The organism is Roseateles sp. AC306 (assembly GCF_979253795.1).
Genome location: NZ_CEEDEB010000013.1, coordinates 55,354 through 108,994, shown reverse-complemented (window position 1 = coordinate 108,994; position 53,641 = coordinate 55,354). Strand labels below are relative to the sequence as shown.

Sequence of the window (53,641 nt, the reverse complement as noted above, 5' to 3'; positions counted from 1 at the left end):
CGCGGGCGGGCACGCTGCACGCAAGCATCACCACCGACACCGGTGCCACCATCTTTCTGCGCGGCGCCGAGCCGCACGCAGACCAACTGCTGGTTTGAGGTTTGACATGGCCCTTCCACACCCGATAGAGCCCGACGACCCGCCGCCCGAGGTGGCGTTGTTGTTCGACGTTGAATCGAACGACGGCGAACCGCAAGACCTTGAAGCAGCTGCGGCCTGCCCGGAGGTCCAGGCGGCCGCCCGGCTGCCGGGTTGCCCGGCGCCAGACGATGCCCAGCTGCAAGCCTGGATCTCCGGCATCGTCGACCACGACGAGCGCGCGCTGCTGGCCCTGTACGAGGCTACGCTGTCGCGTGTATACGGCCTGGTGCTGCGCCTGGTGCGGCGCTCGCAGCTGGCCGAGGAAGTGGCGGAGGAGGTCTATTTCCAGGTCTGGCGCCAGGCGCCGCGCTTCGATGCCGAACGCGGCCGGCCGCTGACCTGGCTGCTGGGCATGGCCCGCTCACGTGCCATCGACGCCATCCGCCGCGAGGCCCGCTTCCAGCATGAAGAGCTGGACGAGGAGGCCTCTCCGCTCGCTGCCCCCGCTGCCGACTCGGGCGATGAGCTGCTTGCCGTCGCTCAGGGGCATGCCGAGCTTCACCGTGCGCTGCTGCTGCTCAAGCCCCAGCCGCGCCAGCTGGTGGCGCTGGCCTTCTTCAACGGCCTGTCGCATGAGGAGATCGCCAGCCAGACGCATCTGCCCCTGGGCACCGTCAAATCCCAGATCCGCCGCGCGCTGATCACGCTGCGCGAGACGCTCGGTGACACTGGCGCGCATGCGCTGCCGGCTTGAGGCCAACGCGATGACCACCATGTCCCCCAAGACGAATTCCAACGACGACGACCTGAGCCCCCTGCTCAGCGAACCCTTCGCCCGCGCCTGGGATGCCCCCGTGCCTGGCCTGCCCGGCCGGCTCGGCGAGCGCCTGGGCCAACGCCTGGCTCAGTCCGTGAAGGCCGAGCAGGGCATGGTCACCGTGCGCCGCCGCAAGGCTGAGGCCCAAGCCCTGGCGGACGGCGTGCAGCAGCGCTGGCTCTACCGTGCGCCCGCCGATCGTGCGCCGCGCCCGGGCGAGCCGCGTGCGGCCAGCGTCATCGAACTTCAGGCTGGCACCCGCCTGGCGCTGCCCACCGGTGGCCTGCGCGAGTTCCTGGTGCTGCGCGGCAGTGTCGAGGTCGACGGCGAGCTGTTGAATCTGCGCGACTTCCTGCTGCTGCCTGCTGGCAGTGTGCCGGTGCTGGCGAGTCCGGATGGCGCGCATGTCTTCGTGCGCGAGGCCGAAGGGCAGGGCGCCGAACGCACGCTGGTGCGCGACCGCGAGGCCGGCTGGCCCGAGTTCGCGCCCGGCATCGCCCGCCGCGTGCTGTGGACGGCCGGCGGCGAGGCCGCGCTGCTCTACCGCGCCGACCCCGGCGCCAAGGTGCCCGGCCACGGCCACGGCCACGATGAGGAATGCATGACGGTGCAGGGCGAGATCTTCCTGGACGACATGCTGCTGCAGGCGGGCGACTACCAACTCGCCCCGGCAGGCACGGGTCACCGTGTCACCGAGACGGACACGGGCGTCATCATCTACGCCCACGGCGACCTGGATCTGGCGTTCAACGGAACTTGAGCGGCATCAGCGGCGGATAGATGGGCCTTTTCGCCCTTTATCCGCCCTTCGCTTGACCGAGGCCTTGGCACCATGACTTCACACCCGAAGTCCGCCGAGGCCCACATGCTCATCCCCCTGCACCTGATCCCCGTCCCCGCCGACGAACCCCGCGGCCAGGGCGACCCGGGCCATGCGTGGAGCGGCCTCAAGATCGCGCAGGGCGTGCACCTCGGCGACATCCGCGCCCTGGGCCTGACGGTCTCCGGCGCCACCAGCGGCCCGGTCAGGACCGGCGACCTGCTGCGCTTCGGCCAGCTGATGAACGACGCCGGCCTTGCCATCAACCCCACGCGCATGCTCTACGACCGCCACTACGCCTATGAGCGCCTGGCCGATGGCCACGCCTGCGACCACCCCGGTCTGCGCGAACTTGCGCTGGAGCTGTTCGAGGCCTACCAGGCCGCCGGCGAGTGGATCGGGCTCACCCATTGAGCTGAACTCCGGGTTTCCCGGGGGCGAAGCCTGTCTTTCCGCACCCGGGGTTTCCGAACCCCGCGGGGTAACCTCGCGGCTCCGCTTTTCAGCCGACCGCCCCATGACCCGCTTTCCCCTTTCACTACTGGCCGCCGCCTCCCTGGTGGCCGCCACCGCCCATGCCGATGAAGGCATGTGGATGCCCAAGCAGTTGCCGCAGATCTCCAAGGCCTTGAAGGCCGGCGGCCTGGCGCTGGACCCAACCAAGCTCAAGGACCTGACCGACTTTCCCATGGGCGCCGTCGTGTCGCTCGGCGGCTGCACGGCCAGCTTCGTCTCGCCCCAGGGCCTGGCGGTCACCAACCACCACTGCGCCTACGGCAGCATCCAGTACAACTCCAAGCCCGACCGCGACCTGCTCAAGACCGGCTTCTACGCGACGACGCTGGCCGATGAGCTGCCCGCCGCGCCCGGCAGCCGCATCCTCGTCACGGTCGACATGAAGGACGTGACGGTCGACATCCTCAACGCGAAGACGACGGCCCTGACCGGCAAGGCCCGCACCGACGCCATCGAGGACACGCAGAAGAAGCTGGTCGCCGCCTGCGAGGCCGACGCCGGCCACCGCTGCAATGTCCACCCCTTCTTCGGCGGCCTGCAATACCAGCTCATCAAGCAGCTGGAGATCCGCGATGTGCGCCTGGTGCATGCGCCCGCCACCGGCGTGGGCCTGTTCGGCGGCGATGCCGACAACTGGATCTGGCCGCGCCACACCGGCGACTACAGCTTCTACCGCGCTTACGTGGGCCCGGACGGCAAGCCGGCCGACTTCAGCAAGGACAACAAGCCCTACACGCCCAGGCACCACCTCAAGGTCGCCTCGCCGACGACCAGTCCGCTGAACGAGGGCGACTTCGTCATGGTGGCCGGCTATCCCGGCCACACCGACCGCCACCGCCTGCCCAGCGAGGTGGACTTTGCCTTCGGCTGGCAGCAGCCCAAGCAGGTCGAGACCATGGGCGAGGCCATCGACGTCATCAAGGCCGAGACCGCCAGCCGCCGCGACGCCGAGATCAAGATGGCCGCGCGCATGCAAGGCCTGCAGAACTACTTCAAGAACCTGCAGGGCCAGCAGCAGAGCTACGACGGCGGCGACGTGCTGGCGCGCAAGACCGCTGCCTTCGACGCGGTGAAAGCCTGGGTCAAGGCCGACCCCAAGCGCCAGGCCCGCTACGGCGCCGACATCGCCGCGACCGAGGCCTTGCTGGCCGAGCGCGAAGCCACCACGCGCAACGAGCTGCTGCTGGCGTTTACCAGCCCGGCGCTGCTGCAGTCGGCCCGTCAGCTTTATGAATCGGCCGTGCAGCGCGCCAAGCCCGATGCCGAGCGCAAGACCGGCTACCAGGAGCGCGACGCCTCGCGCATCAAGGCCAACCAGGAACGCCTGGATCGCCGCTACGACGAGCAGACCGACAAGAAGAGCGCGGCCCACTTCCTGGCCAAGTACCTGGCCCAGCCTGCCAACACGCTGAACACCGCGCTGCTGAACACGCTGGGCCTCAAGCCCGGCATGGACGAAGCCGCTGTGAGTGCCAGGCTCGATGCCTTCTATGCCGGCTCCAAGCTGGCCGACAAGGACACCCGCCTGGCCTGGCTGGACAAGGACGTGGCTGCCTTCAAGGCCAGTGACGACGCCTTCATCAAGGCCGCCGTGGCGCTGTACGAAGACGACCAGAAGCGAGAGAACCGCGACAAGGAACTGGCCGGCAAGCTCAGCCAGGCCTATGCCGGCACCATGCAGGCCGTCATCGACTTCAATGCTGCCCAGGGCCGCGTCGTCTACCCCGATGCCAACAACACGCTGCGCATCAGCTTTGGCAAGGTGCAGGGCCGCAGCCCGGGCAACGACGGCAACAACTGGACGGCCTTCACGACGCTGCGCGGTATTCAAGCCAAGCACAAGGGCCCGACGGAAGCCGGCGGCGAATTCGACGCCCCTGCTGCACAGCTCGCCGCCATCAAGGCGCGCAACTTTGGCCCCTACGGCGTGAAGGCGCTGGACTCCGTGCCCGTGAATTTCCTGGCCACGGTGGACACGACGGGTGGCAATTCCGGCAGCCCGGTGCTGAACAAGAAGGGCGAGCTCGTGGGCCTGCTGTTCGACGGCACGCTGGACGCCGTCATCTCCGACTGGGACTTCAACCCCAAGATGGTCCGCAGCATCTGCGTGGACTCGCGCTACATGCTGTGGCAGATGAGCATGGTGGACAAGACCACGCGTCTTCTGAACGAAATGGGCATCAAGTAGGGCCTGATACGCCCCATGCAAAACCGGCCCTTGTGGCCGGTTTTTTCATGGGAGCCTCATTCCTTGGCGATGGCCTCCACCTGGATGCGCAGATTCACATCCATCTTGAAGCCCCAGTCCTTGCCTGCGCCGAGTCCGAAGTCGTCGCGGTTGAAGCTGCCCGACGCATCCGCGCCGCACAGTTCGCGCTTGTGCAGCGGGTGGGGAATGCATTTGAGCTGATGCACGGTCAGCGTGACGGGCCTGGTCTTGCCGTTCAGCGTCAGTTCGCCCACCAGCCTGGCCGGTAGGCTGCCCTCGAAGCGGCCCTTGAACGTGGCGCTGGGGTTCTTCTCCACGTTGAAGAAATCCTTGCCGCGCGCCCAGGCGTTCATCGCGTCCAGGCCGAAGTCGATGCTGGCCAGGTCCATCTGCACGTCCACGCTGCCGCTGCCGTTGGCCTTGTCGTAGACGATGCTGCCCGCGCTCTTGTTCAGCTTGCCGCGCCAGACCGACAGGCCCATGTGGTCGGCCTCGAAGCTGGGGTAGGTGTGCGTCGGGTCGATGTCGTAGGTGACCGGCGCGGCTTGGGCGAGGCTGGCGGCGAGCAGGGCGGGCGCGAGGGACAGGTGCTTCATCGGGTTTCCTTGGCGGTTGAATGGATGCCTGACACTACGACGAAGCAGGCCTCCGGATTTCGACAGGGGCCATCATCGCCGCCATGAATCTCCGCCCACTGCTCGCCCCGTTGACGCTCGCCGCGTCGCTCGTGCTCACGGCCTGTGCGCCGCTGCAGCCGGCCCAGCCGCCCATCGAGAAGCCTGCCGAAAGGCGCTACACCGCCGCCGAGCTGCTGGCCTTGGAGCCCGCCGACCTGGCTTGGCCCGCCACGTCGACAGACGGCGAACGCGCGCTGCGCGAGGCCGCGCTGGCCGACATCCGCGCCCGCATCGCACTGCCTCCCGGTGCCGAACGCGAGGCGGCCCTGCCGAAGCTGTTCGACCTTGTCGGCCAGTACAACGCCGAGATCCCCGCTGCCCGCTCGCTGCTGCTGGAAGCCCTGCCCACACTGGGCCAGCGCAACCCCGAGTTCCAGCGCGCGCTGCTGACTGCGGCTCACATGCTGTACCCGGCCGAGGCCGCGCCGCTGATCTGGCCGTTGCTGCCGCAGCTGACAACGAGCAAGCCCTTCGCCATCGCGGCCTACACGCTGCTGCTGGCCGACGGTGCTGCGGCCGACCGCCTGCGCACGCTCGTGCCGCAGCAGTTCCCCGCCTGGGCCGATGACCCGCGGCTGACCGCGCTGATGCGCCGCCTGAGCCCCTCGACCGCCGTGCCACCGCCACTGCCCGAACTGCTGGCGGCGCCGCTGCGCCCCGGCTTCCCTGTGATCTACAGCCTGCAGCGCCCCGGCCGCCAGCAGATGGGCCTGGTGCTGATGCGCGCCGCCGACGGCCGCTTCGTGCGCGACGCGGCTGGCCAGCTCTTCTCCTCGCCTCAGATCGCCCTCTCGCGCAGCGGGCTGCCAGGCACCATCACCAACGGCAACACGCCGCAGGGCCTGTTCACCGTCGTCGGCGCCGGCACGGCCACCAATCCCAACATCGGCCCCACGCCCTATCTGCACAGCAAGCTGCCCGTCGAGGCCACAGTGGCCGAGTTCGAGCACGTCGCCATGGCCGATACGGCCGCATGGAACGATGCCGTCTACGCCAGCTTTCTGCCCGACAGCTGGCGCGGCTGGCCGCCCTTCCAGGAAGCCTGGCTCGCGGGCCGCGCGGGCCGCGATGAACTGCTGGTGCATGGCACGACGATCAACCCCGCCTACTACGCCGGCACACCGTATTTCCCCGGCACGCCGCAGCAGGGCTGCATCATCTCCAGCGAGACCTGGGACCCGGCCACCGGCCGCCTGCTGGCCAGCCGCCATCTCACGCTCGTCCAGACCTACGCCGCTGCCGGCACACGTGCCGACCTGGCGGGCTATCTGATCGTTGTCGACGTGGCGGGCGAGGGCGCTGTGACGCCTGCCGAGGCGCTGGCGCTGGTGAGCGCTGCCGGCCGTTGAGCCTTCAACCGCAGCAGCGCGACGGCGCACCGGCCTTTCGGGGTGCGTGTTCCGCCAGCTCTTCGAGGATGCTGCAGTCCACTGCCGCGCCGCCTGCACAGGCCGTGTCGCAGTCGCTGACGAAGGCAGCCAGGCTGACTTCCAGCGCCGCCAGCTCCTGGCGCTTGCGGCGCACTGCGGCGAGGTGCACGGCGGCGATGTCGCGCACCTCCGCGCAAGGCCGTGCGGGTTGATCGACCAGGCCGACGAGCTCGCGCACCTGCTCCACCGTGAAACCGAAGTCACGACAGCGGCGGATGAAGCTCAGGCGCCTGAGGTCCGCCTCGCCGTAGCTGCGCTGGCCGGCCTCGCTGCGCACGGCGAGCGGCATCAGGCCTATGCCTTCGTAGTAGCGCACCGTGGGCACGCTGCATCCCGCGCGCCTGGCGGCGGCGCCGATGGAGAGCTTCAAGTCAGTCATGCCGCGATGCTAAGAGCAGTCGACCTGGCATGCCCCCGTGCAGCCCGTGCGCTGCCTGGCCGCGCGACGCCGGCGCCAGGCCATGGCAGCGAACAGCGCGGCCAACACGGCCAGCGCCGCCGCCGCGACCAGGGCTTCGTTCACGCCGGCCAGCAGCGCCGAGCCGCCCGACAGCAGCGCGCCGCCGCCCAGCAGTGGCAACGTGCAGCAGGCGGCGCAGGCCAGGCCCAGCCCCGTCAGCCCCATCAAAGCTTTCCAAGACGTCATTGCAGTTCTCCAGGTTGCGGGGCGCATCGCCCATGTCCGACACGGTAGGACCTCAAGCCACTTGAGGGTCAAGCCCCGCGACCACAATTCGCGCATGGACGTGCTCAAGACCTTTGCCCTCTTTGTCGTCACCGCAGTGGCGGAGATCGTCGGCTGCTATCTGCCCTGGCTGTGGCTGAAGCAGGGCGGCCCGGCCTGGCTGCTGCTGCCGGGCGGGGCCAGCCTGGCCTTGTTCGCGTGGCTGCTGTCCCTGCACCCGACTGCGGCGGGGCGTGTCTATGCGGCTTATGGCGGCGTCTACATCGGCGTGGCCATTGCCTGGCTGATGGTGGTGGACAAGGTGAAGCCGACGATGACCGACTGGATAGGCGTGGCGCTGTGCCTGTCGGGCATGGCCGTCATCATGTTCGGGCCGCGCGCCGCCGCGTGATCAGCGCAGGAAGGCCATCTCCCCGTACTCCCACCGCCACGGCGCACCCGTCTCGCCAAGGATGAATTCGACGAGGCGAGGGAAGGCGCGTTCGGCGCGCACGTCGTTGGCCAGGATGACGACGCAGCGCTTGCCTGCTTTCACGCAGACCCAGGTGTTGCCCGTGCTGTCGTTGTGCCCGCCCTTGTAGAAGCCCGGCCCCTGCGGCCCGGTGAAGGCGATGACGCCGAGGCCGGCGGCAAGGTCAGGGCGACGCTGGGCCGGTGGCAGCTCGGGCTGGAAGGTCGGGAACTGCGTGGCCGTCGTGATGGGCAGATGCGGCGCGGTGAGGGCGTCGAGGTTGGCGGCGCCAACATAGGCGGCCGCCATCTTCGCCATGTCGGCGATGGTCGTGTCCATCGAGCCCGCCACGCGCACCTTGCTGCGCTCGTCGTGCGGCTCGACGGTGCCGTCCTCCTTCCAGCCGTCGGCCAGGTTGGGCCGAAAGTCGGGCCGCCACATCAGGCTGGTGCGCGTCATGCCCAGGGGCGTGAACACGCGTCGCTGCACCTCGGCGCCCACGTCCAGACCCAGGCCGCGCTCCAGCACGAACTGCAGCAGGATCAGCCCCTCGCCCGAGTAGGCGTAGCGCGTGCCCGGGTCGAAGTGCATGCGCACCTTGCGGTCGGGCTCCAGGAAGGCGAAGTTGGCAAAGCCGCTGCTGTGTGTCAGCAGCATGCGCGCGGTCAACCGGCGCCAGCGGGGCTCCTCCGCCAGGTGGCGCCAGGGGCCGGATTTGGGGTCGGCGGGATAGTCCGGCAACGGCTTGTCGAGGTAGGCGGCCAGGGGCCGGTCCAGGTCGAGCCGGCCTTCGTCCACCAGCTGCATGACGAAGTAGCCGAACACGGACTTGGTCAACGAGGCGCCGTACATGACGGTGTCGGTCTGCAGTGGCTCGCCTGCGGCATTGCGCTTGCCGTAGGCGGCGACGTGGACGACGCGCCCCGCATCGACGACGGCGAGCGCCAGGCCGTGGGCTTGCGCGCCGGCCATCAGCCGTGCGGCTTCGGCGTCGATGGCGGCGGGCGCGGGCAGTGACGGCGGCGCGGCGAGGGCAGCCACCAGTGGCAGGGCGGCCAGCAGGCCGGCAAGTGGAATCAGTCGCATGAAGTCCTCCGGCCGCGAGCCTAACCGCAAGCGCAGGCGCATGGAGGTGCTGCCCGGCGTCGCGTGGCGAACAACTAAAGTCCTGGCCGCACGGCCTTGAACCTATGGAGACGCACATGACGCAGCATCCCGAAACCTTCCGTCCGGCGACATGAGCCGCGCCCGCAAGCTCGGCAGGAACATGCTGGGCCGCGCGCTCCTTGTGTGGGTGACGCTGCTGGCGGCGTGCGCCTCCGGGCCGGTCGTGACCGGGCCGGCCACGTCACACCGCGTGACCTTCGACGTCGACGGCCGGCTCACCCACGTGCAGGTTGCCGACCGGGCCTTGCTGCCAGCGCCCGCCAGGCCGGGCCGCGGACCCGGCGACTACTTCGCCGGCTGGTTCCTGGCAGACGCCGGCCCGGGCTATCTGTGGGACTTCGCAAGCGACAAGGTCAAGGCCGACGTCACGCTGAAGGCGAAATTCGTGCCGCTGTCGTCGGCCAACGTCGTGGTCGATGCCTACCTCGACGAATCCCGGCGCAACGCCTTCACCTTCAGGACGCTGCAGGAACTGAAGGCCGCGAACATCGCCAACGACACGACCGTGAACTTCACGCCGGGCGTCTACTGGACCGACGACTACAAAGACCCGCACAACGCCAACACCCCGCAGCACCCCGGGCTGGTGGGCATCGCATTCCCGCAGTCGGGCCTCACGTTCAAGGGGCTGACCTCGAATGCCGACGACGTGCGCATTGCCGGCAACCGCGGCCAGACCGTGGGCTCCAACGGCAACTGGAACGTCATCGGCATCGGCACGCGGTTCTCGGCTTACCACCTGACGTTTGCCAACTACGCATCGGTCGACCTCGTCTTCCCGCGCGACCCCTCGCAGAACCTGCGCCGCCGCGGCGACGCGCGCGTACAGGCGCAGACGGTCACGTCTGCCGGCGGCCCGCTGGACCGGCTCCATTTCGAGAACGTGCGCTTCGTCAGCTTCCTGAACCTGATCGCCGTCGGCCCCGTGCGCGCCTACTTCAAGGATTCGTATTTCCAGCTGACCGACGACGCGATTGCCGGCGGCACGCTGAACGTGTTCGAGAACTGCACCTTCGACTTCCACGGCAGCCACCCGTCCTGGGGAGGCTCGTCGACGATGGCGGTGTTTCTGAACTCGACCTTCAACTTCCTGAACGACAGCCCGGTCTTCTGGTTCTCCAAGAGCGGCGGCAGCTGGGCGCTCATCGACAATACCTTCAACGGCCCGAAGGAAGAAATCCGTTGGGAGAACATCCAGCGCCCCGACGTGAAGCACTACGTCCACAACAACCGTTATGCCGACGGCACGCCCGTCGTCTTCGACCCGCAACATCCGCAGGTCACGCAAACGCTGAGCGTCGAGGCGCTGAAGAGCTTCAAGGTCGGCGCGGCCTACAACGTCCACAACCTGCTCAGGGGCAGTGATGGCTGGAACCCCTCTGGCCAGCAAGCCCGGCATGACGGCGCGTTCAAGATGACCCTGGGCGCCAGCGCCAGCAGCCTGCGGTCGGACGACCCGCTCAACGAGGTGGTTATCACCCCGACCTTCACGCCTGCGAATGCGTTCGCGTTCGACGCGATCCGGTTCGACTATGACAAGGCGCTGTTCACACTGCTGCCTAGCAGCGGCGACGGCAAGCTGCATCTGCGGGCCCGGCTGAATGTGACGGGCCGCATCATCGACACGGTCGTCAAGGCGACGGCGCCCAACGGCCTGGTGGCGCAGGTGACGCTGCATGTGCAGCCTGCTGCGGTCAAACCGCCCGTGGTGGTGGGCACGCCGTCCATGGCGCTGAGTTCGGGCGTGGCCAGGCTCGATCTTGCCTACGACCAGCCGGCGTTCACCGATGCGTCCACCATCACCTGGTACCGCGGCAGCGCGCCGGGAAAGAAGGCGGTGCAGGTGGCCGTGACGACGCGCAATGTGCCGTACAGGAACTACGCCTTGTCGGCCGGCGATGTCGGCCACTACCTCACCGCCGTCGTCCTGCCGCGCTATGAGTTCAGCGCGCCCGCCACCGGCGCCATCGAGGTGGCCAGCACCCGCGCCGTCGTTGCCGCCGACGTGCCGCGCCCCCACGTCATCACCACGGACTTCGCCAACATCAGCTGGGCGGGTCATGCGCTGAACCAGCCCGATGTCTGGTACGCCGACACAGTCAAGCCCGCCGACGTGGCAGCCGCCTGGGTGCCTTCCGCGGCGGCGCCATGGGCCCATGTCGTTGGTGACCGGGACGGCGCCGTCGGCGTGCCGGGGCTGGTGACCGCGACCCAGGGCGCGCGCCTGCTCTACCAGCCGCAGGGCGCCTATTCGGACATGGCGCTGGCGCTGGAACTGACCCCCGAGAAGGTCGCCGGTCAAGGCTTCGGCAGCGCGACGGACCAATACCTGGAGGTCTACATCAAGTGGGATCCGGCCGCGCGGACCGGCTACGTGCTGCGGTTCCAGCGCCTGTCGAGTGACCCCCTGAACGGCGGGCAGCCCATCCCGTCATCGGGCAACTCGGTGCGGGTCTCGATGCTGGAATACGTCAACGGCACTCGGATGATGCTGCCGAACTCGTACGTCGAGAGCTCGGTCTTCATGCCGGGCGCCAAAGTCGTGTTCAAGCTGGTGGGTAACGTGCTGTCAGCCGACGTGACGACCCGGTCACCGCAGACCAGCATGCAGGCCGGCTACGGGCTGCCCCACGAGGTCCACTTCAGCGCGACGCTGCCGCGCGCGGCCAGCACCGTCGGCGGCTTCGGCGTGCAGTTCACCGGCACCCCTTCGGCCGGCAACCGGACGCTGCTGGAAAAGCTGGAGGTCACGCTCAAGCCGCGTTGAGTCCGAGGCCCGACATCGCCCGCCCGTCATCGCCACAATGGCGCGCATGGACGAATTGCTAGACGAACTGCGGCGCCGCGAAGTCGAACTGCACCACCCTGGCGTGCGCCTGGACGAAGCGCGACTGCATGCGCTGCTGTACGCGGGCTTCCATGAAGTGGGACGCTCCGGGCGCGTGTACGACCGGCCCACCATCTTGCGGTTCCTGGCCGAGCAGGGCCGTAGCGTGGAGGGATCGCCGGACGTCGTTCCGGACCAGTTTGCCGTGCGACCACTCGGCCCGGACGCCGCGCTGCTGACCTACCGCGCCGCACACCGCCAACTGGACGGCGCGCTCACGCGACACACGCTGCGGTCGTCCATCTGGGTGCGCGAGGGCGGGCAGTGGCAACTGCTGTACCACCAGGGCACCGCGGCCGACACCGCCTGGTGACGCAGCGGTCTCAGGCCGTCGGGTAGGTCCCCGGCACCAGGATGTCGCGCGTCACGTTGGCCAGCTGCGTGTGGCCACAGAACGCCATCGTCACGTCCAGTTCCTTGTGCAGGATGGCGAGCGCCTTGGCCACGCCTTCCTCGCCCATGGCGCCCAGGCCGTAGGCCATGGCGCGGCCGATCATGGTGCCGCGTGCGCCCAGGGCCCAGGCTTTCAGCACGTCCTGGCCGGAGCGGATGCCGCCGTCCATCCACACCTCCGTCTGCGAACCCACCTCGGCGACGATGGCCGGCAGCGCGTGGATGCTGCTCGGCGCGCCGTCCAGTTGCCGCCCGCCGTGGTTGCTGACGACGATGGCGTCGGCCCCGGCCTGCACGGCGAGCTTGGCGTCTTCCACATCCATGATGCCCTTCAGGATCAGCTTGCCGCCCCATTGCGCCTTGACCCAGGCGACGTCGGCCCAGGACAGGCGCGGGTCGAACTGCTCGTTCGTCCAGGCCGAGAGCGATCGCATGTCGCTGACGCCCTTCACATGGCCGACGAGGTTGCGGAAGGTATGGCGCCTGGTGCCCAGCATGCCGAGGCACCAGCGTGGCTTGGTGGCCAGGTTGATGAGGTTGCCCAGCGTCGGCCGTGGCGGCGCGGTGAGGCCGTTCTTCAGGTCTTTGTGGCGCTGGCCGATGACCTGGAGGTCCAGCGTCAGCACGAGCGCCGAGCACTTGGCGGCCTTGCAGCGGTCGATCATGCGGGCCATGGCCTCGCGGTCGCGCATCATGTAGAGCTGGAACCAGAACGGCGACGAGGTGTGCTCGGCGATGTCCTCGATGGAGCAGATGCTCATCGTCGACAGCGTGAACGGGATGCCGAACTTCTCGGCCGCGCGCGCCGCGTGGATCTCGCCGTCGGCGTGCTGCATGCCGGTCAGGCCCACGGGCGCGATGGCCACGGGCATCCTGGCGGCCTGGCCCACCATCGTCACGGCCGTGCTGCGGCCTTCCATGTTGACGGCCACGCGCTGGCGCAGCTTGATGGCGCGGAAGTCGCTCTCGTTGGCGCGGTAGGTGGTTTCCGTCCAGGAGCCGGAGTCGGCGTAGTCGTAGAACATGCGCGGCACGCGCTTTTCGGCGAGCTGGCGCAGGTCTTCGATGCAGGTGATGACGGGCATGGCGACTCAAGTTTCCGGAGTGGCCGCGATGCTAGGCCGGCGCGGCCCGGCGCAGGTCGGAAAAATCCTCAGGCCGCGCCGGAAGAGTTTTCCAGCGCTCGGCAGTGTGCCCGCAGCCAGCCTGCGAAGGCCTCGGCAGCCGGGCTGTGCCGGTGGATGAGCAGGCCGTAGTGGCGCTCGGCCGGCACCGTCAGCGCAAAGGGCTGCACCAGGCGGCCCTCGGCCAGCTCGTGGCGGGCCAGGCTCAGCCGCGCCAGCGCAACACCCTGGTCAGCCAGCGCGGCGGCCAGCACCAGGCCGAGGTCCACCAGGCGCGGGCCTTCGTCGGGCTCGGGCGTGTCACCCAGGCCGGCGGCGCGCAGCCAGGGCGCCCAGGGCTGAAGCGGCGTGCGCAGCAGCGGCAACGCGAGCAGGTCGGCCGGTTCGCGCAGCGGTCCGTGGGCGGCCAGCAGGGCCGGCGCAAGCAGCGGCGAGAGCTGGTCGCGCAGCAGCACCTGCTCGGCGGCCACTTCGTCTGGCACCGCGCCGTGGCGGATCTCCACGTCCGCACCCGCGTCGCCCTCAGCGAGCAACGGGACCGACAGCGTCAGCTCCAGCTCGATGTGCGGATGAGCGGCGGTGAAGCCGGGCAGGGCGGGCACGATGAGCTGGCGGGCAAAGGTGGGCGTGGAGGTGACGCGCAGGCGCTCGCGGCCTTGGGCTGCGCGCTGGTGCAGCGGCATGGCCTGAAGCAGGGCCAACGCCTGGCGCACCTGCGGCAGATATTCATGGGCCGCCGACGTGAGGCTCAGGCCCCTGGACGGCTGGCGCAGGAAGAGGGGCTGGTCCAGCCGCTCCTCCAGCCCGGCCACGCGCTTGGCGACGGCGCTGGCGCTCAGGGCCAGCTCGGTGGCCGCCGCCTCGAAGCTGCCGGTGCGGGCCACCGCCTCGAAGGCGAGCAGGGCGTCGAGCGACGGCAGGCGGATGGGGCGCGAGGGCATGCGTTGATCGTACCCAGCGCGGCCCTCATGGGCCGGCGTCAGAACGTCAGAGTCGTGGGCCCCGCGTCGCGCGATGTCGGCCGCAGGTAGTGGCCCAGCGTGCCGGCCATGGCGGCCACGACGCCTGCGGCCAGCCACCACGGTTGCTGTCTGGCGGCATTGACGCTGCGCGCGGGCCCCTGCTGCGGCTCCGCGATGGCCAGCGCCAGCGACAGTTCCTGCTGGCGCTCCTGGAGCAGGAAGATCATCCGGTGCGGGTCGCTGAAGCGCACTGCCAGCGCGCGCACGGCCTTCAGCTCGCGCTGCTGCACCCGCACGCCTTGCGGCCGCAGCGTGCAGCCCAGCGTGCGGCTGCGCAGGTAGAGCGCCTTGGCCGCGAGTCGGTCGGGCAGGCAGCCCACGCCGGCGTACAGGCAGTTGGCGAGGTTGAAGCTGGCCTCGGCATGGTTCTTGGCCGCTGCCGCGATATAGGCCGACAGGCCGCGCGACTCGTCGGCGGGCCCGCCGCGGCCGGTCATCAGTACCCGCCCGAGCTGGTAGCGGCCGATGACGCTGCCGCGGGCCGCCGCCTGCTCCAGCAGTGCGCGGGCCTGCACCGCGTCGGCGCGCAGCCCCAGGCCTTCCAGCTGGCACAGGCCGAGCATGGCCAGGCCGTCACGGTCGCCGCTCTCCGCTGCAGCGGCGCGGAAGCAGGCGACGGCGCGCGGGTAGTCCGGCGGCGTGGCGTGGAACAGGGCCAGGCCTTGCTGCAAGGGGCTGAGGTCCGGCGCAGTGAGGTCACGAGGAGACATGCGGCGATTGTGGTCACGGCACGTGACCCGTCGCGGCGAATGCGGCGTGTGGCCGACCGGCAAGTGCAGGCTGCGGCAGGAATTCACGACCCCGCGTCGGGGCCGGCGTGGGCAGAATGCACCGTCACCTCGCAAACTTCCCGGCACCATGAGTTTTTCAGCCCTCGCCAAGTACGCCATGGACCTGCCCGGCGCCACGCAGGACATCAAGTGGGGCGCCGACTGGGTCGCCAGCGTCGGCGGCAAGATGTTCTTCGTCGGCGGGCCGCATCCGGGCCAGTGGACGCATTGCAGCTTCAAGGTCGACGAGCATCGCTTCCTGGAGCTGACCGGTCTGCCCGGGTTCGCGCCGGCGCCGTACGCGGCGAGGTATCACTGGGTGGCGGTGTCGGACGCGAAGGCGCTGCCGCTGGCCGAGCTGAAGGCCTTGGTCAAACGGTCACATGAGCTGGTCGCGGCCAAGCTGCCGAAGAAGCTGCGACTCAATCTCGGAATGGCGGCAGACGCCGCAGGCCGCTGAAGCAGACGGCATAGGCTTGCGCCATGAACAGGCCTCTATCGCTCCTGGGTCGGCCTTTGTTTGGCATCGTGGCCCTGCTGCTGGCGCTGGCGGCCTACGGGGCTCAAGCGGCTGGCAAGCCGGTGCTGAACTGGATCGTGCTCGATCTGCCTCCTGGCTCCATGCCCGTCAACGGCAGGCTGACCGACGGCATCAATGACACGGCCCTCAAGCTCATCTTTGAAGCAATGCCTGACTGGGAGCACAAGGTGACGGTGGCCAACACTGCGCGCGCGATGCTGATGCTCAACGAGGGCGCTCAGGCCTGCTTCGGCTCGGCACTGCATACGCCTGAGCGCGAGCGCGTTGCCTACTTCACGCTGGCGTATCTGTTGCCGCCCGTGCAACTGCTCGCCCGCGCCGATACCGTTGCGCGGCTGCCGCGCAACGAGCAGGGTGAGGTTCTGCCCGCCGCCCTTTTCGACCGCCCCGACCTGCGGGGTCTGGTGATACCCCAGCGCAGCTATTCGGCAACGCTCGACGCCCTGTTGAACCGCCGCAGCGCCCACTCCGGCATACGCGCGGTATTGGCCACCGAGGGCGGCATCAATTTGATCAAGATGCTGAGACTCGGCCGCGCGGACTACCTCATCGAATATGACTTCGTGCTGACCTTGCTGCAGTCGCGCAACCCCGGCGTGAAACAGGGCGTGCCACTCCAGGCGCTGCCGCTGGCTGGCACAGAGCCCATCCAGGTGGGCGTTGCCTGCCCGCACACCGAATGGGGCCGCAAGGCCATCATCGCGATCGACGCAGCCATCGCCAGGGCTTCAAGCCGGCCGGACTATCGCAACGCGGTGAATCGCTGGCTGGCGCCCGAGGTCGCCAGGCGGTATCAGAGGCAGCAGACCGAGTTCTTCCAGCGGCGTGCGCAGCCGGCCGACCCAGGCAAGTATCCGGTCTGGCCCGGGTCGCGCTAGCTGCCGGCCGGGACACTGGAGCTACGCGCTCCTCGACCGCTCCCGCGCCTCATGCAAGGTCGCCAGCGTGATCTTGCGCACCTCGGCCTTGCTCTGCTCGACATGGCTGCGCAGCAGCATCTGGGCCTGCTCGACCTTGCGCAGCATCACCGCGCGCAGGATCTTGGCGTGCTCCACATAGGTGGCCTCGATGCGGTGGCCGCGGGTGAAGTCGAGGTGGCGAATGATGCGGATCTGCTCGGTCACGTCCCAGTGCACACGCGCCATCTCGGCATTGCCGGCGGCGCGCACCAGCGTGGCGTGGAAGGCCTCGTCCAGCTGGCCCACCGTGCGTGCGTCGCTCAGGCGCTCGGCGGCCGGCACCAGCCAGATGGCCTTCAGCGACTCCAACTCGGGCGGCGGCGTGCCGGTGTGTGCGCACAGCCGTGACACGGCGGCCAGTTCCAGGATGACGCGCAGGTCGTAGAGCTGCTCCAGGCGGCCGAAATCGATGGGTCGCACCGACCAGCCGGACTTGGCCTCCACGTCCAGGAAGCCCTCGTTGCGCAGCTTGAACAGCGCCTCGCGCACCGGCGTGCGGCTGACGCCCAGGCGCTGGCTCAGTTCGGCCTCCGAGAAGCGGTCGCCCGGCACGAGCTGGAAATCGTTCAGCTCGGCCTTGAGCCGGGCGTAGACCTGCTCGCCCAGATTGAGGCGGCTGTTGGCAGGAGGATCGAGGGGAGGCCGCATGACGCCGATGTTAGCGAGCCCGCGCCGCCAGTCAGCGGATCTCCGAGCGCATCGTCAACGCCGCACCTCGCGCTGGAAGATCTCCAGGCTCAGCTTCTTGGCCGAGATGAAGCTGGGCTCGGACAGCGTGGCCACCGTGCGCGGCCGTGGGTCCTCGTACTTCAGGATCTCCGCCACCCGCGTGGGCCGCTTGGTCAGCAGCAGCACCTCGTCGGCCAGGTACACGGCCTCCTCCAGGTCGTGCGACACCAGCATCATGGTCGTGCCCGTCTGCATGAAGACCTCCTGCAGCTTCTCGCGGATGAACAGCGTCATCTCGAAGTCGAGTGCCGAGAAGGGTTCGTCCAGGAACAGCACCTCCGGGCCGGGTGCCAGCGCCCGCATGATGGACGCCGTCTGCTGCTGGCCACCCGACAGCTCATAGGGGTAGCGGTTCAGGTCGAACTTGACGTCGAAGCTCTCCACCAGCTCGGCCATGCGGCGGTCCACCTCGGCCTTGCTGCGGCCTTCCATCTTCAGCGGGTAGGCGATGTTGTCGATGGTGCGCATCCACGGAAACATCGCCTCGCGGTAGTTCTGGAAGACGTAGCCGATCTTGGTGTCCTTCAGGCTCTTGCCGTCGAACAGGATCTGGCCCGAGTCGATGGGGATCAGCCCCGCGATCATGTTGATCAACGTGCTCTTGCCGCAGCCGTTGGGGCCGAAGACCGAGACGATCTTGTGCTTGGGGATGTCGAGGTTGAAGTCCTCGTACAGCGGCCAGCCGGCGAAGTATTTCGTCAGGCCGCGGATGGTGATGTGGGTGCCGGCCGGGCCGGGCTGGAAGGGGCGCACCGGCACGTCGGCGACGACGGGGGCATTCAGGACTGCGTTCATCTTCCGCTCCAGTGGACGATCTTGCGTTCCATGACGAGGAACAGGATGTTGAGCACATAGCCCAGGATGCCGGCTGCCAGGATGGCGGCGTACATCGTCTTGACGTTCAGCACCTGCTGCGCGTCGATGATGCGGTGGCCCAGGCCGTTGTCCGAGCCGATGAACATCTCGGCCACGACGACGATGACCAGCGCCATCGACACCGCCGAACGCAGGCCCACGAAGCTGGGTTGCAGGCTTTCCCATACGAGCACGTCCTTGAAGATCTGCCAGCGCGACGCGCCCATCACCTTGGCCGCCATGACCCGCTGCTTGCGCGCGTTGATGACGCCGTAGGCGCTGTTGAAGATGACGATCAGCAGCGCACCGAACGCGGCGATGGCGATCTTGTTGATGTCCGACACGCCGAAGATCAGCAGGAACAGCGGGATCAGCGCGGACGAAGGCGTCGAGCGGAAAAAGTCGATCAGGAACTCGACGCTGCGGTAGGCGCGCTCGTTGCTGCCCAGCAGCACACCCAGCGGCACGCCCACGACGGCCGCGATTAAAAAGGCCTGCACCGTGCGCCACACGGTGACGGCGAAGTCCAGCAGCAGCGGCCCGCCGGCCAAGCCCGTCACCAGCGTCCCTAACGTCGCCAGCGGTGGTGGCAGCAGGATGGGGCGGATGAGGCCGAAGCGCACCACCAGGTCCCAGATGATGAACAGGATCAGCGGGCCGATGAAGGGCAGCAGCCTGGCCGCGTTGAAGCGCGGCAGGCGCACGGCGGGCTGGCCGTCGGCAACGGGTGCGCGCCAGGGCTGGGCGGCGACGGGGGTTGGGTCCACGGTGGTCATGGCCTCATGCCTTGTAGAGCAGCGAAGCCACGTCCAGCTTCTTCTCGAACACGCCCTTCTCGGTGAAGAGGTCGAAGAACTTCTGGAAGTGCGCGACATCGCTGGGCGTGAACTCGTTGTAGAGCATGTAGGAGGCCAGCGGCACCTCGCCGGTCAGCGGGCCTTCAATGGCCGTGTAGCCCTTCAGGAAGGCGCGCGCCTGGGCCGGGTCCTTGCGCACGAGGTCGATGCCGCGGGCATAGGCGGCGATGTACTTCTTCGTCTCGGCCGGGTGCTTCTTGATGAACTCGGTCGTCAGCGTGGCCGAGCCGCCGTGCCAGGGCGCCAGCGGGTCGCCGAGGATGTATTTGGCGATGACGCCGGCCTCCAGCACGCGCGTGGTGCCATTGAGCCGGCCGACGGTGCCGGTGGGCTCCAGCGTGTAGACGGCGTCCACCTGGCCGGCCGCGAGCGCCGCCACGTGCTGGCCGATGGGCAGCTCGGTCACGGTCGTACCGGCCGCGCCGGCACGCTCCAGCACGGCCAGCGCCAGCGTCTTGTTCTGGATGCCCGGGCCGCTGGCCACGCGTTTGCCCTTCAGCTCGGCCAGCGTCTTGACGGGGCTGTCCTTGGGCACGAGGAACTGGTCGAGCACGTATTTCTGGTTGCTCGGGTTGGTGGCGATGATCTTGAACAAGCCCGGCGACGCGATCTCGCCCACGCCCAGGTTGCCCGAGCCCGTGCCGTTGGAGCTGCCGTCGCAGCGGCCGGCCAGCATGGCCTCCATCACCTGCTGGGCGCCGGCGAACTTGAGCGCCTCCACGTCCAGCCCGGCCTCCTTGAAGTAGCCCTTCTCCACCGCCGCGTAGAAAGGCAGGCCCGCTGCCACCGGCCAGTAGCCGATGCGGATCTTGGGCGGTGTTTGCGCGCGCAGCATGGCGGGTGCGCCCAGGGTGGCGATGGCGGCGGCTGCGCCGAGCAGCGTGCGGCGCTGGGGTTTGATCAACGGCGAATGAGGCATCTTCAACTCCTGGGTTTGGATGGGAACGTGGCGATACGGCGCGGGTCGACCTGACGACCACGCAGCGTGTACGTTCTGGTATACCGGTTGGTACGCAAGCATCAGGCGTGCCAGTCGCGGCGGCCGAGCGTCAGCCTCGCGGGCTTCCTCTGGTGCGCGGAGCGCCACCTGCTCGGCGCGCCCGGTGTGCGCCCCTGTCAGCCGCGGCGTTGGCGGCCGTTCTGCATCAGCTTGGGGCGGGGTGCACCCATCGGTGGTGCGGTCTGCGCCGTCACGCGACCTACCTCAAGCGGAATTCATCAGGACTTTTGCCTTGACACGTTTCGATGATTAGCTAATCATCGATCCATGAGCCAGGTCTTCAAAGCCCTTTCCGACCCCACCCGCCGTCAGGTGCTGCAGCTGCTGCGCGACGGGCCGCTGAGCGCCGGGGAGCTGAGCGATCAGTTCGCCGTGTCGAAGCCGACGATGTCCGCGCACTTCGCGGTGTTGAAGGAGGCCGACCTCGTGCACACCGAGAAAGAGGGCAAGTCCGTCATTTACCACCTGAAGCTCTCGGTGCTCGAGGAAGCGCTGCTGGGCTTCGTCCATTCGTTCGGCGTGGGCACGCAAGCCTCGGCGCCGGCGCGCAAGAAGGAGATCGCACGATGAATAAGGATCTGATCACGGGCCTTTTGTGGGCTGGCGGCTTGATCGCGATGGCGCTTGGCATGACGCTGGCGCGCAAGCTGGGCTATGTGGACGGCGACACCGTCACCCGCGTGGTCATCGCCATGAACGGGCTGATGATTGCCTGGTACGGCAACCGCATGCCAAAGCGCTTCTTCCCGCATGAACTCGCTCGCAAGGTCAACCGGCTCGGCGGCTGGTCCATCACGATCAGCGGGCTTGTCTATGTGGCGCTGTGGGCGTTCGCCCCCATCCCGGTGGCGGTCGCGGTCGGGTCCGCCGCCGTGCTGGCCGGGGTCGCGGTGCCGCTGGCCTATTGCATGTGGCAGCGAAACAAGTACAGGAATGCCTGATCGATGGGTGGCGTCAGCGCCGGCGCCTGGTCAGCAGCGGCTTCATCAGCCCTGCGATGAGGCACAGCAACATCGCGAAGAAAGCCATCCGCAGCACCAGGTCCACAGCGCCAGCCGAGGATGGCGGGATCTGCCTTGCCAGCAGGTTCTTCAGTTCGCAGAACAGGGACCCGCGTCCGGCGCAGTGCCGCTGCGCAAACGTGACGGCCTCGTTCACCTCGAAACCTGACGCGGCCAGCATCCAGGCCATCGCCGCCAGGATGACGATGACCAGGGTGCGGATCACCGGGCCGATGGCGCGGCCATCGGGGCGCATCATCGGCAGGCCGCTGCTGCGGCCGTCGGGATAAAGAGGTTTCATTGGCCCGCCGGTGGCTCCCACAACTCGACCTTGTTGCCCTCCGGGTCCACCACCCAGCCGAACTTGCCGTAGTCGGACTCGTCCACCTTGTCCTGCACATCGCAGCCCTCGGCCCGCAGCGCCGCCAGCAGCGCGTGCAGGTCGGCGACGCGGAAATTGATCATGAAGGGCGCGGGGCTGGGCGCGAAGTAATCGGTGTCCGCCTTGAACGGCGTCCACAGCGTCATGCCGGCGCCGGTCGGGTTCTCGTCCGCCCAGTTGAAGACGGCGCCGCCCCATTCGCTGACGTTGAGGCCGAGGTGGCGCTGATACCACTCGCCCAAGGTCTTGGGGTCCTTGGCTTTGAAGAAGATGCCGCCGATGCCGGTGACGCGTTTCATGGGAATTCCGATGGTGGATTGGCTGCCGCCAATCCTATGCGCTCCATCGACTGCTGAAGGGTCTGTTGAAGTCGACCGAGTTTTCAGCCCTGACATCGCGCTATCGCGGCGTACCGAAGTCCTGCGTCCAATACGTCCGGTAGCGCGTGTTGGCATTCCCCGCCACGCAGGCCACGCCGATGTCGCGGAACGATGCGTTCATCAGGTTGACGCAGTGGCCCTCGCTCTTCATCCAGCCGTCCACCACCTCGGCCACGCCGGTCTGGCCGGCGGCGATGTTCTCGCCCACGCTGCTCCACTGGTAGCCGGCTGCCGTCACGCGGGTGCCGAGGGTGCTGCCGTTGCTGCCGGTGTGGTCGAAGAAGTTGTTGGTGACCATGTCGTCGCTGTGCGCGACCGCGGCTTGCGTGAGCGCGGCGTTCCAGGTCAGCTCACGGGCCGCCGGGAAGATGCCGCGTGCGCCGCAGGTGGCACCGCTGCGGCGGTGCGCATTGACGGCCGCCAGCATCTCGGCTTCAAAGTTGGGCAGGTTGCAGGTGATGCGGCTGCCGGCCGTGGCGGGTGGCGGCACTGCCGGTGGGGGTGTGGTGGGGGCGGGTGCGCTGCCCGCCGTTGCAGAACTCCCGCCACCGCCGCAGCCGGCGAGCGAGATCAGCAGGGCGAACGCGGCGACTGCGGACAGTTGAGGCGCGCCTGAGCGAGAGGCAATGGGTGCTGCACGGAGGGTCATACGCCGCCAGCTTGGCACGCACAGGCATCGCGCCGGGTTACCGGGTGCAGCCGCAACGAGGACGGCCGCAACATCCCTACACAACTGCTGGCAGCGTGCCCTGTCTTACCCCCGGCTCCACCGGCTGGGAACCGACCAGAAGATCAGCAAGCCCAGCAGCGCCAGGGCCGCCAGCGCGTGGGGGGCGTCGAGCGTGGCCGCGCCTGTGGAGAACATGGCCGCCACACCGGAGGCGGCCAGCGCCGCGCCCGTCCATTGTGCGAACTTGATGCGTCGTGCCCAGCGGCGGCGGCTGGGCGCCACGCGGCTGGGCAGCGCGGCCATCACATTCAGACTGAAGCCGGCGTCGGCGGGCTCAGCTTCGCCTTGCAGTTGCTGGCGCAGGGCGGTGTCGAAAGCGTCCTGGAGAGGGTCGGTCATGGCGTGGGCTCCCATGCTTGAAGTTGGCTGCGCAGGCGGGCCTTGGCGCGCAACACCTGGGTCTTGACGGTGCCGAGTGGCCAGCCCAGCACCAGGGCCGCTTCGGCATGGCTGAGGTCGGCGCCGTAGCAGAGCAGCAGCGTGTGGCGCTGCGGCTCGCTGAGGGTGGCCAGCGCCCGGTCGAGGTCGATGCGCCAGTCGGCGCCGGGGGCAAAGTCGCTGTGCGCGCCGAGCTCGGGTGGGGCATCGTCCGCGCGGGGCAGGGACGGGCGCTCGGCGGCCAGCGAAGAGTAGGCCAGGCGGGTCAACCAGGTGCGAAAGCGCGCCTCGCCGCGGAACTTGGGCAGGGCACGCCAGGCGCGGACGAAGGCTTCCTGCGCCAGGTCGTCGGCGCGTGCCTGGTCGCCCCGGCAGACGCGGCCGAGCAGCTTGCGCAGATAGCCCTGGTGGACCTGCACGAGGGCCGCGAAGGCGCTGCGGTCCCCGGCGGCGGCACGGGTCACGAGCCGAGCCTCCTGCAAGGCTGCGGCGGACGGCTCCGCATGGGTCACGGCTGCGGCTGCTGCGGCTTGCGTTCGACGTGCCAGTACACCGCCAGCCCCAGCCCGAGGAACAGCGGCAGCAGGCCGATGCTCCAGAGCCAGGAGCCCGGGCTCATCGCCGCGAACATGCCCATCAGCCCGAGGCCGACGGCGACATTGATGATGGCGGGGATGAGGATGCGGTTGGGGTTGGCCTGGTCGCGCCTGGCACGGTGCCAGTCACTGTCGAGTACCTCGCCCAGCAGTTCGGGCGGGATGGGCTGGCCGGCCCGCGCCAGCTCGCGGATGGTTTCGTGGCGCTCCCGCTCGGTGCTCGTGCGGCTGATGTAGTGCGACACGATGGCGACGATGGGGATCAGCATCGCCAGGATGGGAATCATCAGCGGGCCGAAGTTTTGGAAGGTCTCGAACACGGGGTCTCCAGGAAGCGGTAGATGCTGCTTCCTTGGAGCGCCGCGCGGGGCGGTTTGGATTCACTTCATGCGAAATACTTTTCCGCCGCCGATCCGCCAGCAGCTCATTGGACCCGGTGGCGACGCAGTGAACGATCTGGACGGCTGGCAGGGTCGAGGTGGGCGCTCCAGGCGCGCACGCTCAGGGTTTGACCTGCCACCACGCCGGCAGCAGCGCTCGCACCTCGGGGCGGCGGTAGCGCTGGTCCAGCAGCCACACATAGCCCTTGTCGTCGACCGAGCGCAGCACGCGCCCGGCGGCCTGCACAACCTTCTGCATGCCCGGCACGAGGTCGGCATAGCCGTGGTCGGCGCCGAACATCGTGTCCAGCCGCTCGCGCACCTGCTCCTGCAGCGGCGACACCGGCGGCAGGCCCAGCGTGGCGATGAAGGCGCCGATGAGGCGGGTGCCGGGCAGGTCTACGCCCTCCGCGAACGCGCCGCCCAGCACGGCGAAGCCGATGCCGCGGCCACCTTCCACGAAGCGGTCGAGGAAGGCGCGGCGCGCCGCGTCGCCCATGCTGCGCGACTGGCTCCACTGCGGCAGTTCGAAGTGCCGCAGCGCCAGCCGCGCGGCAGCCTTGTCGAGGTAGTCGAAGCTGCTGAAGAAGGCGAGGTAGTTGCCGGGGTGCTGCCCGTACTGCGCGGCAAGCACATCCACCAGGGCATTGAGCGAGGCCTCGCGGTGCTCGTAGCGGGTGGACAGGTTGGCCACCTGCACGCTCAGGTGCTCGGGCGGGAAGGGCGCGGGCACGTCGATCCAGGCGGTGTCGTCGGGCAGGCCGAGCAGGTGGCGCGGGTAGTCCGGTGGGCCCAGCGTGGCGGAGAAAAGCGTGACGCTGTGACAGCCCTCGAAGCGCTCCTTCAGAAAATGGCCGGGCACGATGTTGCGCACCGACAGCAGCACGTCGCGGCCGTCGTCTTCGTCGTCCGGAAGCAGCGAGAGGTTGGCCGGCTCCTGCAGGGCCGGCCGTGTGGCTGCGCTGCGCTGCAGGTCGCACAGCGAGTGCGTGTCCAGCCGGTCCAGCAGGCGCTGCAGGTTGAAGGACTCGAAATAGAACTCGAGCATCGGCCCCACTTCGAGCGGGTGGTTCTGCACGTACTCACCCAGGGCGACGTTGACGCGCTGCAGCGCTTCGCCCAGCGCCTCGGGCAAGGTGGGCAGCGGCTGGTAGTCGGCGGCCTGGGCCTGGCCGAGCGTGGCCAGTTCCTTGGCCAGGCCACGCAGCGGCGCGCGCAGGCTGGCCGGCGCGTTGGCCACGGCCTCGCGCACGCGGGCCAGGCTCAGGCTGGTGCTGTACATGTCGCGCGCGCGGTCAATGAGGTTGTGGGCCTCATCCACCAGCAGCGCCAGCTTCCAGCCTTGCGCCTGCGCCAGGCCGTAGAGCTGGCCGTGGGGGTCGAAGGCGTGATGCACGTCGCCCACGACGACGTCCGCCCAGCGCAGCAGCTCCTGGCCGAGGTAGTAGGGGCAAACGTCGTGCTTGAGCGCAATGCGGCGTTGAGCCGGCGCGTCCAGCCAGCCCGCCTGCACGGCCTCGGCGCGGGCAGCGGCCAGCCTGTCGTAGAAGCCGTTCGCCAGCGGGCAGGCATCGCCGTGGCAGGCCTTCGTCGGGTGTTCGCAGGCCTGCTCCTTGGCCACCAGCGTCAGCACGCGCAGCGCCTTCGTCGGCGCGGCCTCGCGCAGCGCGTGCAGGGCCTCCAGCGCTGCGATGCGGCCGGTGCCTTTGCAGGTCATGTAGCCGATCTTGTCGAGCTGCTGGCCGGGCATGGCGCGCAGCAGCGGGTAGAGCGTGCCCAGCGTCTTGCCGATGCCGGTGGGCGCCTGGGCCAGCAGGTGGCGGCCGTTGGCGGCGACGCGGTAGACGGCTTCCGCCAGCAAGCGCTGGCCCGGGCGCAGCTCGCCCAAGGGGAAGGGCAGGGCGCTCAGGTCGGCGTTGCGCGCGCTGCGGTGAGCGGCCTCTTGCGCGGCCCAGGCCTCGAACCGCGCGCAGCGTGCCTCGAAGGCGGCCTGCAGCGCGGTGGCCGTGGCCTTCTCGCGCAGCACGGTCTCGTTCTGCGTGTCGGCGTCCACGTAGACCAGGGCCAGCTCCAGCTCGGCCAGGCCACGGTCGGCGGCGATCAGCGCGCCATAGGTTTCCAGCTGGGCCCAGTGCAGCGCACGGCGGTTCTCGGGAATCATTTCGACCGGGCCGCGGATGGTCTTGATCTCCTCCAGCCGGTTCACGTCCGCCTCGTAGCCGTCGGCACGGCCGCGCACGCGCAGATTGCCGTGCACGGTTTCCAGCGGCAGCTCGATCTCGTAGCCGGGCGAGCGCCGCGCCAGCACGGCCATCTGCCCGGCCTGGCCTTCAAGCGACGTCGCCGAGGGCGTGAAGCGGCGGTCCAGGCTGCCGCGCTTGGCAGTGAACTCGCACAGGCTGCGGACCGAGACGGTGTAGGTCCAGGAGGGAGAGTCAGTCATCAGAAGAGCGAGAGATTTTCTCGCTCCGGCTCCCTGGCCCGTTCCGCGGCCGGCGCGGCGGCGGGCACCTCGCTGGCATGCACGAGGTTGCCGATGCGCACGCCCATCAGCCGCAGCCGCTTGTCGAACTTGACGCGCTTGAGGCACAGGCCCACGGCGTGGCGGATGTCGGCGGTGCTGGTGATGGGCTGCTTCAAGGTCTGGTCGCGCGTGACGGTGACGAAGCCTTCGAAGCGCAGCTTGATGCCCACCGTCTTGCCCGCATAGCGCTTGCGTGCGAGGTCGTGCGACAGCCTCTCGCAGAGCTCGTCCATGATGCCGCCGAGCAATGCGCGGTCGTGCACGGCGTGCAGGTCGCGCTCGAAGGTGGTCTCTCGGCTGATCGACACGGGCTCGCTGTGCGTCACGACGGCGCGGTTGTCCCGCCCGTGGGAGGCGGCGTGCAGCCACTGGCCGTAGCTCTCGCCAAACTGCTCGACCAGCCATTCCGGCGACGCGGCGGCAATGTCGCCCACCGTCTCCAGGCCGAGCTTGACGAGCCTGTCGCCGGCCTTGGGGCCGATGCCGTTGATCTTGCGCACGGCCAGCGGCCAGATCAGGCGCGGGATGTCGTCCAGCGTCAGCACGGTGATGCCGTCGGGCTTGTCCAGCTCGCTGGCGATCTTGGAGAGCAGCTTGTTGGGCGTGACGCCGATGGAGCAGGTCAGGCCGGTGGCGCGGCCAACCGAGTTCTTGATCTCGCGCGCCACCGCCTTCACGCCGCCCAGCGGGTCGTGGCCGACGGCGTCGCGCACGCCGGGCACGTCGGTCAGATCGATGTAGATCTCGTCGATGCCGCGGTCCTCGATGACCGGCGCGACCTCGGCCACGGCGGCCTTGAAGAGCCGCGAATACTTTCGGTAGGAATCAAAGTCGGCTGGCAGCAGGATGGCGTCGGGCGCACGCAGCGCGGCCTTCATCAGACCCATCGCCGAGAACACGCCCAGGTCGCGCGCGGCGTAGGTGCTGGTGGTGACGACGCCGCGGCCGGTGTAGTTGCGCAGCTTGGCGTACTGCCAGCTGCCGTCCTCCAGCTGCCGAGGCGCATCCGCCCGCCGCCCGCCGATGACGACCGCCTCGCCCTTGAGCTGCGGATAGCGCAGCAGCTCGACGGACGCGTAGAAGGCGTCCATGTCGAGGTGGGCGATCCAGCGGTCGGGCTGTGGCATGAAATCGAGATTGTCCGGTGACGCGATGCCACCGGCTGACAGCATCGGCCGTGTCAGATACCTGTCATATGTGATCGCTTGGCAGGGCGCGCTAGTCAGGGTTTGCCTGATGTCGGGCTTCTTTCCACCTTCGAACGTGGAATATCTGTCGCGGATATCAGGGACGTGCTGTCCTACTGGAGCTGACGTGTGGCTGTCTGACGCTGGCATGGCTCGTGCGTAAGTCGAGTGCGCAGCTAAAGCTGTCGCCGCTCTGACCGGGCGATCAAGATAAACAGGAGACATAGATGATCAAGAAGATGTTTGCCTTGGCGGCACTGGCGGGCGCCCTGCTGTCCCCGTTGGCTTCGCACGCCGCGCTTGTCGCGCTGACCCCCGCCGACGGCTGGCCTCCGGTGGGTAGCAAGGGCCTGAGTGGCGTGCTGTTCAATACGGCCAGTGCCGGCGATGTCAAGGTGGCGCTCGGCGCCCACCCGTACACCAGTGGCGTGACCATGCCGAACGACGGTGTCAGCGTGTTCCAGGGCCAGCCGGGCCTGGCCAATCCGCTGCGGGCTCGCTGGAGCTTCGACTTCGTCTACGACGTGCGCAGCTGCGCCGACTGCAAGATCTTCCTGGGCATTGACACGAACCCGGGCGCTGGCACGAATTTCGTCGACATCGACCTGCTTTCTGCGCCGTTTGGCCTGCCCAAGGTGCTGGCCGAGTCTTGGAATCTGGAGATGGCCTTCCTGACCGCTGGCTACGACTTCAATCCCTTCGGACCCAGTTCGACCGATTTCCGCCTCTACGTGCTTGATGCCGCTGGCGCGTTTGTCGTCGGCACCGACATCACGGTCAACGTGCCGGAGCCGGCATCGCTGGCCCTGGCTGGCGTCGCGCTGGCCGGGCTGGCAGCGAGCCGCAGAAGGCGCGCATAGGGCTGCGGCGCCAAAGGAAAAGCGGCCAGTGGCCGCTTTTTTTATTGCCGAAGAGAAGGTGGACGACTCACCACAAACCGTGCACCTGCGGCGCGATGCGGCGCTCGTAGAGGTCAGCCAAGGCCTGCATCAACGGCGCGGGCAGAGCGGCCAGGTCGGCGGCGCTGACGTTCTCGTCCACCTGCGCGGGCGTGCGGCCGCCGGGGATTGCGGTCGTGACGCCCTCGTTCATCAGGATCCAGCGCAGCGCCAGCTTCGCCATGCTCACGCCCGGAGGCAGCAGTCCGCGCAGTTCCTCGACGGCGGCCAGGCCCTGCCCGAAGTCGACACCCGAGAAGGTCTCGCCCTTGTCGAAGGCCTCGCCCTGGCGGTTGAAGCCGCGGTGGTCGTCGGCGCCGAAGGTGCTGTCGCGAGTGAACTTGCCGCTGAGCATGCCGCTGGACAGCGGCAGGCGCGCCAGCACGCCCACCTGGGCCGCCCGGGCTGCCGGCAGGAAGACCTCGGCCGGCCGCTGGCGGAACAGGTTGAAGATGATCTGCACCGACTGCACGTTCGGGAACTTGATCGCGGCCAGCGCTTCATCGATACGCTCGACGCTGACGCCGTAGTGGCGCAGCTTGCCTTCCTTCACCAGGTCGTCCAGCGCGCCGAAGACCTCCGGCATGGTGTAGACGGCGCTGGGCGGGCAGTGCAGCTGCAGCAGCTCGATGGCGTCGGTCTCGAGATTGGCGAGGCTGCGCTCGATGAAAGGACGCAGGTTGAGGTAGCCCTCGGCCACGTGCGGGTTCAGGCGCCGGCCGGCCTTGGTGGCGACATGGAAGGCGTCGCTCGGGCGCTCCTTGCGCAGACGGGCGAGCAGGCGCTCGCTGTGGCCGTCGCCGTAGACGTCGGCGGTGTCGAAGAAGTTCACGCCGCGGTCCAGCGCGTGGTGCAGGGCGGCCATTGCGGCCGTGTCGTCGGTGTCGCCCCAGGTGCCGCCAATGGCCCAGGCGCCGAAGCCGATTGCAGAAACATTCAGGCCGGTGCGGCCGAGGGGGCGATAGATCATGGGTTTGAGGCTGCGCGAATGAAAGACGGCGGGGAGTGTCGTTGATAGCGCTCTCATTTTCTATCCCGGGTCTTTCCTTCCGGCCTGCGCGGTCGGGATCTAGACTGCCTCGGCTGCCCGCACCGGGCATCGACTGTGGCGCGAGTCACTTCACCGGAGATTGCAATGGGACTTCTGGACAACCTGCTCGGCGCCGCAACGCAAGGCCTGGGCCAACAGGCCGGTGGCGGTCAAAACTGGGTGGCTCTGATCTCCGGCCTGGTGGCCAATGGTTCGCTGCAAGGCGGCCTTCCCGGGCTGCTGCAGCAATTGCAGGCGGGCGGCCTCGGCGAGCAGGTGCAAAGCTGGATCTCGACCGGCGTCAACCAGACTATTTCAGGCGACCAACTCACCGGCGCGCTCGGCGGTGCAGGCGGCTTGCTTGGCCAACTGGCCCAGCAGGCCGGCGTGTCGCCTGCCGAAGCAGGCGACCAGCTCAGCCAGTGGCTGCCGCAGATCGTCGACAAGCTGACGCCGAACGGGCAACTGCCCGCCAACCTTGGCGCAGGTGGTCTCGATGGCTTGGCCGGCATGCTCGGCGGGCTCTTGAACCGCTGAAATGAAAACGGCCCCGTGAGGGGCCGTGGGGCAGTGCGGGAGCGGTTGGCTCAGAGCACTTCGGACGCGAAGTCGGCCAGCCGCGAACGCTCGCCGCGTGCCAGAGTCACATGGCCGCTGTGTGCCCAGCCCTTGAAGCGGTCGACCGCGAACGTGAGGCCGGAGCTGCCTTCGGTCAGGTAGGGCGTGTCGATCTGCGCCAGGTTGCCCAGGCAGACGATCTTGGTGCCAGGGCCGGCGCGCGTGATCAGCGTCTTCATCTGCTTGGGCGTCAGGTTCTGGGCCTCATCGATGATGACGAACTTGTTGAGGAACGTGCGCCCGCGCATGAAGTTCAGGCTCTTGATCTTGATCTTGCTGCGCACCAGGTCCTGCGTCGCCGCGCGGCCCCATTCGCCTGCGGATGAGCCGCCCTTGGCCAGCACTTCCAGGTTGTCGTCGAGGGCGCCCATCCACGGGCCCATCTTCTCTTCCTCGGTGCCGGGCAGGAAGCCGATGTCCTCGCCCACAGGCACGGTCACGCGGGTGACGATGATCTCGCTGTAGCGGCGGTCATCGAAAACCTGGGCCAACGCGGCGGCCAGCGTCATCAGCGTCTTGCCGGTGCCGGCCGTGCCGGTCAGCGTGATGAAGTCGCACTCCGGGTCCATCAGCAGGTTGAGGGCGAAGTTCTGCTCGCGGTTGCGCGACGTCACGCCCCAGACCGCGTGCTTCTGGTGGCCGTAGTCCTTCAACGTGCGCAGCACGGCCGTCTTGCCGGTGATCTCGGTGACCTTGGCGTACAGCGGCGTGGCACCCGGTGCTTCCAGGTAGATCAGCTCGTTGATGGTCAGCGTCGGCACCAGCGGGCCGCTGATGCGGTAGAAGGTCGTGCCGCCTTGCTGCCAGCTCTCCATGGTCTTGCCATGGCGGTCCCAGAAGTCCGAAGGCAGGGCTTGGACGCCGGTGTAGAGCAGGTCGGAGTCTTCCAGCGTCTTGTCGTTGCGGTAGTCCTCAGCCGGCAGGCCCAGCGCGCGGGCCTTGATGCGCATGTTGATGTCCTTGGACACCAGCACCACTTCACGGCCGGGGTGGAGCGTCGTCAGCGCCTGGACGACGCCCAGGATCTGGTTGTCCGCCTTGCCCTGCGGCAAACCGGCTGGCAGCGGCGCGTCGATCAGCTCGGTCTGGAAGAAGAGCTTGCCCTCGGCCTCGCGGTGGCCCGTGCCGGCCAGCGACAGGCCCTTGGACATCTCCTCGATGCCACTGGTCTTCAGGCTGGCGGCGAGCTGGTCCAGCTCGCGGCTGACCTGACGCACATTGCGGGCGACCTCGGTCATGCCCTTCTTGTGCCCGTCCAGTTCCTCCAGCGTGATCATGGGCAGGAAGACGTCGTGCTCCTCGAAGCGGAACAGCGACATCGGGTCATGCATCAGCACGTTGGTGTCGAGCACGAAGAGCTTGGCGGCTTCGGCGGGCTTGCGGGTGCGTTTGGGCGTAGCGGCTTTTGCCGGCGCCTTGCTCGCCGACTTGGTCGGCAGCGCCGATTTGGCGGCATGGCTGGAGGCGGGGGTAGGGAGGCGCAGCACTTCGGCTGTCGGCGCTGCGCCAGGCGCGGCGGCGGGCGCGACGACGGGCGCTTGGACGGACGCTTGGACGGGCGCTATGTGCGGCCGGTCGGCGCGCGGTTTGCTGGGGGTCAGATCGGCCGAGTAAGCAGTGGCATCGAGGCGGCTGGCGCGTTGTGCAGGGGGCTTAGGCAGTGGCATGTACGGCGGATAGGCGGCAGGTGAACCCCTTGCGATCCAGGCTCCAGAAAGCAAAAAGCCGCACAGGATGAGTGCGGCTTTGACGTCTGAGACAAGGATTCGGCCCGGGGCATGAGCTGATTATGCACATCCCGCGGGCGCCCGCGATGTCAGAGAACAACGCGTGTTCGCGGGGTCAGGCAGCTTCCTTCTTCAGGCCTTTGACGGCCTTCAGCACCTCGTCGACGTGACCCGCAACCTTGATGCCGCGCCATTCGCCCACGAGGATGCCGTTCGGGGCGATCAGGAAGGTCGAGCGCTCGATGCCCTTGACCTTCTTGCCATACATGATCTTGTTCTTGACCACGCCGAACATGTGACAGAGCTTTTCTTCCGTATCGGCGATCAGCTCGAATGGCAGCTCAAGCGCCTGCTTGAACTTGTCATGCGAAACCATGTTGTCGCGCGAGACGCCGAACACGATGGCACCGGCCTTTACGAAGTCCTTGTGGCGATCACGGAATTGCATTGCCTCAGTGGTACAACCGGGCGTGTTGTCTTTCGGGTAGAAATACAGCACGACCGACTTGCCCAGGAAGGCGTTGGCGGTGAACTTCACGCCGCCGGTGGCTTGAGCCTCAATTTCCGGCAGGGGTTTGTTGAGCGCAGGCGTCATTGGGGGGTGCGGCAAGTTTGTGCTCGCGGGGTCTCCGGGTCGTGACTGCTGCGTGTGCAGCAATTCACGCGGGCGCCCGCATGCAATAGCCAGCAATTATAGGGCCTTGTCCTACCCGGGGGTCGGGCAGCCTATCCCTCGATCAGCAGCGCGGCGAGCACATTTCGACCTTCACTGGCCAATACGTTGTAAGTGCGGCAGGCCGCAGCGAGGTCCATGACCTCGAAACCAATGCGCGCTTCGACCAGCCCGCGCCACAGGGCCGGGTTGGGGAAACGTAGTTTCGAGCCGCTGCCGAAGACGACCAGCTCGGGGTTCAGTGCCTTGATTGCTTCGAAATGCGCGGCCTGAAGTTCCTCGAAGCGCGAAGGCGCCCACGCGGCCACATCGCCCTTCCAGGGGACGAGCACACTGGCGGTGTGCGGCCGGCCGTTGACCCAGACGCCACTGGCGTCGTGGCGTGAAATGCTGTTGCCGCCTTGCGGCTCGTCGAGTTGAAACTTCATCGAAAGCAGGGGCGGAAATCCGGGCCGGCGAGTGTCGCCCAGAACGGCATTCCGCATGCCCGGCCTTTAAACTTCCAAGTCCCCCTGCATTGCAGCAAACGCTGCTCCGGAGCCCCTTTGAAGCCCATCGCCAAGTCCAGCAAGCTCGCCAGCGTCAGCTATGACATCCGCGGCCCCGTGCTGGACAAGGCGCGCCAGATGGAGGAAGAGGGTCAGAAGATCATCAAGCTGAACATCGGCAACACCGCGGTGTTCGGCCTGACGCCGCCGGACGAGATCGTGCAGGACATGATCCGCAACCTGGCCGATGCCGGCGGCTACACCGACAGCAAGGGCCTGTTCGCGCCGCGCAAGGCGGTGGTGCACTACACCCAGCAAAAGGGTGTCAAGGGTGTCACCGTGGACGACGTCTACCTCGGCAACGGTGCGTCCGAGCTGATTCAGATGTCGATCAATGCGCTGGTCAACGACGGCGACGAGATCCTGATCCCGGCGCCCGACTTCCCGCTCTACACGGCCGTCGTTGGTCTCTCCGGCGGCCGCCCGGTGCACTACCTGTGCGACGAAGGCGCCGGCTGGCTGCCCGACCTGGCCGACATCGAGTCCAAGATCAGCCCGCGCACGCGCGGCATCATGGTCTGCAACCCGAACAACCCGACGGGCGCGCTTTACCCGACGGACCTGCTGCTCGGCATCATCGAACTGGCGCGCCGGCACCAGCTTGTCATCTTTGCCGACGAGATCTACGACAAGACGCTGTACGACGGCGTGACGCACACCAGCATGGCATCGCTGGCCGATGACGTGCTGTTCATCACCTTCAACGGCCTGTCCAAGAACTACCGCGCCTGCGGCTACCGGGCTGGCTGGATGGTTGTCAGCGGCGAGAAGCGCCATGCCCGCGACTACATCGAGGGCCTGAACATGCTGGCCTCGCTGCGCCTGTGCTCCAACACGCCGGGTCAACTGGCGATCCAGACGGCGCTTGGTGGCCACCAGAGCATCGACGACCTCGTGGCGCCCACCGGGCGCCTCTGTCGCCAGCGCGACCTAGCCTACGAACTGCTGACGCAGATCCCGGGCGTCAGCGTCGTCAAACCCAAGGCCGCGCTCTACATGTTCCCGCGGCTGGACCCCAAGATCTACCCGGTGGCCGACGATCAGCAGTTCGCCTACGAGCTGCTCGCCGAAGAGAAGGTACTCATCGTCCAGGGCACCGGCTTCAACTGGCCGGCGCACGACCATTTCCGCCTCGTCTTCCTGCCCAATGTGGACGACCTGCGCGAGGCCATCGGCCGCATCGAACGTTTCCTGGCCGGCTATCGCCGGCGTTATTCCGCCTGATCTACCTGTCCTGAAGAGCCCTGCAATGAAAGCGATTCAAGTTGGCCTCATCGGCCTCGGCACCGTCGGTGCCGGCACCTTCAACGTCCTGCAGCGCAACCAGGCCGAGATTCGCGGCCGCGCCGGGCGTGGCATTGAAATCGCGATGGTGGCCGCCCGCAATGCCGAGCGCGCCAAGGCCTACCAGGCCGTCGTCGGCGACGGCGTGCCCTGCGTCGGTGACGCACAGCAGCTCGTCAACAACCCGGCCATCGACATCGTTGTCGAGCTGATCGGCGGCATCGAGCCGGCGCGCACGCTGGTGCTGCAGGCGATCGCCAATGGCAAGCACGTCGTCACGGCCAACAAGGCGCTGCTGGCGCTGCACGGCACGGAGATCTTCGAGGCCGCGCGTGAGAAGGGCGTCGTCGTCGCGTTCGAAGCGGCGGTTGCCGGTGGCATTCCCATCATCAAGGCGCTGCGCGAAGGCCTGACGGCGAACCGCATCGAGTGGATCGCCGGGATCATCAACGGCACGACCAATTTCATCCTGTCCGAGATGCGCAGCAAGGGCCTGGATTTCGGCGTCGTGCTGAAGGAAGCCCAGCGCCTGGGCTATGCCGAGAGCGACCCGACCTTCGACATCGAAGGCGTGGACGCCGCCCACAAGCTGACCATCATGAGTGCCATCGCCTTCGGCGTCCCGGTGCAGTTCGACAAGGCGCATGTCGAGGGCATTTCGAGCCTGCAGGCGACCGACATCAAGTACGCCGAGCAGCTCGGCTACCGCATAAAGTTGCTCGGCATCACGCGCCGCCGTGACAACGGCATCGAGCTGCGCGTGCATCCCACGCTGATCCCGTCGACCCGTTTGATCGCCAATGTCGAAGGCGCGATGAACGCCGTCGTCGTGCAGGCCGATGCGGTCGGCACGACGCTGTACTACGGCAAGGGCGCCGGCGCAGAGCCGACCGCCTCGGCCGTCGTCGCCGACCTGGTGGACGTGACCCGCCTGGCCACGGCCGACCCCGACCACCGCGTGCCGCACCTGGCCTTCCAGCCCGACGCGATGAGCGACACGCCCATCTTGCCGATGGCCGGCGTGCAGACGGCGTTCTACCTGCGCCTCGTTGTCGCCGACCAGGCCGGCGTGCTGTCGCGCATCACCACCATCCTGGCCGAGCACGACATCTCCATCGACGCCGTGCTCCAACGCGAGTCCGCCGAGGGCGAGCGCCAGACCGACCTCATCATCCTGACGCACGACACGTCTGAAGGCCGCATGAACGAGGCGCTGGCCAAGATGCAGGGCCTGCCAACCGTCCTCGCGCCCATCGTCCGCATCCGCAAGGAAGAACTGGCCTGAGCCAGACACACTGACATGAAGTACATCAGCACCCGCGGCGACCAGACCGAGCGCGGCTTCTCCGACATCCTCCTTGAAGGCCTGGCGCCTGACGGCGGCCTCTACCTGCCCAAGACCTACCCGCGCGTCGACGGGGCGACGCTGACGCGCTGGCGTGGCCTGGCCTATGCCGACCTGGCCTTCGAGATCCTGTCGCTCTACATCGATGACATCCCCGCCGATGACCTGCACGCCATCACGCGCAAGGTCTACACGGCCGAGGTGTTCGGCACCGAGCAGATCACGCCGCTGACCTGGCTGGGCGACCACGTGGCGCTGCAAGGTCTGTCCAACGGCCCGACGCTGGCCTTCAAGGACATGGCCATGCAGTTGCTTGGCGCGCTGTTCGAGTACGAGCTGGCCCGCCGCGGTGAGACGCTGAACATCCTCGGCGCGACCTCGGGCGACACCGGCAGCGCCGCCGAGTACGCGATGCGCGGCAGACAAGGCGTCAATGTCTTCATGCTCAGCCCGCAGGGCCGCATGAGCCCCTTCCAGCAGGCGCAGATGTTCAGCCTGCAAGACGCCAACATCCACAACATCGCCGTGGAAGGCGTGTTCGACGACGCGCAGGACATCGTCAAGGCTGTCTCCAACGACCTCGCCTTCAAGCGCGAGTACCGCATCGGCACGGTCAACTCCATCAACTGGGCGCGGCTGCTGGCCCAGGTCGTCTATTACTTCGCCGGCTACTTCCAGGCGACGAAGACGAATGCCGAGAAGGTCAGCTTCACGGTGCCGTCAGGCAACTTCGGCAACGTCTGTGCCGGCCATGTCGCGCGCCAGATGGGCCTGCCCATCGCCAGGCTGGTGGTCGCGACCAACGAGAACGACGTGCTCGACGAGTTCTTCCGCACCGGCACCTACCGCGTGCGCGGCAGCGCCGACACGCATGAGACGTCCAGCCCGTCGATGGACATTTCCAAGGCCAGCAACTTCGAGCGCTTCGTGTTCGACCTGCTGGGCCGCGACGGCGCGCGGGTGAAGCAGCACTTCAGCGGCAGCCAGTTCGGGCTGAAGGCCGGTGAGCATGCCGAGATCGCCAGCTTCGGCTTCAGCTCCGGCCGCAGCACGCATGCCGACCGCATCGCCACCATCCGCCGCTGCCACGCCGAGCACGGCATCGTCATCGACCCGCACACGGCTGACGGCCTCAAGGTGGCGCTGGAGCAGCGTGACCCCGCCGTGACCATGCTGGTCCTGGAGACGGCCCTGCCGGCCAAGTTCGCCGCCACCATCCACGAGGCGCTGGGCATCGAGCCGCCGCGGCCGGCCGGGCTGGACGGCATCGAAGACCTGCCCAAGCGCGTGACGCTGATGCCGGCGGACGTGGATCAGGTGAAGGCCTACATCCGCAGCCATGTCTGATGGCAGGAAACCCGGCCTGATCCCGCTCGACGACGCGCTGGCGGCGCTGCTGGCGCAGATCGCGCCGCTGGCCGGGACGCAAACGCTGGCCACCGCCGATGCGCGCGGCCGCGTGCTGGCGGCGGACCTGGTCTCGCCGGTCGACGTGCCGCCGGCCGACAACTCGGCGATGGACGGCTATGCGCTGCGTGCCGCCGATGCGGCGTCGCTGCTGCCGGTCACCCAGCGCATCCCCGCAGGCAGCGTGCCCGCGCCGCTGCCTGCGGGCGAGGCGGCGCGCATCTTCACCGGCGCCCATGTGCCGCCGGGGGCGGACACCGTGGTCATGCAGGAGTTCACCGAGTTGGTGGATGGCCAGCTGCGCGTGACTCAGCCCGTCACAACCGGCGCCAATGTGCGCCTGCGTGGCGAAGACGTGCGCGCCGGCTCGGTCGTGCTGCCCGCCGGCACGCGGCTGGACGCCGTGTCGCTGGGCCTCGCGGCTACAGCCGGTGCCGCTCAATTGATGGTCACCCGCCGCCCCCGCGTCGCGGTGTTCTCGACCGGTGATGAACTGGTCATGCCCGGCGAACCGCTGCCGCCAGGCGCCATCTACAACAGCAACCGCTTCACGCTGCGCGCGCTGCTCGACGGCCTGGGCTGCGAGGTGGTCGACCTCGGCATCGTGCCTGACAACCTCCAAGCCACCCGCGCCGCGCTGCGCGACGCCGCATCGCGGGCCGATGTCATCCTGACCTCGGGCGGCGTGTCCGTCGGCGAGGAGGACCACCTGCGCCCCGCCGTGCAGGCCGAGGGCCGGCTCGATCTCTGGGCCGTTGCCATCAAGCCCGGCAAGCCCTTCGCCTACGGCCGCGTGGGCGAGGCGCATTTCATCGGGCTGCCCGGCAATCCGGTGTCCAGTCTCGTCACCTTCCTCGTCCTCGTGCGGCCGGCGCTGTTGAAGCTGCAAGGCGCCTCGCGCCTCACGCCGCGCGGCTACCGCTTGGTAGCCGGCTTCGACTGGCCCAAGCCTGACAAGCGCCGCGAGTTTCTGCGCGTGCGGCTGGACGACGACGGCGGCCTCGCCATGTTCGCCAACCAGAGCAGCGGCGTGCTGACCTCGGCCTTCTGGGCCGACGGCCTGCTCGACAACCCGCCTGGCCAGGCCATCAAGGCCGGCGACGCGGTGCGCTTCCTGCCGTTTGCGGAGCTGCTGGCGTGACGATCACGGTCAAGCTGCGCTTCTTCGCCTCGCTGCGCGAGAAGCTGGGTGAGGGTGAGGCGCTGGCCTTGCCTGAGGGCAGCACCGTCGCTGCTGCTCGCGAGGCCTTGCTCGCGCGTGGCGGCGTTCATGCCGACGCGCTGGCCGCCGGCCGCGCCGTGCGTTCGGCGCTGAACCAGAAAATGTGCGCCGAGTCCGCCGTGCTGGTGGATGGCGACGAGCTGGCGTTCTTCCCCCCAGTCACTGGCGGATGAACGGCCTGCATCTCACGGCCGACCTGGGCGGGGTCAATCCGGCACTGCCGTTGATGTGCGATGCCGAAGCCTTGGCCGCCCTGTGCCGCGCGACCGTGTTGACCTCCGGCCTCAGCGGCGTGGCCGAACTCTTCCATCGCTTTGGCGCGGCCGAAGAGCAGTGCGGCATCACCGGCGTCGTGCTGCTGGCCGAGTCGCACCTGGCCATCCACACCTGGCCGGAGCTGGGCGGGGTGACGCTGGATGTCTACGTCTGTAACTACGGCGCCGACAACACCGCCAAGGCCGAGGCGCTGATGACCGCGCTGATCGACGCCTTTGCGCCGGCCTCCGTCAGCCGTCAGAGCCTGAGCCGGGCCGCTGCCTCGACGCCGACCGTGTAGGCCTCTTCGAACACCGAATAGCCGCTCAAGTCGGCATGCGCGAAGACAACCCGGCCGCGCGCGTCGTTCAGTGCGGCGAGGGCCGTTGAGCCGCGCAGGCCCGGCGTCGGGATGCTCATCGCGTGGCCGAAGCGGCACAGGTCGATTCGCACCAGTTTGGCCGGCAGGTCGGGGTGGGTTTGCGCCAGCTCGTCGGTGACGAAACGGGCCCAGTGTTGCCAGGGCTGGCGCAGCAGCTCGGCGCGCTGGGCGGCGGGCAGCGCGAAATAGGCCGTCAGCAGCGGCGGGCGCGGCGTCGGGTCCAACGACTGGTGGCGGGCGTCGACGTAGCCGAGGGCCGTGGTGCCGTAGCGCACGTTGTCCCAGGCCGGCGGCACGCCGGGGCGCGTGAGCAGAAGCTCGCTCAGTGCCAGGTTGGCCGTGAGCCAGGGGGCATAACTCAACTGTCTGGCGGCACTGCGCAACGCTTCGGACGGTGCGGCCAGCAGGCGCGCCGAGATGAAGAGGGGCGTGGCCAGCACGACGGCCTGGGCCTGCCAGCGCTCGGGCGCGCCTTCCGCTTCGTTCCACGCCAGCAGTTCCACGCCGTGCTTGCCCTCGTTGACGCGCAGCACGCTGCGGCCCAGGTGCGTGCGGTCGCGCAGCGGCTCGGCGAGGCGGGCGGACAGCCAGCCGTTGCCCTCGGCCCAGGTCAGCACAGGCTCGCGTTCGGCCGCCTCGTCGCCAGGCGCGTGGAAGCCATGGCGGCTGGCGAAGTAGTGCAGGCCGGCCCAGGCCGAGACGCCAGCCGCGCCCGCGCCGAAGTCGTCGCGGCAGCAGTAGTCGAGGTACCAGCGCAGTCGGGTGTCGGACAGCGCGTTCGCGTCCAGCCAGGTGGCGAACGTCTGGGCGTCCAGCGCGCCGTGGCCCGGCGTCCAGCGGGCGCGTCGCGTGGGCATTGCGAAGCCCAGGTCGCGCTGGGCCTCGGCGACCCGGGCCGAAAAGCGCCTGTACTGCTCGCGCGCAGGCTGTGATTCGGCCGGCGGCAGCAGGCCCTCGTGCCATTCGCCATCGATGAAGAGGCGTTCCTGCGGACTGTGACAGAGGTGGCGCTCGTCCCACTCGGTGCGGCCCAGCACCTGCCGGGACAGGCCCAGTTCCGCGAGCAGTTGCGAAACCTCGTGCGCGTCGGAGCCAGGCAGCGGCAGGTAGTGCGCGCCAAGCGGGCAGGCAGAGCCAGCCATCAGGTGACCCCGGCTGTTGCCGCCGGCGGCATCCTCGAGGTCCAGCAGCGCGATGTCGTCGATACCGCGGCTGGCCAATGCACGCGCGCAGGCGAGGCCGGCGATGCCGGCGCCGACGATGACGACGCCCGCCTTTCGCAGGGGTCCGCCGGCGGGTGGCAGCTCGGCGCGCAGCCGGTGCCCGCGCTGCGGATGGGTGCCTACCCAGCCGCCCTGCGGGCCCGTTGAATCGTTCGAACAGGCGCTGGCCAGCAGGCTGATCAACAGCGCGCGTCGGGCGGGGGAAGCTGGGAAGGAGGCGGTCGGCGGGCGCAAGGCGCGCAGGTTAGCAGCACGCCTTGCCGACGATGTTCAGTGAGCCGGGTCGAGATCGATGTTCGCGTCTTCACCGGTGGCCGAGCGCCATTCGCGCAGTTCCGCGGCCAGCACCGGGTGCTTGTCGGCATCGGCGCGACGGATCAGCTCTTCGACGTTGTCGTCCGTCACATGCTCGTGGCCGACACCGTTGATGAGGTTCTGATAGACGCTGTCGACGTCGGTGGCATCGGTATTGGCAGGCGTGGTTGGCACGTCGGCCTTACCGAGCGAGGCGGGCTTCTGGGTTGGCATGAGCGACTCCGCACCGGCGCGACCGGCCGGCGATCAAGCTCCATGGCAATCAACGTTCCCGGTTCAATGCACCTTGCCCCACTCGGCCTCGAATTCCTGCACCAGCACCTGGTTGCTCAGGCGGTTCACCTCGGTCGGCACGCGCGCCATGTCGGGGGGAAAGTCCAGCAGCGACGGCAGGCTCTGCGGGCTCAGGAAGCGCAGGCCGGGCGGGAACTGCGTCGGCAGCCGGAAGGGCCGGCGCGACGCGATGACGAAGCCCCATTCGCCGAAGCTCGGTACATGGGCGTGGTAAGGCGTGGTGGTCAGCCCGGTGGACTCGATGGTGGTGACGACGGTCCAGAAACTGCGCCGTGCGATCAGCGGTGACGTCGTCTGCACGACGGCATAGCCGCCCGCGCTGAGGTGCTGGTCGACCGACTCGTAGAAGCTGGCCGTGTAGAGCTTGCCCAAGGCGAAGTTGGACGGGTCGGGGAAGTCGACGACGATGACGTCGAAGACCTGGGTCTGCTGCTCCAGCCAGCCGAAGGCGTCGGCGTTGACGATGGTGAGCTTGTGGGATGAAAGCGCGTGGCCGTTCAGCGCGGCGAGCTTCCCGTTGTCGCGGAACAGTGTGGTCATCAGCGGGTCCAGCTCAACGAGGGTGACCTGCTCGACGCTGGCGTACTTCAGCACCTCGCGCAGGGCCATGCCGTCGCCGCCGCCCAGCACCAGCACGCGCTTCGGGGCGCCGTGCGCGGCCATTGCCGGCTGCACCAGGGCCTCGTGATAGCGGTACTCGTCCTTGGAATGGAACTGCAGATTGCCGTTCAGGAAAAGCCGTGTGCCGGCGCGGCCCTCGGTGACGATGATGCGCTGGTAGTCGCTGCTCTGCTTGAAGACGATGTCCTCGCCGTAGAAGCGGTCCTCGGCCCAGGTCGTCAGCCGCTCCGCGCCCGCCAGGGCCGCGAGCAGCAACGCGGCCGACAGCGCGCAGGCTGCAGCCATAGCTCCCTTGGCGCGCAGCTCGGCGCGGAACAGCCACAGCGCCCAGACGGCCACGGCCACGTTCAGCAGCCCGAAGGCCACGCCGGTGCGCACCAGGCCGAGATGCGGCACCAGCACGAGCGGGAAGGCCAGGGCCACCAGCAGGGCGCCGAGATAGTCGAAGGTCAGCACCTGCGAGACGAGATCCTTCAGCCCGTAGCGCGCGCTGAAGTGGCGCTTCAGGATGCGCATGACCAGCGGGATCTCCAGGCCCACCAGGGTGCCCACCAGCAGCACCAGCGCGTAGAGCAGCACGCGAAAGACCATGGCCTCGCCCGGCGGCAGCAGACTGTGCACGGTGAACAGCGCCGCTGGCATCAGCCCGCCGATGACGCCGACGAGCAGCTCCACCTGCAGGAAGACGCCGATGAGCTGGCGCTCGACGAAGCGCGACAGCCAGGAGCCCAGGCCCATGGCAAACAGGTACACGCCGATGACGGTGGAGAACTGCAGCACCGAGTCGCCGAGGAGATAGCTCGCCAGCGCGCCCGCCGCGAGCTCGTAGACCAGGCCGCAGGCGGCGATGACGAAGACGCTGGCGAGCAGCAGCAGCTCGGCCAGGCTGGGTCCGTGCTTGTCGGGTGTTGGGGCCTCGGCGGCGTTCACGACAACGTCGGACGCACGCACTCGTTCAGGAGAATCCGCTCAGCCATGTATCGCCGCAGCGACGATGTTGCCGATGGAAATGCACATGGCGCCGACGACGATGGCCAGCGCGACGTTCTTGTGCTCGACGAGTTCTTCCCACAGCTTGTAGGGCGTGATCTTGTCGACGATGAGGAAGGAGAGCCAGAAGATGACGACACCGATGAGGGCATACATCGTCGAGCCGAGGATGACTTCGGGTTTGAGCCAGTCGAGGGTCATGGTGAGCACTCCGTTGAGATCGTCTTATTTGTGGCCACCGCCACCGCTGCTGTAGCCGCCGTAGCTGCCACCCGTGTTGCCGCTGTAGGCGCCTCCGCTGCTGCGCAGGCTGGCGCGGCATTGTCGGTATTCGCTGCTGGCTTCGCCGAAGCTGTTCTTGTAGCGCTGGCAGTCGTCGCTGGCACACGCGCGAAGCAGCGTGCCCAGGATGACCAGCAGGAACAGGCCGACGACGATGTAGACCAGGAGCTTGGCGCCGCCGGTCTTGAATGCCGAGGCGTCCCGGGCAAACTGAGCGGCTGGGGCCGACAGGCCGAAGGCCTTCTGCACCGTGGCTGCTTCCAGGGTCTGGCCGGCGCTCCAGGTGACCTCGGGCCCCTGCTGCTCGCGGCTCAGCAGGTATTGGCCGTCCTTGCTGGCGTAGTCGGTGACCTTGACGCGGTCGTCCAGGCGCACAGGCCAGTAGAACTCGCCCAGCACATGCGTCGTCTTCGCCTGGTAGGTCCAGCGTTCGTCGTAGGCGCGGCTCTGCCATTGGGTGCCGGCACGCGATTGCGTCGGCGCGCCGGTGAGCGTGCGCACCAGGCTCCAGCCTTCGCGCGTATCGACGAGGAAAGCAAAGCCGGCCAGGCGGTTGTAGAGCAGGTACTCGCGCCAGAAGCTCTGCTCGTCCTCGGCGTCTTCGGGCAGGTCGCAGCGCTCCTGGTAGCCGACGACGGTCCAGCCCTGCGGCTTCTCGCCGGCCAGCGCCAGCGTGCCGGTGCGGCCGAGCGGGATCAGCGGGGGCAGGCCAGGCGGCTGAGGCGTGAAGCCGAGCGCCTTGGCGTCACCTTCGGGCAGGTCGACGACGGCCTGGCATTGGCCGCAGGCCATGCTCTTGGTCTGTGCCAGCTTCGGAACCAGCGGCGCGCCGCAGCTGGGGCAGGCGATGCTGCGGCCGGCGAACTTCGCTTCGGCGACGGACTCGCCCTCGGCCGTTGTGCGCAGGCCTTGCAGGGCCAGGTCGGCGAGTTGCACGCCGCGGCCGACGGACCAGACCGGCGGGCCGTCCTCGCGGAATTCCAGCGTGCCGACCTCGTCCTGCGGGTTGCGCAGCTCGACGATGCGGCCGGTGCGTGGCACGCGCGGCAGCTCACCCTCGGCGGCGCGCACGGCGGCCTGAACGACGGCGGCGACCTGCCAGCGTTGACCTGCCAGTGTCAGCGGTGCGCCGACTTGTGGATCGGTGGGTGGCGCTTCGGCGAGCGGTGCTTCCAGGCTGAGGACGAACTGGCCGTTGTCCTCACTGAGCCAAGCCACGCGCGGCGTGTCGGCGCCGGCGTCGAACAGCAGATGCCATTCGTTCCAGTTGCCCAGTTCCGAGCCGCGCTGCACGCGGCCGACGGCGGTGAAGCCGCTGCCCATCCAGCGGCCGCTGGCGCCGAGCTGCAGCGGCGAATAGTCTTCAAAGATTTCGGCGCTCTTGCCGATCTGGCTCAGCGTCTCGCCGTCGCGCAGCAATGTGCTGCGGCAGAAGCCGCAGACGGCGCTGGCGGACGCCGCGCTGGCGAACTCGACCGGCGCGCCGCAGTTGGGGCAGGCCGCGCGCCAGCGGCGCTGGGCGCTGGGCGCCTGATCAGCCAAGTTTCTTCAGGAGGTCGGCCTTCTTGGCGGCGAATTCCTCGTCGGTCAGGATGCCCTTGGCCTTGAGGTCGCCGAGCTTTTCCAGCAGCGAGACGATGTCCTCGGGCTTGCTGGCGGCCGGGGCGGGTGCCGCAGCGCCCACGCCGGCCAGGCCCTGGCCCAGCGTCTGCGCCAGCGTCTGGCCCAGGGCCACGCCGGCACCCAGGCCGATGGCCTCGCCCGCGATGCCGCTGCCGCCCGAGCCACCCTTGGCCATCTCGGGCAGAGCCTGTGCGGCCTGGTACTGCATGAACTGACCCATGTTCTGGCCAATGATGCCCATGCCGATGCGCTGGTCGAGGATCTTTTGCAGCTCCTCGGGCAGGGACACGTTCTGCATCGTCACCGACAGCAGTTCCAGGCCGATGGCGTCGAAGGACGGCGAAGTCGCGTTCTTGAGCGCGGCGGCGAACTCGATCTGGTTGGCCGCCAGGTCCAGGAAGGCCGTGCCGCTGCTGGCGACGGCGTCGCTGATGTGCTGCAGCATCAGGCCGCGCAGTTGCCCGTCGAGCTCGGCGGCGGTGTAGCGCTCGCGCGTGCCCGAGATCTGGCTGTGGAAGACCTTGGCGTCCTTCACGCGATAGGCGTAGTTGCCGAAGGCGCGCAGGCGCACGGCGCCGAAATCCTTGTCGCGGATGGAGACCGGCTGGCTGGTGCCCCAGCGCTGGTCGATCTGCTGGCGGGTGCTGAAGAAGTAGACATCGCTCTTGAAGGGCGACTCGAACAGCTTGTCCCAGTTCTTGAGATAGGTCAGCACCGGCAGCGTCTGCGTCGTCAGACGGTGCGTGCCGGGGCCGAAGACGTCGGCGACCTGGCCCTCGTTGACGAAGACAGCGACCTGCGATTCGCGCACGACGAGCTGGCCGCCGTTCTGGATTTCCATGCCGGACATCGGGAAGCGCCAGGCCAATGTGCCGTCGCTGTCCTCGGTCCACTGGATGACGTCTATGAACTGTTTCTTGATGAAATCCATCAGGGCCATGTCGGTTCCCGCATGCGGTGAAGAGAAATTTGGAGGCGAGTATCGGGCGGAGCTTGGAGGGCTCGGGCCCCAAACAGGTGAATCTCACCCTGTCGGCGGCGAGAATCTACGCCATGCCGCGAGTTTGCATCCAGACCGACGACTTCGACCTTGGCGCCGAAACGGCCGCCCTGCGCCTTGAGGATGGCGGCGTCGGCGCCGTGGTCGCCTTCGTTGGCACGGTGCGTGAGCACAGCAGCGGCCAGACGGTCAGCGCCATGGAACTGGAGCACTACCCCGGCATGACCGAGGCCGCCATCGAAGGCATGGTGGACGAGACCTTCGCTCGCTTCGATATCCGCGCCGCCAAGGTCATCCACCGCGTGGGCCGCCTTCAGGCGCGCGACCAGATCGTGCTCGTGCTCGTCACCAGCGCCCACCGCGGCCAGGCCTTCCAGGCCTGTGAATTCCTGATGGACTACCTGAAGACCCAGGCACCGTTCTGGAAGAAGGAGCACACGCCGGATGGCGCGCACTGGGTGGACGCGCGGGTGGCGGACGACGAAGCGCTGGCGCGCTGGGGCATTGCGGCGGAGAACGCTTCTTGAACGGCGCTGCGGTTGCACTGGGTGCGGCGCTGGGCGCGCTGGCGCGCTGGCAGGCAGGGCTGCTGTTCAACATGCGCTGGGCAGGCTTTCCGCTCGGCACGCTGTTGGTCAATGTTGTCGGCGGCTTGCTGATCGGCATGGCGCTGGAGTGGTTTGGCCGCCAGCCGAATGAATTGCTGAAACTTTTGCTGGTCACCGGCTTCCTGGGCGGACTGACGACCTTCTCGGCGTTCTCGGGCGAGTCGCTCGCGTTGCTGCGTCACGGCGACTTCGGCATGGCTGCGGTCCACACCCTGGCCCACGTGCTGGGAGCGCTTTTTGCCGCGTGCTTGGGCATGAAACTCGTCCAGGCCTTGATCTAGGCCAACTTGAAAAGCGCCGACAGGCGCCCACTTGGCTTCGCAACCGGAGGATTCCCACCATGCGTGCCGACAAGTTCACCACCCGCTTCCAGGAGGCGCTCAGCGACGCCCAGAGCCTGGCCCTGGGCCGCGACAACCCGTACATCGAACCCAGCCATGTGCTGGCCGCCATGCTGGCCCAGGACGACGGACCGCGCGCCTTGCTGCAGCGCGCCGGCGTCAACGTCCAGGGCCTGAAGACGGCGCTGGAAGGTCTGATTGCCGGCCTGCCGCAGGTCAGCGGTTCGGGCCAGACGGTGCAGGCCGGGCGCGATCTTGTCAGCCTGTTGCAGGCGGCCGAGAAAGAGGCGACCAAGCGGGGCGACCAGTTCATTGCCAGCGAGATGTTCCTGCTGGCGCTGGCCGACGCCAAGACCGACCTGGCCGGCGTCGTGCGCGGCCACGGCCTCACGCGCAAGGCGCTGGAGGGCGCCATCGAGGCCGTGCGCGGCGGCCAGAACGTCGATTCGGCCGAAGCGGAAGGCCAGCGCGAGGCGCTGAAGAAGTACACGCTGGACCTGACCGAACGCGCCCGCCTGGGCAAGCTGGACCCGGTCATCGGCCGCGACGAGGAGATCCGCCGGACCATCCAGGTGCTGCAGCGTCGCAGCAAGAACAACCCGGTGCTGATCGGCGAGCCGGGCGTGGGCAAGACGGCCATCGTCGAGGGCCTGGCCCAGCGCATCGTCAACGGTGAGGTGCCGGAGAGCCTGAAGAACAAGCGCGTGCTGGTGCTGGACATGGCCCTGCTGCTGGCCGGCGCCAAGTACCGCGGCGACTTCGAGGAGAGGCTCAAGGGCGTGCTGAAGGAAGTCAGCCAGGACGCCGGCCAGACCATCCTCTTCATCGATGAGATCCACACCATGGTGGGCGCCGGCAAGTCCGAAGGCTCCATCGACGCCGGCAACATGCTGAAGCCGGCGCTGGCGCGCGGCGAGCTGCATTGCATCGGCGCGACGACGCTCAACGAGTACCGCAAGTACGTCGAGAAGGACGCGGCACTGGAGCGGCGTTTCCAGAAGGTGCTGGTGGACGAACCGACGGTCGAAGCCACCATCGCCATCCTGCGCGGCCTGCAGGAGAAGTACGAGGTGCACCACGGCGTCGAGATCACGGACCCGGCCATCATTGCCGCGGCCGAGCTGAGCCACCGCTACATCACCGACCGTTTCCTGCCCGACAAGGCCATCGACCTCATCGACGAGGCGGCGGCCAAGATCAAGATCGAGATCGACTCCAAGCCCGAGGCGATGGACCGGCTGGACCGCCGCATGATCCAGCTCAAGATCGAGCGCGAGGCGGTGCGCAAGGAGAAGGACGAGGGCTCGCAGAAGCGCTTCAGCCTGATCGAGGACGAACTGCTCAAGCTGCAGCGTGAGTACGAGGACCTGGAAGAGATCTGGACGGCCGAGAAGGCGCAGGCCCAGGGCTCGGCCCATGTCAAGGAAGAGATCGACCGCATCAAGCAGCAGATCGAGGAACTCAAGCGCAAGGGCGACTTCAACAAGCTGGCCGAGCTGCAGTACGACCGCCTGCCCAAGCTGGAAAAGCAGCTGAACGAGGCGCAGGACAAGGAAGCCGGCGCCAAGGACAAGGGCAAGGGAACAACGCGGCCGCGCCTGCTGCGGACGCTGGTGGGCGCGGAGGAGATCGCCGAGGTCGTGGCACGCTCCACCGGCATCCCGGTCGCCAAGCTGATGCAGGGCGAGCGGGAGAAGCTGCTGCAGATGGAAGGCAAGTTGCACGAGCGCGTGGTGGGCCAGGCCGAAGCCATCCAGGCCGTGTCCGATGCCATCCGCCGCTCACGCGCAGGCCTCTCGGACCCGAACCGGCCGCTGGGCAGCTTCCTCTTCCTCGGCCCCACCGGTGTGGGCAAGACCGAGCTGTGCAAGGCGCTCGCCGGTTTCCTGTTCGACAGCGATGACCACATGGTGCGCATCGACATGAGCGAGTTCATGGAGAAGCATTCCGTCAGTCGCCTGATCGGTGCGCCGCCCGGCTACGTGGGCTACGAGGAGGGCGGCACGCTGACCGAAGCGGTGCGCCGCAAGCCCTATTCGGTGCTGCTGCTCGACGAGGTCGAGAAGGCCCATCCGGACGTGTTCAACGTGCTGCTGCAGGTGCTGGACGACGGCCGCCTGACCGACGGCCAGGGCCGCACCGTGGACTTCAAGAACACCGTGATCGTCATGACCTCCAACCTCGGCTCGCAGCACATCATGGCGCTGTCGGGCGAGAGCGACGAGGTCATCCGCGAGGCCGTGTGGGGCGAGGTCAAGGCGCACTTCCGGCCCGAGTTCCTGAACCGCATCGACGAGACCGTCATCTTCCACGCGCTGGGCGCAGACCACATCAAGTCCATCGCGCGCATCCAGCTGCGCCTGCTTGAAACAAGGCTGGACAAGCTGGAGATGAAGCTGGACGTCAGCGAGGCGGCGCTGGACGAGTTGGCCAAGGTCGGCTTCGACCCTGTCTTCGGTGCGCGGCCGCTGAAGCGTGCCATCCAGCAGCAGGTGGAGAACCCGCTGTCACGGCTCATCCTGGAGGGCAGGTTCGGCCCCAGGGATGTGATCCCGGTGGACGTGGAGGGCGGCGAGTTCTCGTTCGGGCGGGTGGTGCACTGATTGCTGCGTTTCGGGCCGAGCGCCGGGCCGCCCCAAGCCGGCCCGCTTGCGGCCGATTTGCGGCTCGACGCCGCAATTGGCTCCGTCCCATCGGGGGACCGACCAGACTCGCTCGCGTCGAGCGACGCGAGGGTGGGCGAGGGGCTCAAACGGTCGTCGGCGCGTCGCTCTGCAACGCCATGTCAAGCTCGACGCGGTTGCGGCCTGCTTCCTTGGCGCGGTAAAGCGCCTCGTCGGCCCGCTTGAGTGCGCCGGCCGCCGGAGCGCCCGGTGGCGCGAGTGCCACGCCGAAGCTGGCGGTCACGGTGATGCGGCCGCCGCCGGCGTTGATCTCGCTCTGCTCGACACGCTCGCGCAGCTTCTCGGCCAGGCGAGCGGCGTCGCGTACACGCGTGCCCTGGCAGGCGATGAGGAACTCCTCGCCGCCCCAACGGCCGAAGACGTCACTGGCGCGCAGGTTGGCTGCCACGACGGCGGCCACGCGCTTGAGGACTTCGTCGCCGCAGTCATGGCCGTGGCGGTCGTTGACGCGCTTGAAGTGGTCGATGTCGAACATCACCAGCGTCATGCCCTGGGCGGCCTCCTCAAAGTCGTCCAGCGACTGCTCCAGGCCGCGGCGGTTGAGCACGCCGGTCAGCTCGTCGATGGTGGCCAGGCGGCGCAGCTTCTCCTGCTCGATGCGCAACAGCCGCGTACGCGCCGTCAGCGCATCGATCTCGCGCTGCTGCTGGCTGTAACCCTGACGCAGCCGCGTCCAGCCGCGCAGTGCCAGCAGGCTGGCGGCCAGCAGCCAGCTGACCACGATGCCCAGATAGACCTGGTCCCGGCTGACCCATTGGCCCTTCAGCACGAGGCGGCGCACCTGAAGCTCATGGACCTGGCCGGGCTGGACCAGGGCCACGTCAAGCGACAGGCCGATCGCGTTCTCCAGGCCGGGGCGGTTGTATTCGCGGGCCAGGTCGAACTGGTGGATCCACCACTCCGGCACGGTCAGCTCATTGAGGTCCACTTGCGCGGGCTTGCCCATGTCGCGCAGCCTCAGATTGACCGAATGGAAGCGTGCGGTGTTGACGTCCTCCACCTTGGAGAAGCGCGCGTCGAAGTTGCGGATGGCAAGGCGCACGAAGGGCGACGGGCCTTGGTAGGCGATGTCGATCTCGATGTTGTCGAAGCGGCTGAGATCCCGCCCGCGCGACGGGTCGTCCCCGCTGAGCACGTAGGTGAGGCCGCAACCCATGTAGTTCTCGGCCTTGTCGTACCTGCAGCGCAGCTGGCGCTGCCTGTCTGCATCCAGCCATCGCACCGCGCTCTCGTCCTGGGTGCCATGGGCGTTGATCAGGTAGGGACCACCGGCGACACCCGGCGCCATCAGGTCCAGCGTGCGCGCTGGCAGGAGCTCGATGCCGATCATGACAGCCAGCGTCAGCGCGACGCCGGCAGTGAGTAGCTTGGGGTTGCTGAGGTCGTATTGCATCCAGAGTGGCTTCAGACGGTGGTTGGCGCGTCGCTCTGCAGCGCCATGTCGAGTTCGACGCGGTTGCGGCCGGCTTCCTTGGCGCGGTAAAGGGCCTCGTCGGCCCGCTTGAGTGCGCCGGCTGCTGGGGCGCCCGGTGGCGCGAGTGCCACGCCAAAACTCGCCGTCACGGTGATGCGAGCACCGCCGGCGCTGATTTCGGATTGCTCCACACGCTCGCGCAGCTTCTCGGCCAGGCGCGCGGCGTCGCGCACACGGGTGCCTTGGCAGGCGATGAGGAACTCCTCGCCGCCCCAGCGGCCGAAGACATCGCTGGCGCGCAGATTGGCCGCCACGACGGCGGCCACGCGCTTCAGCACTTCGTCGCCGCAGTCGTGCCCATGGCGGTCGTTGACCCGCTTGAAGTGGTCGATGTCGAACATCACCAGGGTCACGCCCTGTGCGGCCTCCTCGAAGTCGTCCAGCGACTGCTCCAGGCCACGGCGGTTCAGCACGCCGGTCAGCTCGTCGATGGTGGCCAGGCGACGCAGCTTTTCCTGCTCGATGCGCAGCTGGCGTGTGCGCAGGGTCAGCGCGTCGATCTCGCGCTGCTGGCGGTTGTGACTCTGGCGCAACTGGCTCCAGCCGCGCAGCACCAACAGGCTGGCACCCAGCAGCCACGCGCACAGGATGCCGAGATAGACACGGTCGCGGCTGACCCACTCGCCTTTGAACGTCAGGCGGCGCAGTTGCATTTCATGCTCCTGGCCGGCCAAGTCGCCGGGCAGGTCGATGGTCAGCGCAACGGCGTTCTCCAGACCGGGTTGGTTGTACTCGCGCGCCAGGTCAAACTGGTGGATCCACCATTCCGGCACCGTCAGCTCGCTCAGCTGGATGTGCACCGGCTTGGCGATGTCGCGCGGCCGCAGGTTGACGTTGTGCATGCGCGCGCTGTTGCCGTCGTCCAGCTTGGAGAAGCGCGGGTCGAAGTTGCGGATGGCCACGCGCACGAAGGGCGACGGTCCCTTGTAGGCCAGGTCCATCTCCACGCTGTCGAAACGGCTCAGGTCCCGCCCCCGTGCGGCGTCGTCCCCGGTCAGACTGAAGGTCAGGCCGCAGGGCTGGTATTTTTCAAAGGCGATGTAGTGGCAGCGCCAGCGCAGGTGCTCGGCGTCCAGCCATTGCACCGGCGCCACACCCTGCGTTTCGCCGGGCGTCATCAGGTAGAGGTTGTTGACGGCGCCAGGCGCAGTCAGCTCCAGCGTGCGCGCCGGCAGCAGTTCAAGGCCGACGAGGGCGGCCACCGTCAGGACGATGCCGCCCAAGAGGAGATGGGGTTTGCTCAGGTCGTATTGCACGCAGATCGGGTCGCCGGTCGCAGTGCTGGGCACTGTAGGGCCTGCCGCCTGCGGCGTCAGCCTCAACTGGGCCGTCCTGTGGAATAGGTCACCACAGGGAGCGGTGGTCCTCGGTCACGCCCGCCAGGGCCGTGACGGCCCTGCCTTTGGCGGTGCCGTCGAAGCGGCCGATGGGCTGTACGTAGCGGCTGGCGGCAAAGCCGAGGTGCTTGCTTGCCGCCCGAGCACCCTCTGGCGTAAAGACGAGGTCGAGCAGGCCGTCGTCGGTGCGGATGCGCCAGGGCGACAGGGGCCGCGTGGTGTCGAAATCGAAGTGCGCGGCGCCCAGGGCGATGAGTTGGCCGTCCAGCCACAGCGCGTTCTCCTGTGCGCCGAAATAACCCTGCTGCAGGTTGAAGCCGATGTCGGGCCGGTGCGCGCTGGCCCAGCGCCAGGCCGTGTCGCGCGCGAGCAGCCCGTTGGATGCGTCGACGGCAGCCCAGGCGGTGTCGAGGTCGAAGCGTCGGCCGGCCGCCTCGGCCCAGCCGTGCACGGACAGGGCGCTGGTCTTCTGCGTCGCGTGCGCCAGGCCACCTTCGACCGGGCCGATGGCGAGCAGCGGCGGGGCCATGTCGGCGAGGTGCAGTTCGGCCTCGATGCGCAGCGTGCGGGTGGCGACGTTCAGGCACAAGCGGTTACCGCTTTCATGGCGTAGCGACAAGCGCGCGCGGGGGCCGCGAAACCATGTGTCTGCACCGGCTAGCGGTGCGTCCGACACGCTGGCTTGCAGGCTCGGCAATCCGTCCTGGCTCCAGTCGGCCAACAGCCTGTGGCTCTCGCGGTCGAAGAGGTAGGCAAAGGCGGAACTGGCCCAGCCGAGGTCGACGATGGCCACACCAATGAAAACGGCGTCGTTGCCCAGGCCGACGTAGTGCCAGCGCTTGTGATGCAGGCGCCGCCACAGCCGGCCGGGGCGTGGCGTCAGCGGCTGCCAGTCGAGCCGCGCGATGCGCCCGGCGTAGCGGCCGTGGGCGGGCCGGCCGTCGAGGACGATGGCGTCGGGAGCAGGTCTCAGTTCAATGGCCATGCGGGTTTTGCCGCCGGGAGGCAGTGCAGGTTTGGCGGCAATATCCCACCATGGACTGGTTGCCCGCCTCTTTGCTTGATCTCTACCAACGCCACTTCGACTGGCGCGACCTGACCCTCGTCCTGCTGTCGCCCGTCTTCGGCGTCTTCATCGCGATGGAGGCCTGGCGCTTTCGCAAGACCGGCGTGTTCGGCTTCCGCGACACCTTCGACAGCATGAACAGCGGCGGCAGCTATCTGGTGGCCGACCTGGTGCTGCTGGCCCTGCTGGTGCTGCCGGCCATGGGCTGGGTCTACGACCACCGGCTCTTCACCATCGACATCACCGTGTGGCGCTTCGCCGGCCTGTTCCTGCTCGTCGAGTTCCTCTATTACGGGTTCCATCGCGGCAGCCACCGCATCCGCTGGTTCTGGTGCGCCCATGTCGTGCACCACGGGTCCGAGAAGATGAACTTCGGCACGGCGCTGCGGCAGAGCTGGTTCTACCCCATCGCCGGCAACTGGCTGTTCTACCTGCCGGCGGTGTGGCTGGGCTTCGAGCCGCGCTGGGTGCTGTTCGCGCTGTCGCTGAACCTGGGCTACCAGTTCTTCGTGCACACGACCTGGGTGGGCAGGATGCCGCGCTGGTTCGAATTCATCTTCAACACGCCCTCGCATCACCGCGCCCACCACGGCCGCAACCCGCAGTACATCGACAAGAACTTCGGCGGCACGCTGATCGTCTTTGATCGCCTGTTCGGCAGCTTCGTGCCGGAGGAAGCGCCGGTCGACTACGGTCTCGAGCACCCTTTCCCCACTCACAACCTGTTCTGGCTGAACGCGCACGAGTGGCGAGCGATGTTCCATGACATGGCGCGGGAGAAGACGTGGGGCATGCGTCTGGCTCAC

The 53,641-nt window shown here is 68.1% G+C and carries 57 protein-coding genes (2 of these 57 running past the window's edge); 25 read left to right on the top strand and 32 right to left on the bottom strand.

From position 1 onward, the window contains the following. The 5 genes from AC0IZJ_RS21815 to AC0IZJ_RS21795 all read left to right on the top strand — a co-directional run. Positions 1-98: the 3' end of a cupin domain-containing protein gene (locus tag AC0IZJ_RS21815; RefSeq protein ID WP_471853653.1), read on the top strand. 271 nt of this gene lie to the left of the window's left edge; 98 of the gene's 369 nt are visible here — the last part of the coding sequence; its start codon lies off the left edge, out of view; the stop codon is at positions 96-98. An 8-nt stretch (positions 99-106) separates the two neighbouring features. Next, positions 107-835 (top strand): sigma-70 family RNA polymerase sigma factor, encoded by a 729-nt coding sequence (locus tag AC0IZJ_RS21810; protein WP_471853651.1) that lies wholly within the window; start codon positions 107-109, stop codon positions 833-835. 10 nt (positions 836-845) lie between these two features. Next, a complete protein-coding gene (locus AC0IZJ_RS21805; protein ID WP_471853649.1) occupies positions 846-1,658 on the top strand; it encodes a cupin domain-containing protein in 813 nt (270 codons plus the stop codon). Positions 1,659-1,730: 72 nt separating this feature from the next. After that, on the top strand, positions 1,731-2,132 hold the full coding sequence (locus tag AC0IZJ_RS21800; protein WP_471853647.1) for a hypothetical protein: 402 nt from the start codon (positions 1,731-1,733) through the stop codon (positions 2,130-2,132). A gap of 103 nt (positions 2,133-2,235) precedes the next feature. Beyond that, a complete protein-coding gene (locus AC0IZJ_RS21795; protein ID WP_471853645.1) occupies positions 2,236-4,422 on the top strand; it encodes a S46 family peptidase in 2,187 nt (728 codons plus the stop codon). Positions 4,423-4,478: 56 nt separating this feature from the next. On the opposite strand, the gene AC0IZJ_RS21790 is transcribed toward AC0IZJ_RS21795, so the two are convergent. After that, complete coding sequence (locus AC0IZJ_RS21790) at positions 4,479-5,039, bottom strand: YceI family protein (RefSeq protein WP_471853643.1); 561 nt, start codon at positions 5,037-5,039, stop codon at positions 4,479-4,481. Between the two features lie 83 nt (positions 5,040-5,122). Here AC0IZJ_RS21790 and AC0IZJ_RS21785 point away from each other — a divergent pair, with 83 nt between their 5' ends. Further along, positions 5,123-6,469, top strand: a complete 1,347-nt coding sequence (locus tag AC0IZJ_RS21785; protein ID WP_471853641.1) for a hypothetical protein — start codon at positions 5,123-5,125, stop codon at positions 6,467-6,469. A gap of 4 nt (positions 6,470-6,473) precedes the next feature. On the opposite strand, the gene AC0IZJ_RS21780 is transcribed toward AC0IZJ_RS21785, so the two are convergent. Next, positions 6,474-6,929, bottom strand: a complete 456-nt coding sequence (locus AC0IZJ_RS21780; protein ID WP_471853639.1) for a MerR family transcriptional regulator — start codon at positions 6,927-6,929, stop codon at positions 6,474-6,476. Between the two features lie 9 nt (positions 6,930-6,938). Beyond that, a complete protein-coding gene (locus tag AC0IZJ_RS21775) occupies positions 6,939-7,196 on the bottom strand; it encodes a hypothetical protein (RefSeq protein ID WP_471853637.1) in 258 nt (85 codons plus the stop codon). A gap of 94 nt (positions 7,197-7,290) precedes the next feature. On the opposite strand from AC0IZJ_RS21775, the gene AC0IZJ_RS21770 reads away from it, so the two are divergent. After that, on the top strand, positions 7,291-7,626 hold the full coding sequence (locus AC0IZJ_RS21770) for a YnfA family protein (protein ID WP_471853636.1): 336 nt from the start codon (positions 7,291-7,293) through the stop codon (positions 7,624-7,626). Here the strand turns inward: AC0IZJ_RS21770 and AC0IZJ_RS21765 are convergent, their stop codons facing one another. Then, a complete protein-coding gene (locus tag AC0IZJ_RS21765; protein ID WP_471853635.1) occupies positions 7,627-8,772 on the bottom strand; it encodes a serine hydrolase domain-containing protein in 1,146 nt (381 codons plus the stop codon). It lies immediately after the preceding gene. 151 nt (positions 8,773-8,923) lie between these two features. Between AC0IZJ_RS21765 and AC0IZJ_RS21760 the strand changes: the two genes are divergently transcribed. Together AC0IZJ_RS21760 and AC0IZJ_RS21755 are read left to right on the top strand one after the other, a co-directional pair. After that, positions 8,924-11,620 carry a pectinesterase gene (locus AC0IZJ_RS21760; protein WP_471853633.1) on the top strand — a complete coding sequence of 899 codons (2,697 nt, stop codon included), beginning with the start codon at positions 8,924-8,926 and terminating at the stop codon, positions 11,618-11,620. 46 nt (positions 11,621-11,666) lie between these two features. Then, entirely contained in the window at positions 11,667-12,053 is a 387-nt protein-coding gene (locus tag AC0IZJ_RS21755; RefSeq protein WP_471853632.1) for a nuclear transport factor 2 family protein, read from the top strand. Between the two features lie 10 nt (positions 12,054-12,063). On the opposite strand, the gene AC0IZJ_RS21750 is transcribed toward AC0IZJ_RS21755, so the two are convergent. The 3 genes from AC0IZJ_RS21750 to AC0IZJ_RS21740 form a co-directional block, all read right to left on the bottom strand. Further along, a complete protein-coding gene (locus tag AC0IZJ_RS21750; protein ID WP_471853630.1) occupies positions 12,064-13,218 on the bottom strand; it encodes an alpha-hydroxy acid oxidase in 1,155 nt (384 codons plus the stop codon). A 68-nt stretch (positions 13,219-13,286) separates the two neighbouring features. Continuing rightward, complete coding sequence (locus tag AC0IZJ_RS21745; RefSeq protein WP_471853629.1) at positions 13,287-14,198, bottom strand: LysR substrate-binding domain-containing protein; 912 nt, start codon at positions 14,196-14,198, stop codon at positions 13,287-13,289. 38 nt (positions 14,199-14,236) lie between these two features. Beyond that, a complete protein-coding gene (locus tag AC0IZJ_RS21740) occupies positions 14,237-14,989 on the bottom strand; it encodes a tetratricopeptide repeat protein (protein ID WP_471853628.1) in 753 nt (250 codons plus the stop codon). 148 nt (positions 14,990-15,137) lie between these two features. Here AC0IZJ_RS21740 and AC0IZJ_RS21735 point away from each other — a divergent pair, with 148 nt between their 5' ends. Together AC0IZJ_RS21735 and AC0IZJ_RS21730 are read left to right on the top strand one after the other, a co-directional pair. Beyond that, on the top strand, positions 15,138-15,509 hold the full coding sequence (locus AC0IZJ_RS21735) for an MmcQ/YjbR family DNA-binding protein (protein WP_471853626.1): 372 nt from the start codon (positions 15,138-15,140) through the stop codon (positions 15,507-15,509). Between the two features lie 23 nt (positions 15,510-15,532). Further along, complete coding sequence (locus AC0IZJ_RS21730) at positions 15,533-16,468, top strand: TIGR02285 family protein (RefSeq protein ID WP_471853625.1); 936 nt, start codon at positions 15,533-15,535, stop codon at positions 16,466-16,468. Positions 16,469-16,489: 21 nt separating this feature from the next. On the opposite strand, the gene AC0IZJ_RS21725 is transcribed toward AC0IZJ_RS21730, so the two are convergent. The 4 genes from AC0IZJ_RS21725 to AC0IZJ_RS21710 are packed head-to-tail and all read right to left on the bottom strand — an operon-like array spanning position 16,490 to position 19,909. Continuing rightward, positions 16,490-17,197, bottom strand: a complete 708-nt coding sequence (locus tag AC0IZJ_RS21725) for a GntR family transcriptional regulator (RefSeq protein WP_471853624.1) — start codon at positions 17,195-17,197, stop codon at positions 16,490-16,492. A 54-nt stretch (positions 17,198-17,251) separates the two neighbouring features. Beyond that, positions 17,252-18,073 carry an ABC transporter ATP-binding protein gene (locus AC0IZJ_RS21720; protein WP_471853622.1) on the bottom strand — a complete coding sequence of 274 codons (822 nt, stop codon included), beginning with the start codon at positions 18,071-18,073 and terminating at the stop codon, positions 17,252-17,254. Next, positions 18,070-18,909, bottom strand: coding sequence for an ABC transporter permease (locus tag AC0IZJ_RS21715; protein ID WP_471853620.1), 840 nt, complete (start codon positions 18,907-18,909; stop codon positions 18,070-18,072). Before AC0IZJ_RS21715 ends, AC0IZJ_RS21720 begins: the two co-directional genes overlap by 4 nt. Positions 18,910-18,913: 4 nt before the next feature. After that, complete coding sequence (locus AC0IZJ_RS21710) at positions 18,914-19,909, bottom strand: ABC transporter substrate-binding protein (protein ID WP_471853618.1); 996 nt, start codon at positions 19,907-19,909, stop codon at positions 18,914-18,916. Positions 19,910-20,257: 348 nt separating this feature from the next. Here AC0IZJ_RS21710 and AC0IZJ_RS21705 point away from each other — a divergent pair, with 348 nt between their 5' ends. Both AC0IZJ_RS21705 and AC0IZJ_RS21700 read left to right on the top strand, forming a co-directional pair. Next, the gene (locus AC0IZJ_RS21705; protein ID WP_471853617.1) at positions 20,258-20,560 is read left to right on the top strand and encodes an autorepressor SdpR family transcription factor; all 303 of its coding nucleotides are present in this window, start codon (positions 20,258-20,260) and stop codon (positions 20,558-20,560) included. After that, a complete protein-coding gene (locus AC0IZJ_RS21700) occupies positions 20,557-20,931 on the top strand; it encodes a hypothetical protein (RefSeq protein WP_471853616.1) in 375 nt (124 codons plus the stop codon). Before AC0IZJ_RS21705 ends, AC0IZJ_RS21700 begins: the two co-directional genes overlap by 4 nt. A gap of 13 nt (positions 20,932-20,944) precedes the next feature. On the opposite strand, the gene AC0IZJ_RS21695 is transcribed toward AC0IZJ_RS21700, so the two are convergent. The 8 genes from AC0IZJ_RS21695 to dinB all read right to left on the bottom strand — a co-directional run bounded on the left by AC0IZJ_RS21695 (position 20,945) and on the right by dinB (position 27,488). Next, entirely contained in the window at positions 20,945-21,292 is a 348-nt protein-coding gene (locus AC0IZJ_RS21695) for a hypothetical protein (protein ID WP_471853615.1), read from the bottom strand. Beyond that, on the bottom strand, positions 21,289-21,672 hold the full coding sequence (locus AC0IZJ_RS21690; protein ID WP_471853614.1) for a VOC family protein: 384 nt from the start codon (positions 21,670-21,672) through the stop codon (positions 21,289-21,291). Before AC0IZJ_RS21690 ends, AC0IZJ_RS21695 begins: the two co-directional genes overlap by 4 nt. Before the next feature lie 100 nt (positions 21,673-21,772). Next, positions 21,773-22,402, bottom strand: a complete 630-nt coding sequence (locus AC0IZJ_RS21685) for a CAP domain-containing protein (protein ID WP_471853613.1) — start codon at positions 22,400-22,402, stop codon at positions 21,773-21,775. 105 nt (positions 22,403-22,507) lie between these two features. Further along, positions 22,508-22,822: a hypothetical protein gene (locus tag AC0IZJ_RS21680; protein ID WP_471853612.1), complete on the bottom strand. Its 315-nt coding sequence runs from the start codon at positions 22,820-22,822 to the stop codon at positions 22,508-22,510. After that, positions 22,819-23,325 (bottom strand): RNA polymerase sigma factor, encoded by a 507-nt coding sequence (locus AC0IZJ_RS21675; RefSeq protein WP_471853610.1) that lies wholly within the window; start codon positions 23,323-23,325, stop codon positions 22,819-22,821. The genes AC0IZJ_RS21680 and AC0IZJ_RS21675 overlap by 4 nt, the downstream gene beginning before the upstream one ends. 44 nt (positions 23,326-23,369) lie before the next feature. Next, complete coding sequence (locus AC0IZJ_RS21670; protein WP_471853609.1) at positions 23,370-23,777, bottom strand: DUF6249 domain-containing protein; 408 nt, start codon at positions 23,775-23,777, stop codon at positions 23,370-23,372. Between the two features lie 181 nt (positions 23,778-23,958). Then, entirely contained in the window at positions 23,959-26,280 is a 2,322-nt protein-coding gene (locus tag AC0IZJ_RS21665; protein ID WP_471853608.1) for an ATP-dependent DNA helicase, read from the bottom strand. Beyond that, on the bottom strand, positions 26,280-27,488 hold the full coding sequence (gene dinB / locus AC0IZJ_RS21660; RefSeq protein ID WP_471853607.1) for a DNA polymerase IV: 1,209 nt from the start codon (positions 27,486-27,488) through the stop codon (positions 26,280-26,282). The genes AC0IZJ_RS21665 and dinB overlap by 1 nt, the downstream gene beginning before the upstream one ends. Before the next feature lie 287 nt (positions 27,489-27,775). Between dinB and AC0IZJ_RS21655 the strand changes: the two genes are divergently transcribed. After that, entirely contained in the window at positions 27,776-28,408 is a 633-nt protein-coding gene (locus AC0IZJ_RS21655; RefSeq protein ID WP_471853606.1) for a PEP-CTERM sorting domain-containing protein, read from the top strand. 67 nt (positions 28,409-28,475) lie between these two features. On the opposite strand, the gene AC0IZJ_RS21650 is transcribed toward AC0IZJ_RS21655, so the two are convergent. After that, positions 28,476-29,456, bottom strand: a complete 981-nt coding sequence (locus tag AC0IZJ_RS21650) for an aldo/keto reductase (protein ID WP_471853604.1) — start codon at positions 29,454-29,456, stop codon at positions 28,476-28,478. Between the two features lie 165 nt (positions 29,457-29,621). On the opposite strand from AC0IZJ_RS21650, the gene AC0IZJ_RS21645 reads away from it, so the two are divergent. After that, a complete protein-coding gene (locus AC0IZJ_RS21645) occupies positions 29,622-30,053 on the top strand; it encodes a YidB family protein (RefSeq protein WP_471853603.1) in 432 nt (143 codons plus the stop codon). A 50-nt stretch (positions 30,054-30,103) separates the two neighbouring features. Here AC0IZJ_RS21645 and AC0IZJ_RS21640 read toward each other — a convergent pair whose 3' ends face one another. From AC0IZJ_RS21640 to AC0IZJ_RS21630, 3 genes are all read right to left on the bottom strand, one after another. Beyond that, positions 30,104-31,801: a PhoH family protein gene (locus tag AC0IZJ_RS21640; RefSeq protein WP_471853602.1), complete on the bottom strand. Its 1,698-nt coding sequence runs from the start codon at positions 31,799-31,801 to the stop codon at positions 30,104-30,106. A gap of 175 nt (positions 31,802-31,976) precedes the next feature. Then, complete coding sequence (locus AC0IZJ_RS21635; RefSeq protein ID WP_471853727.1) at positions 31,977-32,456, bottom strand: peroxiredoxin; 480 nt, start codon at positions 32,454-32,456, stop codon at positions 31,977-31,979. A gap of 131 nt (positions 32,457-32,587) precedes the next feature. Further along, positions 32,588-33,019, bottom strand: coding sequence for an Mth938-like domain-containing protein (locus AC0IZJ_RS21630; protein WP_471853601.1), 432 nt, complete (start codon positions 33,017-33,019; stop codon positions 32,588-32,590). Between the two features lie 60 nt (positions 33,020-33,079). On the opposite strand from AC0IZJ_RS21630, the gene AC0IZJ_RS21625 reads away from it, so the two are divergent. The 6 genes from AC0IZJ_RS21625 to AC0IZJ_RS21600 are packed head-to-tail and all read left to right on the top strand — an operon-like array spanning position 33,080 to position 38,896. After that, a complete protein-coding gene (locus tag AC0IZJ_RS21625; RefSeq protein WP_471853600.1) occupies positions 33,080-34,306 on the top strand; it encodes a pyridoxal phosphate-dependent aminotransferase in 1,227 nt (408 codons plus the stop codon). A 25-nt stretch (positions 34,307-34,331) separates the two neighbouring features. Next, the gene (locus AC0IZJ_RS21620; protein WP_471853598.1) at positions 34,332-35,651 is read left to right on the top strand and encodes a homoserine dehydrogenase; all 1,320 of its coding nucleotides are present in this window, start codon (positions 34,332-34,334) and stop codon (positions 35,649-35,651) included. A gap of 15 nt (positions 35,652-35,666) precedes the next feature. Beyond that, positions 35,667-37,058, top strand: a complete 1,392-nt coding sequence (gene thrC / locus AC0IZJ_RS21615) for a threonine synthase (protein ID WP_471853596.1) — start codon at positions 35,667-35,669, stop codon at positions 37,056-37,058. Continuing rightward, positions 37,051-38,259 carry a molybdopterin molybdotransferase MoeA gene (locus tag AC0IZJ_RS21610; protein WP_471853594.1) on the top strand — a complete coding sequence of 403 codons (1,209 nt, stop codon included), beginning with the start codon at positions 37,051-37,053 and terminating at the stop codon, positions 38,257-38,259. Before thrC ends, AC0IZJ_RS21610 begins: the two co-directional genes overlap by 8 nt. Then, on the top strand, positions 38,256-38,513 hold the full coding sequence (locus tag AC0IZJ_RS21605; RefSeq protein WP_471853593.1) for a MoaD/ThiS family protein: 258 nt from the start codon (positions 38,256-38,258) through the stop codon (positions 38,511-38,513). Before AC0IZJ_RS21610 ends, AC0IZJ_RS21605 begins: the two co-directional genes overlap by 4 nt. Further along, the gene (locus AC0IZJ_RS21600) at positions 38,510-38,896 is read left to right on the top strand and encodes an S-adenosylmethionine decarboxylase family protein (protein ID WP_471853592.1); all 387 of its coding nucleotides are present in this window, start codon (positions 38,510-38,512) and stop codon (positions 38,894-38,896) included. Before AC0IZJ_RS21605 ends, AC0IZJ_RS21600 begins: the two co-directional genes overlap by 4 nt. Here AC0IZJ_RS21600 and AC0IZJ_RS21595 read toward each other — a convergent pair. The 6 genes from AC0IZJ_RS21595 to AC0IZJ_RS21570 form a co-directional block, all read right to left on the bottom strand. Next, a complete protein-coding gene (locus AC0IZJ_RS21595) occupies positions 38,854-40,434 on the bottom strand; it encodes a flavin monoamine oxidase family protein (RefSeq protein ID WP_471853591.1) in 1,581 nt (526 codons plus the stop codon). The genes AC0IZJ_RS21600 and AC0IZJ_RS21595 overlap by 43 nt on opposite strands. A 36-nt stretch (positions 40,435-40,470) precedes the next feature. Beyond that, the gene (locus AC0IZJ_RS21590) at positions 40,471-40,728 is read right to left on the bottom strand and encodes a hypothetical protein (protein WP_471853589.1); all 258 of its coding nucleotides are present in this window, start codon (positions 40,726-40,728) and stop codon (positions 40,471-40,473) included. Positions 40,729-40,791: 63 nt separating this feature from the next. After that, complete coding sequence (locus AC0IZJ_RS21585) at positions 40,792-42,381, bottom strand: polyamine aminopropyltransferase (protein WP_471853587.1); 1,590 nt, start codon at positions 42,379-42,381, stop codon at positions 40,792-40,794. An 18-nt stretch (positions 42,382-42,399) separates the two neighbouring features. Next, positions 42,400-42,621 carry a DUF350 domain-containing protein gene (locus AC0IZJ_RS21580; protein ID WP_471853585.1) on the bottom strand — a complete coding sequence of 74 codons (222 nt, stop codon included), beginning with the start codon at positions 42,619-42,621 and terminating at the stop codon, positions 42,400-42,402. Between the two features lie 24 nt (positions 42,622-42,645). Then, positions 42,646-44,244, bottom strand: a complete 1,599-nt coding sequence (locus AC0IZJ_RS21575) for a DUF4178 domain-containing protein (protein WP_471853583.1) — start codon at positions 44,242-44,244, stop codon at positions 42,646-42,648. Beyond that, positions 44,237-45,265, bottom strand: coding sequence for an SPFH domain-containing protein (locus AC0IZJ_RS21570; RefSeq protein ID WP_471853581.1), 1,029 nt, complete (start codon positions 45,263-45,265; stop codon positions 44,237-44,239). The genes AC0IZJ_RS21575 and AC0IZJ_RS21570 overlap by 8 nt, the downstream gene beginning before the upstream one ends. Before the next feature lie 113 nt (positions 45,266-45,378). Between AC0IZJ_RS21570 and AC0IZJ_RS21565 the strand changes: the two genes are divergently transcribed. The 3 genes from AC0IZJ_RS21565 to clpB are packed head-to-tail and all read left to right on the top strand — an operon-like array spanning position 45,379 to position 48,877. Further along, positions 45,379-45,852, top strand: coding sequence for a molybdenum cofactor biosynthesis protein MoaE (locus tag AC0IZJ_RS21565; RefSeq protein ID WP_471853579.1), 474 nt, complete (start codon positions 45,379-45,381; stop codon positions 45,850-45,852). Then, positions 45,849-46,214 carry a fluoride efflux transporter CrcB gene (gene crcB / locus AC0IZJ_RS21560; RefSeq protein WP_471853578.1) on the top strand — a complete coding sequence of 122 codons (366 nt, stop codon included), beginning with the start codon at positions 45,849-45,851 and terminating at the stop codon, positions 46,212-46,214. Before AC0IZJ_RS21565 ends, crcB begins: the two co-directional genes overlap by 4 nt. Before the next feature lie 59 nt (positions 46,215-46,273). Next, complete coding sequence (gene clpB / locus AC0IZJ_RS21555) at positions 46,274-48,877, top strand: ATP-dependent chaperone ClpB (RefSeq protein ID WP_471853576.1); 2,604 nt, start codon at positions 46,274-46,276, stop codon at positions 48,875-48,877. 145 nt (positions 48,878-49,022) lie between these two features. Here the strand turns inward: clpB and AC0IZJ_RS21550 are convergent, their stop codons facing one another. The 3 genes from AC0IZJ_RS21550 to AC0IZJ_RS21540 are packed head-to-tail and all read right to left on the bottom strand — an operon-like array spanning position 49,023 to position 52,754. Further along, positions 49,023-50,351 (bottom strand): GGDEF domain-containing protein, encoded by a 1,329-nt coding sequence (locus AC0IZJ_RS21550; protein WP_471853575.1) that lies wholly within the window; start codon positions 50,349-50,351, stop codon positions 49,023-49,025. 11 nt (positions 50,352-50,362) lie between these two features. After that, the gene (locus AC0IZJ_RS21545) at positions 50,363-51,721 is read right to left on the bottom strand and encodes a GGDEF domain-containing protein (RefSeq protein WP_471853574.1); all 1,359 of its coding nucleotides are present in this window, start codon (positions 51,719-51,721) and stop codon (positions 50,363-50,365) included. 55 nt (positions 51,722-51,776) lie between these two features. Next, the gene (locus AC0IZJ_RS21540) at positions 51,777-52,754 is read right to left on the bottom strand and encodes a DUF2804 domain-containing protein (protein ID WP_471853573.1); all 978 of its coding nucleotides are present in this window, start codon (positions 52,752-52,754) and stop codon (positions 51,777-51,779) included. A gap of 50 nt (positions 52,755-52,804) precedes the next feature. On the opposite strand from AC0IZJ_RS21540, the gene AC0IZJ_RS21535 reads away from it, so the two are divergent. Then, positions 52,805-53,641, top strand: the 5' portion of a protein-coding gene (locus tag AC0IZJ_RS21535) for a sterol desaturase family protein (RefSeq protein ID WP_471853572.1). It continues 57 nt past the right edge of the window; only the first 837 of its 894 coding nucleotides appear in the window; its start codon is at positions 52,805-52,807; its stop codon lies beyond the right edge, outside the window.

Excerpts from the sequence above, each read along its gene's own strand:
- AC0IZJ_RS21680 (WP_471853612.1), bottom strand. The coding sequence starts at position 22,822 with ATGACCGACCCTCTCCAGGACGCTTTCGACACCGCCCTGCGCCAGCAA.
- AC0IZJ_RS21800 (WP_471853647.1), top strand. The coding sequence starts at position 1,731 with ATGACTTCACACCCGAAGTCCGCCGAGGCCCACATGCTCATCCCCCTG.
- AC0IZJ_RS21775 (WP_471853637.1), bottom strand. The coding sequence starts at position 7,196 with ATGACGTCTTGGAAAGCTTTGATGGGGCTGACGGGGCTGGGCCTGGCC.
- thrC (WP_471853596.1), top strand. The coding sequence starts at position 35,667 with ATGAAGTACATCAGCACCCGCGGCGACCAGACCGAGCGCGGCTTCTCC.
- AC0IZJ_RS21720 (WP_471853622.1), bottom strand. The coding sequence starts at position 18,073 with ATGAACGCAGTCCTGAATGCCCCCGTCGTCGCCGACGTGCCGGTGCGC.
- AC0IZJ_RS21635 (WP_471853727.1), bottom strand. The coding sequence starts at position 32,456 with ATGACGCCTGCGCTCAACAAACCCCTGCCGGAAATTGAGGCTCAAGCC.
- AC0IZJ_RS21760 (WP_471853633.1), top strand. The coding sequence starts at position 8,924 with ATGAGCCGCGCCCGCAAGCTCGGCAGGAACATGCTGGGCCGCGCGCTC.
- AC0IZJ_RS21570 (WP_471853581.1), bottom strand. The coding sequence starts at position 45,265 with ATGGCCCTGATGGATTTCATCAAGAAACAGTTCATAGACGTCATCCAG.
- AC0IZJ_RS21795 (WP_471853645.1), top strand. The coding sequence starts at position 2,236 with ATGACCCGCTTTCCCCTTTCACTACTGGCCGCCGCCTCCCTGGTGGCC.
- AC0IZJ_RS21730 (WP_471853625.1), top strand. The coding sequence starts at position 15,533 with ATGAACAGGCCTCTATCGCTCCTGGGTCGGCCTTTGTTTGGCATCGTG.
- dinB (WP_471853607.1), bottom strand. The coding sequence starts at position 27,488 with ATGCCACAGCCCGACCGCTGGATCGCCCACCTCGACATGGACGCCTTC.
- AC0IZJ_RS21630 (WP_471853601.1), bottom strand. The coding sequence starts at position 33,019 with ATGCGGAATGCCGTTCTGGGCGACACTCGCCGGCCCGGATTTCCGCCC.
- AC0IZJ_RS21755 (WP_471853632.1), top strand. The coding sequence starts at position 11,667 with ATGGACGAATTGCTAGACGAACTGCGGCGCCGCGAAGTCGAACTGCAC.
- AC0IZJ_RS21770 (WP_471853636.1), top strand. The coding sequence starts at position 7,291 with ATGGACGTGCTCAAGACCTTTGCCCTCTTTGTCGTCACCGCAGTGGCG.
- AC0IZJ_RS21810 (WP_471853651.1), top strand. The coding sequence starts at position 107 with ATGGCCCTTCCACACCCGATAGAGCCCGACGACCCGCCGCCCGAGGTG.
- AC0IZJ_RS21590 (WP_471853589.1), bottom strand. The coding sequence starts at position 40,728 with ATGCCAACCCAGAAGCCCGCCTCGCTCGGTAAGGCCGACGTGCCAACC.
- AC0IZJ_RS21740 (WP_471853628.1), bottom strand. The coding sequence starts at position 14,989 with ATGTCTCCTCGTGACCTCACTGCGCCGGACCTCAGCCCCTTGCAGCAA.
- AC0IZJ_RS21715 (WP_471853620.1), bottom strand. The coding sequence starts at position 18,909 with ATGACCACCGTGGACCCAACCCCCGTCGCCGCCCAGCCCTGGCGCGCA.
- AC0IZJ_RS21550 (WP_471853575.1), bottom strand. The coding sequence starts at position 50,351 with ATGCAATACGACCTCAGCAACCCCAAGCTACTCACTGCCGGCGTCGCG.
- AC0IZJ_RS21655 (WP_471853606.1), top strand. The coding sequence starts at position 27,776 with ATGATCAAGAAGATGTTTGCCTTGGCGGCACTGGCGGGCGCCCTGCTG.
- clpB (WP_471853576.1), top strand. The coding sequence starts at position 46,274 with ATGCGTGCCGACAAGTTCACCACCCGCTTCCAGGAGGCGCTCAGCGAC.
- AC0IZJ_RS21690 (WP_471853614.1), bottom strand. The coding sequence starts at position 21,672 with ATGAAACGCGTCACCGGCATCGGCGGCATCTTCTTCAAAGCCAAGGAC.
- AC0IZJ_RS21540 (WP_471853573.1), bottom strand. The coding sequence starts at position 52,754 with ATGGCCATTGAACTGAGACCTGCTCCCGACGCCATCGTCCTCGACGGC.
- AC0IZJ_RS21640 (WP_471853602.1), bottom strand. The coding sequence starts at position 31,801 with ATGCCACTGCCTAAGCCCCCTGCACAACGCGCCAGCCGCCTCGATGCC.
- AC0IZJ_RS21765 (WP_471853635.1), bottom strand. The coding sequence starts at position 8,772 with ATGCGACTGATTCCACTTGCCGGCCTGCTGGCCGCCCTGCCACTGGTG.
- AC0IZJ_RS21580 (WP_471853585.1), bottom strand. The coding sequence starts at position 42,621 with ATGACCCTCGACTGGCTCAAACCCGAAGTCATCCTCGGCTCGACGATG.
- AC0IZJ_RS21685 (WP_471853613.1), bottom strand. The coding sequence starts at position 22,402 with ATGACCCTCCGTGCAGCACCCATTGCCTCTCGCTCAGGCGCGCCTCAA.
- AC0IZJ_RS21780 (WP_471853639.1), bottom strand. The coding sequence starts at position 6,929 with ATGACTGACTTGAAGCTCTCCATCGGCGCCGCCGCCAGGCGCGCGGGA.
- AC0IZJ_RS21650 (WP_471853604.1), bottom strand. The coding sequence starts at position 29,456 with ATGATCTATCGCCCCCTCGGCCGCACCGGCCTGAATGTTTCTGCAATC.
- AC0IZJ_RS21695 (WP_471853615.1), bottom strand. The coding sequence starts at position 21,292 with ATGAAACCTCTTTATCCCGACGGCCGCAGCAGCGGCCTGCCGATGATG.
- AC0IZJ_RS21750 (WP_471853630.1), bottom strand. The coding sequence starts at position 13,218 with ATGCCCGTCATCACCTGCATCGAAGACCTGCGCCAGCTCGCCGAAAAG.
- AC0IZJ_RS21645 (WP_471853603.1), top strand. The coding sequence starts at position 29,622 with ATGGGACTTCTGGACAACCTGCTCGGCGCCGCAACGCAAGGCCTGGGC.
- AC0IZJ_RS21710 (WP_471853618.1), bottom strand. The coding sequence starts at position 19,909 with ATGCCTCATTCGCCGTTGATCAAACCCCAGCGCCGCACGCTGCTCGGC.
- AC0IZJ_RS21600 (WP_471853592.1), top strand. The coding sequence starts at position 38,510 with ATGAACGGCCTGCATCTCACGGCCGACCTGGGCGGGGTCAATCCGGCA.
- AC0IZJ_RS21665 (WP_471853608.1), bottom strand. The coding sequence starts at position 26,280 with ATGACTGACTCTCCCTCCTGGACCTACACCGTCTCGGTCCGCAGCCTG.
- AC0IZJ_RS21785 (WP_471853641.1), top strand. The coding sequence starts at position 5,123 with ATGAATCTCCGCCCACTGCTCGCCCCGTTGACGCTCGCCGCGTCGCTC.
- AC0IZJ_RS21565 (WP_471853579.1), top strand. The coding sequence starts at position 45,379 with ATGCCGCGAGTTTGCATCCAGACCGACGACTTCGACCTTGGCGCCGAA.
- AC0IZJ_RS21790 (WP_471853643.1), bottom strand. The coding sequence starts at position 5,039 with ATGAAGCACCTGTCCCTCGCGCCCGCCCTGCTCGCCGCCAGCCTCGCC.
- AC0IZJ_RS21735 (WP_471853626.1), top strand. The coding sequence starts at position 15,138 with ATGAGTTTTTCAGCCCTCGCCAAGTACGCCATGGACCTGCCCGGCGCC.
- AC0IZJ_RS21610 (WP_471853594.1), top strand. The coding sequence starts at position 37,051 with ATGTCTGATGGCAGGAAACCCGGCCTGATCCCGCTCGACGACGCGCTG.
- AC0IZJ_RS21725 (WP_471853624.1), bottom strand. The coding sequence starts at position 17,197 with ATGCGGCCTCCCCTCGATCCTCCTGCCAACAGCCGCCTCAATCTGGGC.
- AC0IZJ_RS21705 (WP_471853617.1), top strand. The coding sequence starts at position 20,258 with ATGAGCCAGGTCTTCAAAGCCCTTTCCGACCCCACCCGCCGTCAGGTG.
- AC0IZJ_RS21805 (WP_471853649.1), top strand. The coding sequence starts at position 846 with ATGACCACCATGTCCCCCAAGACGAATTCCAACGACGACGACCTGAGC.
- AC0IZJ_RS21700 (WP_471853616.1), top strand. The coding sequence starts at position 20,557 with ATGAATAAGGATCTGATCACGGGCCTTTTGTGGGCTGGCGGCTTGATC.
- AC0IZJ_RS21745 (WP_471853629.1), bottom strand. The coding sequence starts at position 14,198 with ATGCCCTCGCGCCCCATCCGCCTGCCGTCGCTCGACGCCCTGCTCGCC.
- AC0IZJ_RS21620 (WP_471853598.1), top strand. The coding sequence starts at position 34,332 with ATGAAAGCGATTCAAGTTGGCCTCATCGGCCTCGGCACCGTCGGTGCC.